Origin of the sequence: Pantoea sp. OVA07A (genome assembly GCF_019969975.1) — a bacterium.
In the GTDB taxonomy this organism is placed as follows: domain Bacteria; phylum Pseudomonadota; class Gammaproteobacteria; order Enterobacterales; family Enterobacteriaceae; genus Pantoea; species Pantoea agglomerans.
Genome location: NZ_JAHXYM010000009.1, coordinates 1 through 57,671 on the forward strand (window position 1 = coordinate 1; position 57,671 = coordinate 57,671).

Here is a 57,671-nt window from a genome sequence, read left to right on the forward strand (position 1 = left end):
CTGTAAAACGTCATAATGAATTTCATTATGTGTTCACTCGTGAGGCTTGATATTTTTTACGTCCGGAGACGCTGATATCAATCCTGCGAGTGCCCACACAGATTGTCTGATAAATTGTTAAAGAGCATGCCGCGATTTACTGCGGCGCGGGCTGCGTATATTACGCTTTCCGCATTGTCAGTCAAGCATTTATTTTCGCTTAACTCACTGGTTCGTATGATTTCGAACCTACTCAACCCGGCGCTTCGTAAGCCGTTGTGCCGTGTCAGTGGAGGCGCATTATAGGGAGTTCTCGGAGGGTGACAAGTGCTAATTTCAAATAAAATTCCGAGTGCTGATTTTTTCAGCTAAAAGCCGCTAAAGCGCCAGTTTTTCCAGCAACGGGAAGCCATAACGCCGTAAAACGGGTGATAATTGTACCGCTTCGCCATCCAGCTCCGTACAAAATGCAACGTTCTGCTGCGATGAATGCACTTCAGGTGCTTCATGCTCCAGCAGCCAGGCTGTGCGTCGTGCAATTGCCGCACCGGAATCAATCAGACGCGTCCCTTCCGGTAACACCTGCTGCAACTCTTCGCGCAGTAAAGGAAAGTGCGTACAGCCTAAAACGACCGTATCCGGTGGCTCCGCCATCCGCAGCCACGGCTGAACAATACGGCGCACTTCATCCAGAGCAACTTCCGCACCATGGAGCTTCGCTTCTGCCAGTTCAACCAGCTCCGCTGATCCCAGCATCTCTATCTTGCAGGAACCGGCAAACTGCGACACCAGCTCATGGGTATAAGGACGGCGCACCGTGGCACGCGTCGCCAGCAAGCCCACTACACCATTTCGCGTCAGGCGCGCGGCCGGTTTAATCGCCGGAACCACCCCCACGACAGGAAAGGCAAAACGTTCACGTAAAGCGGGCAATGAAACGGTGCTGGCCGTATTACAGGCGATGATCACTAACGAGAGAGGATAGCTGCGGGTAATGGCCTCAACGATAGCGACCACCCGATCCACAATGAAGGTCTCGCTTTTCTCACCGTAAGGGAAGCCAGCGTTATCGAAGGCGTAAAGATAATGAAGATCCGGCAACAGCTGACGGACCTCATCATAGACAGAAAGCCCACCGACGCCGGAATCAAACACCAGCACGGTGGGACGCAAATCAGAAGTTGTAGCTGCCGCTGAGGTAATACTCTCGTCCTGGTGTCTGATAGCCATACACTGTCTCGTAATCTTTATCGAACAGGTTGGCAATTCTACCACGAACCGTGAGTTGTGAAGTGACAGGATATGAGACGGCGAGATCCCACAGGCTGACGCCACCTAACTTCACGCGACGGCTGGGAGAGCTGTTAAAGTCCGTATCATAACGGTCACCCAGATAATGGTAGGTAACTGACCAGTCAAACTCATACAGCGTCCAGTCGAGCTGATATTTCACCTGCTGCTTAGCCCGGCGTACGAGCGGCTGATCGGTGCTGCCATCCCGCGCGTCGACATAATCATAAGAGAGCTGATGCGCCAGCGGCCCGGTGTCGAATCCTGCGGTCGCTTCAACGCCTTTAATGCGAGCCTGCTTAATGTTGTAGTAACGGAAAGTCGCCGGGTCATTATCAATCAGATTATCGATGTCGTTGCGATAGCCCGACACACGCCAGTTCACCGGTCCGCTCAGCCCTTCAAAACCGCCTTCCCACTGCTTACTTTTTTCAGGATCGAGGTCGCGATTGCCATAAACCGGGCTGTAAACCTGCGACAGGTTAGGTGCTTTAAAAGCGGTGCCATAAGAGGCGAACGCGCGGTAGCCGGAGATAAACTCCCATGAGGCCGCCGTCTGCCAGGTGTTATGCCAGCCAAACTGATTATTGTCGTCACCGCGTACCGCACCTTCAAGGATGACGCTGCCAAACTGCTGCTGGCCGGTCAGGTAGAGACCGGTATTACGCTGCTCATAACTATCTGACAAAGTGTTCGTGCCCGGCTCGGTCGTCTCTTTCTGCCAGTCGACACCCGCGCTGATCGCCCCCTGCCCCACCTGCACGGTGTTGCCCCACTGCAGATTGTACTGGGTGACATCATCAAAGGTGGACGCGGCACCGTAGCGGCCATTGCGTGGATCGTAGTTGATGTCTTTGGTATGGCCATAACTGGCGATGAGCTGGGTAGAGTAGAAGTCACGATTGAAGCGTAACCCGGTGTCCCAGGTCTGGCTGTAGAGCTGGCGGGTATCCGCCAGCCCAATAATATTGAAATTATTATCGTAGGTATATGAACCGTCGTAGGCGGTGCGGTTATCAAACCCGTAGCCGCGCACAAAACCACTGAGCTCATCGCTGAACTGATGCTCAAGGTTGCCATACAGGGTTTTGCTCATGAAGCCGTCGCGATCGTGCTGCGCCGGGCCATAGTCATTGGGATAACCCGCCACCACGTCATACCCTTTGGTATAGGTGTAGTTGCCTGCCAGGGTGAGCTTTGTCGCATCGCCCAGCATCTGCTGGGTTGAGCCGTCGTAGGATTGATAGCCGTTGGACCCGACGCCCGCCGTCAGCGTGGTGCCAGGTTGCGATCGGCCCGTAATGATATTCACCACGCCGCCAATCGCATCGGAACCGTAGACTGCAGAACGCGCGCCGCGAATATATTCGATGCGCTGCACCAGTGACAGCGGGATCTGGCTGAGGTCAGACGAACCGGTGATGCCCGCCTGATTAAGCCGGATACCATCAATCAGGATCAGTACATGTCTCGATTCGGTGCCCCGAATAAACAGCGAACTCTGCTGCCCTAACCCGCCACTTTGCGCAACATCGACACCCGGCAGGCGGCGCATCACATCCGTCAGGCTTTTGGCCTGCCAGCGATCAATCTCATCACGTGTGACAACGGTGGTGGGTGCCAGCACACCTGAAACAGGTTCAGCAAAACGGTTGGCGGTGACTATTTGCGTATCATCATTCCCCTGAGCAAAACCGTATTGCGCCCAGAGAGAAATCGCCGTTGCGCTCAGAGCGAACAGCGAAGCAGTTTTTTTTGTCATTTTTATCGCATCCATAAGACGAAGCAGGATGCCGCAGGCCGACAATCAATAGCACGCGATGATTGTACGAGTAGCGACGTTACACCGGCAGGTCTTCGGGCTGGGAACCATAAGTGATGATGACTTCCCATCCCACAGGACAGTGTCTGCAATTGCACTCATCACGACATTCCTTACCGCTGCGCGTCAGCTCCAGATTCACACTGGATTCCCTATTAACTCGGGCTTGAGGCCGGCGTCTGCAGTCTACGGAGTGGAGATACGGAAGTCCAGACTGCCAAACATCTTCTCGCCGCAGGACTGGACATCAGCAAGTGAATGCCTACAATCGCCCGCTGGTAAGCTATTAATCAGGATTGCTCATGACACCCGAACATCTCCCCATTGAAGACTATGACGCACAGCTGGCGGAAAAAGTCAGTCGTTTAGAGACGATGATGACGCCGTTTGCTGCGCCCGACGTGGAGGTGTTCCGTTCACCGGTCAGCCACTATCGGATGCGCGCCGAATTCCGCCTGTGGCACGACGGCGATGATATCTATCACATCATCTTTGATCAGCAGACACGCGAGCGGATCCGTGTTGATCAGTTCCCGGCGGCCAGCCAGCTGATCAATCAGCTGATGCCAAAGATGATCGCCGCGATCCGTGATAATCGTACCCTGCGTCATAAACTGTTCCAGATCGACTATCTGTCGACCCTGAGCAATCAGATTGTGATTTCGCTGCTCTATCACCGCAAACTGGATGATGAGTGGCAGCAGGCAGCCATGGCGCTGCGTGACCAGCTTCGCGCAGAAGGGCTGGATGTGCAGTTGATTGGTCGCGCCACCAAAACCAAAATCTGTCTGGATCGCGACTACGTTGATGAGTGTCTGCCGGTAGCGGGTCGCGAGATTATCTATCGTCAGGTCGAAAACAGTTTTACCCAGCCTAATGCGGCGATGAATATTCAGATGCTGGAGTGGGCGCTGGATGTGACGCAGGATTCACAGGGCGACCTGCTGGAACTCTACTGCGGTAATGGCAACTTCTCGCTGGCGCTGGCACGCAATTTCCGCCGCGTTCTGGCAACTGAAATCGCCAAGCCCTCTGTTGCGTCAGCACAATACAATATTGCCGTGAACCAGATTGATAACGTGCAGATCATTCGTATGGCGGCGGAAGAGTTTACCCAGGCGATGAATGGCGTGCGCAGCTTTAATCGTCTGGAAGGAATTGACCTGACCAGCTACGAATGCGAGACGATTTTTGTCGATCCGCCGCGCAGCGGACTGGATGAAGAGACGGTGAAAATGGTGCAGGCTTATCCGCGCATCCTTTATATCTCCTGCAATCCGCAGACCCTCAGCGACAATCTGCAGACGCTGGCGGAAACGCACGATGTGACGCGGCTGGCGCTGTTTGATCAGTTCCCCTATACCCACCATATGGAATGCGGTGTCCTGCTGACACGTAAAGCGTAAACAAAAACGGGAACCCTGAGGTTCCCGTTTTTTTATCACTACTGATTACGCTTGCGCTTAAAACGCGTCGCAATCCAGAACACCAGCGCTACCATCAGAACGGTGGGAACGAAGTTGGAGCCAATATCCGGGTATTCTGCCCGCACCAGCGCGCTATAAACCAGAATCCCCAGCAGGAAAAACGCCGCTGCCAGTCCTGGCATACCGTCCGGCATATTGGTGTTGAGGTAGCGCTGATGCAGACACCAGGCCGCCAGACCCAGCGCAATCAGCGGGAAAATCGAAAATGGAACAAAGGCGCTGAACAGCACAGAAAACGAGCCGTTAATTGCTAAGCCGGTAATAAAAGCCAGTACCAGTGTGCTTTTATCGCGAGTACCTGGGTGGGTCATGGACTGATCCTTACTCATTGCTCTTCGGGTTTTTCCAGGGTGGCCGCCAGTCGCTCTTGCTCCCGGCGGTACCAGTAATAAGCGCCTTTGGCGATCATACGCAGCTGTAACACCAGCCGATCCTCAAGCTTACGTCGCTGCTCAGCATCAACATCCAGTGCTTCTGCACCGGCGCTGAAAACAATGGTCACCATCGCTTCAGCCTGCGCTTCGGTAAAACTGCGCGGCATGCGATTTTCGACCTCAAGATAATCGGCCAGTTCAGCGATAAAGTGCTGAATTTCACGCGCCACGGCGGCACGAAAAGCGGCAGAGGTGCCGGAACGTTCACGCAGTAACAGGCGGAAAGCGTTGGGATTGTTGCCGATAAACTCCATAAAGGTCGACACCGACGTTTTAATGATGCTGCCGCCTTTGGCAATACGCTGGCGCGCCTGGCGCATCAGCTGTCGCAACATCAGCCCGCTTTCATCTACCATCGTCAGGCCAAGCTCATCAACATCCTTGAAATGACGATAAAAGGAGGTAGGTGCAATCCCTGCTTCACGGGCAACCTCCCGCAAACTCAGACTGGCAAAACTGCGCTCGGCGCTGAGCTGACTGAAGGCGGCTTCAATCAGTGTACGTCGTGTACGTTCTTTTTGTTGCGCTCTGACGCCCATTATCTCTGCCTTTAGCGGTGTTAAGCAGGCACTATATCAAAATTTTCAGCGTACAGATTGGCAATCTTTGTCACCGCCTGTGAACCTCACTCTTTGTCAAAATGTGATGAAAATCGCTGATAGAATTCAGAAGTGCGCGACGAGATGTTAGAATCTCGTTGTAAAAATGTATAAATAATAGGACGTATCGGTATGCAAAAGTCTTACGATTACGATGCCATTGTGATTGGCTCAGGGCCCGGCGGTGAAGGGGCGGCGATGGGGCTGGTAAAACAGGGAGCGCGCATCGCCGTGATCGAACGCTACCACAACATCGGCGGCGGTTGTACGCACTGGGGCACCATCCCTTCTAAAGCCCTTCGCCACGCCGTCAGTCGCATTATTGAATTCAACCAAAATCCGCTCTACAGCGATCATACCCGACTGCTTCGCTCCTCTTTTGCCGACATTCTCAATCACACTGAAAACGTGATCAGCCAGCAGACAGCCATGCGTCAGGGCTTCTACGAGCGTAACCGTTGTGAACTTTATCAGGGCGATGCGCATTTTGTTGATGCCAACACCATTGAGATTGAGCAACCGGATGGCACGCGTGAGACGCTGACGGCAGAGAAGTTTGTTATCGCCTGTGGTTCACGACCTTACCATCCTGACAATGTCGACTTTACTCATCCACGCGTTTATGACTCCGACTCTATTCTCAATCTGCACCACGAACCGGGCCACGTTATTATTTATGGCGCGGGCGTGATTGGCTGTGAATATGCGTCGATTTTCCGTGGACTGAACGTCAAAGTTGACCTGATTAACACCCGCGATCGCCTGCTGGCGTTTCTTGATCAGGAGATGTCTGACTCTCTCTCTTACCACTTCTGGAACAGCGGCGTGGTGATTCGTCACAACGAAGAGTTTGAGAAGATCGAAGGGGTGGAAGATGGCGTCATCATGCATCTGAAGTCGGGTAAGAAAGTGAAAGCCGACTGTCTGCTTTACGCTAACGGCCGTACCGGCAACACCGATTCGCTGTCGCTGGAAAATGTGGGTCTGGAAGCGGATGGTCGTGGCCTGCTGAAAGTGAACAGCATGTATCAGACGGCTCAGCCGCACATTTATGCCGTCGGAGACGTGATTGGCTATCCAAGCCTGGCCTCTGCCGCCTACGATCAGGGCCGTATTGCCGCTCAGGCGATTATCAAAGGGGAAGCGTCAGCGCACCTGATTGAAGATATCCCAACCGGGATTTACACCATTCCGGAAATCAGCTCCGTGGGTAAAACCGAGCAGCAGCTGACGGCAATGAAGGTGCCTTACGAAGTGGGCCGCGCGCAGTTCAAACATCTGGCGCGAGCGCAGATCGTTGGCATGAACGTTGGCAGCCTGAAGATTCTGTTCCATCGGGAAACCAAAGAGATTCTGGGAATTCACTGCTTTGGTGAACGTGCCGCCGAGATTATTCACATCGGTCAGGCGATCATGGAGCAGAAAAACGGTGGCAACACGATTGAGTACTTCGTGAATACCACCTTTAACTATCCGACCATGGCCGAAGCCTATCGCGTTGCGGCGTTAAACGGCTTAAACCGCCTGTTTTAACGCAGCGTCGAAATAGTGCTGCATGTGGGTTTTAATCGCCTCTGCCAGCTGTTCATAACGGCTGCGCAGTGGTGAACCCGGTCGATAGACCAGCGCAATTGTACGCTGTGGCACCGGTTTGTAGCAGGTGAGATAGCAGACGCCGTCGCGGATACGCTCCGGTGGGACTGCCAGCGCCGGTAACAGCGTAATCCCGCTGCCTGCCGCCACCATATTGCGCAGCGTCTCAAGACTGGTCGCGCGAAAATGGGTATCTTCATCGGCGCCCGCCTCAAAGCAGAACCCCATCGCCTGGTCACGCAGACAGTGCCCATCTTCCAGCATCAGCAGCTTCTCGCCTGCCAGATCGGACATAGGTACCCGGTCGCGATCGCACCAGGGATGATCGGCATAGACTGCCAGCTTCATCGGCTCATCAAACAACGGCACTTCGATAAAGGCCTGACTCTCTTTGACCAGCGCGATAATCGCGCAGTCCAGCTTGCCACTATCGAGCTGTGCCAGCAGTTGCTGCGTCTGCGCTTCGTGCAGATACATCTCCAGTTTCGGGAATGTCTGGTGCAGCGTCGGGATAATCTGTGGCAATAAGTAGGGCGCGGTGGTCGGGATGAGGCCGATATGCAGCGGACCTGACATCGCTTCCCCTTGCTGACTGGCCATCTCTTTCAGCACTTTCACTTCACGCAGCACCGTACGCGCCTGATCCACCAGCAGCAAACCTGCCTGGGTGAACAGCACTTTACGGCTGGTGCGCTCCAGCAGCATCACACCCAGCTCATCTTCCAGCTTACGGATCTGCCCGCTTAACGTCGGCTGACTGACATGACACGCATCCGCAGCACGGCGGAAATGACGGTGTTCAGCAAGCGAAACCAGATATTCAAGATCACGAATATTCATTATTACCCTCCAAGCCACGATAGCCCGTGGCGATAGATAGAATAGCAATGAACGATTGGCCCTATCAAGGGTGGTTGGGAATAATGCGCACATCAAATGGAACGCGGTATGTCAGGAGAAAAAAATGTTTGCAAGTCAGGAAGGTAAAGCTATTCCGTCAGTGACTTTTCACACACGTCAGGGCGATCGCTGGGTCGATGTCACCACTGAAGCGCTGTTTAAAGACAAAACGGTCATCGTTTTTTCACTGCCGGGTGCATTCACACCGACCTGCTCCTCCAGCCATCTGCCGCGTTACAACGAATTAGCGGGTCTGTTTGCCCAGCAGGGTGTGGACAGCATTCTGTGCGTCTCGGTGAATGACACGTTTGTGATGAACGCCTGGAAAGCAGAACAGCGCGCAGACAACATTACCTTTATCCCTGATGGCAACGGCGAGTTTACCCGTGGCATGGAAATGCTGGTTGAGAAAGCCGATCTCGGCTTTGGCCCACGTTCATGGCGCTACTCGATGCTGGTGCGTAACGGCGTGGTAGAGAAAATGTTTGTTGAGCCAAACAAGCCGGGCGACCCATTTGAGGTCTCTGATGCCGACACCATGCTGCGCTATCTGGCGCCGGAGTGTAAAGCTCAGGAGTCGGTCTCAATCTTCACCAAACCTGGCTGCACCTTCTGCACCCAGGCAAAACAGATGCTGATGGATCATGGTATTCAGTACGAAGAGATCGTGCTGGGACAGGATGCGACAACCGTGAGTCTGCGCGCCGTTTCAGGCCGGGCGACGGTACCGCAGATCTTCATGGGGGGTCGTCACATTGGCGGCAGTGAGGATCTGCAGCAATATTTGCTGTCAGCGTAAGAGAATCTGAGCGTCGGCCGGGAGAGCAGGCGCTTTGATGATGTGCCTATAAAAATGAGTAATTCTGAAGCTAGAGGTTGGCGGGCATTTAATGTGCCCGCTTTTTTTTACCTGTTAATTACGCCAGACGCTGCTTTGCGTCACCGATGGCACGCGCAACCTGCTGTGGCGAGACGCCGCCCTGTGCATTACGCTTATCCAGACAGGATTGCAGCGCCAGAATGGGATAGACATCCTCGCCAATCACCGCACTGAACTGCTGCAGCTGTGCCAGCGACAGCGCTTCCAGCGCCACACCCTGCCCGATGGCGGCAACCACTACTTCCCCGACGATATGGTGTGCTTCACGGAACGGCACGCCTTTGGCGACCAGATAGTCAGCCAGTTCAGTGGAGTTTGCGTAACCCTGTTCAGCCGCTTCCTGGCAGCGCGGGCGTTTAACCTGCAGGCCATCCAGCACCAGAACTGACATATGCAGACAGTCGAGCCAGGTGTCGAGCGCGTCAAACAGCCCCTCTTTGTCTTCCTGCATATCTTTGTTGTAGGCCAGCGGCAGACCTTTCAGCGTCATCATCATGCCGGTCAGCGCGCCCTGCACCCGGCCACACTTGCCGCGAATCAGCTCCAGCGCATCCGGATTTTTCTTCTGCGGCATCAGCGATGAGCCGGAGGTCACTTTATCTGACAGTTCGATAAAGCCCGCTTCACCGGTGTTGAAGAAGATCATATCTTCGGCGAAGCGCGACAGATGCACCATGCCGATGGCAGCGTCAGAAAGCAGCTCCAGCACGTGATCGCGGTCTGATACGGTATCCAGACTGTTGCGCGTGGCAGAAGCAAAGCCCAGCCAGCCAGCCAGCTGCTGACGATCGATCTCATACGCGGTACCGGCCAGTGCGCCACAGCCCAGCGGGCTAACATCGAGCCGCTTCAGCGTATCCTGCAGACGGCTCTCGTCACGCGCCAGCATTTCAACGTAGGCCAGGCACCAGTGCGCAAACGTCACCGGCTGCGCACGCTGCAGATGCGTGTAGCCCGGCATCACCGCATCCTGATTGACTTCGGCAGTGACGACCAGCGCCTGCTGCAGATCACGGGTGGCACCCAGCAGCGCTTCAATCTGCACCTTGCACCACAGCTTAAGATCGGTCGCGACCTGATCGTTACGGCTACGTCCGGTGTGCAGTTTTTTGCCCAGCGCGCCCACCTTGTCGATCAGCTGGCCTTCAACCCAGCTGTGGATATCTTCGGCGTCGCTCTGCAGAATCTGCTCAGGATCCTCACGGACTTCATCCAGTAATGTATTCAGGGCCGCTTCCAGCTGCTGCTGCTCATCCTGAGTCAGGACATTTACCGTCACCAGCGCTTTGGACCAGGCAACAGAGCCAATGATGTCCTGCTCTGCCAGGCGGTAATCGAAGCGCAGCGAGTCATTGAACTGTTTAAAACGTTGATCCGCTGCCTGAGTAAACCGTCCACCCCAAAGTGCCATGTGAAAACTCCTCTGAATCGTTAAACAAGGGGCGGCATAAATGCCGCCCCTGAAATGAAACTGTGAGGCGAGGCGCACCTCGCCTGAAAATTACTTCTTCTGCTCGTTCAGGGCGCGGATACGCGAAGAGAGCGAGAACAGACGGATAAAGCCGCCCGCATGACGGTGATCGTACACTTCATCTTCACCAAAGGTGGCGAACTCTTCCGAGTAGAGGCTGTTCGCGGAACGCTTCTGGGTGGCTGTCGCCTGGCCTTTGTAGAGCTGCAGTACCACTTCACCGTTAACCTCTTCCGCCAGCGATTCGGCAGCGGCCTGAATCGACTTACGCAGCGGGGCGAACCAGCGACCGTCATAAACCACATAGGACATCTCGTGGCCGAGCTGCTCACGCCATTTGAAGCTATCGCGATCCAGCACCAGCTGCTCAACCGCACGCAGCGCATTGACCATGATGGTGCCGCCAGGGGTTTCGTAGCAGCCGCGCGATTTAATCCCTACCAGACGGTTTTCAACGATATCGATACGGCCGACGCCATGTTTTGCGCCCAGCACGTTAAGTTTTTCCAGGCACTGGAACGGACTCAGTTTTTCGCCGTTAACCGCCACGACCCGACCTTTTTCCACGGTTACGGTCACTTCTTCAGGCTGGTCAGGCGCTTCCAGCGGATCGACAGTCCAGACCCAGCAATCTTTATTCGGTGCATTGGCCGGGCTTTCCAGCACGCCACCTTCGGTGGAGATGTGCCAGGCGTTCTCGTCACGGCTGTAGATTTTCTCCAGTGACGCGGTGGTCGGAATGTTGCGCTCTTTCAGGTAGTCCAGCAGCGCTTCACGTGAACGCAGGTTCCATTCACGCCACGGAGCCACCACTTTCAGCTGCGGTGCCAGCGCGGTGTAGGTGGTTTCGAAACGCACCTGGTCATTCCCTTTACCGGTAGCGCCGTGACACAGCGCATCCGCACCCACTTTCAGCGCCAGCTCAACCTGTGCTTTAGCGATGATAGGACGCGCCATTGAAGTGCCCAGCAGATAAGTGCCTTCATAGAGGGCGCCAGTCTGCAGCACCGGATAGACATAGTCGCTGATGAACTCTTCACGCAGGTCAACCACGTGGCATTCAGATGCGCCGGACTGCAGGGCTTTCTTCTCTACACCTTCCAGATCGCCGCGCTCCTGACCGATATCTGCGACAAAAGCGACGACTTCACAGCCGCCGTAGTTCTCTTTCAGCCATGGAATGATGGCCGAAGTATCAAGACCACCGGAGTAAGCCAGAACGATTTTTTTGATGTTTTGCGTTTGCATTTCGTAATCCTTGAATCAGAGTCGTTAAGCGAGAATCCGGGTGCCAATCGACACGCCGTTAAACAGGTCAGGCAGCCGCTCAGCGTGACGCCAGCTGGCAATATCCACCGGGCGGCCCAGGGTACGCGCTGCATCAAGCGCAGCGTGCACTTTCACAATCATGCCGTCGGTAATAATGCCCTGGGTAATCAGCTGCTCAGCTTTGTCGGCGGTCATCTCTTCGATGCGCTGACCTTTGCCGTCGAGAATACCACTGACGTCTGATAACAGGACCAGATCAGCGCCCAGCGTCGAGGCCAGTGCGGTCGCCGCCTGGTCAGCGTTGACGTTCATCAGGTCGCCGCTGTCAGTTATACCAATTGAGCTCACCACCGGCATATAGCCGGCCGCCAGCAGGGTGTTCAGCAATGCCGGATCGCCCGGCATTGCGTGGCCAACGTGGCCGAGTTCTTCATCAAACGGTGTGACATTCACGATGCCCGCATCGCCCAGGCAGAGGCCTACCGCGTTGATGCCCGATTTTTTTGCCCAGGCCAGCAGCGTTTTATTCGCGGTTCCCGCCAGCGCACCGGTAATAATGTCGATCTGATCGGCTGGCGTGACACGCAGGCCATTTTTCTTCTTCACCGGCAGCGCCAGCTTTTTCATCAGTTCATCCACCAGGCAACCGCCGCCGTGGACAATAATCAGCGGACGCTGATGGGCGCTACGGTAGGTCAGCAGCGCTTCAAACAGGCGGGCCAGCGCTTCTTCGCTGTCTAACAACACACCGCCCAGCTTGATAATTAATGGATTGGTCATGGTATATTTGTCCGTTAAATCAGTGACTGCGTTTCAGGGAAGCCGAACCGGATGTTCAGGCACTGTACCGCCTGCGATGCCGCGCCTTTCAGCAGATTATCTTCGGCTGCCACGACAATCAGATGCTCGCCCTGCACTTCAAAACCGATATCGCAGTAAGGCAGACCTACAACGGCTTTCAGCGCCGGTACGCCCTGTTCGTAGAGCCGCACCAGTGGCTTGTTGTCATAGGCGCGATGGAAAACTGCGGCGATATCTTCACGGCTGACACCCGCTTTCAGACGGCAGGTAATCGTCGCCAGGATACCGCGCGGGAAGTTACCCAGATGCGGAGTGAAGATCACCGGCGTACCAAGGTGCGCGACGATTTCCGGGTGATGACGATGATTGAACAGGCCGTAAGGCTGCAGGCTCACTTCGCAGAAGCTGGTGCCGACATTGGCTTTACGTCCGGCACCGCTCACGCCGCTGGTGGCGTTGATTACCGGCCACTGCGCCTCGTTTAACAGTCCGGCATCCACCAGGGGCTTCAGCGCCAGCTGCGCAGCGGTCGGGTAACAACCTGGCACAGCCACCAGCTGCGCCTGCTGGATTTTCTCATGCTGATATTCGGCAAGGCCGTAAACGGCTTTGTCCAGCCAGTCGCTATGCTGATGGGTGAAGCCATAAAAGCGGGTATAAAAATCAGCGTCATTCACGCGGAACGCACCCGACAGGTCGAACACCACACAGCCAGCCTTGAGAAATTCCGGCGCCAGATCGTGGCTGACTTCGTGGGCCGTCGCCAGGAACACCACATCCACCTTGTCTGCCCACTCGGCCGCGCTGCTCAGCGGCTGCAGCGGCAAATCCACCACACCTTTCAGCTGCGGATGGAGATCGGAGAGGCGCTTGCCGGCATCAGGGCTTTGCGCCGAAACCGCCAAAGCGGTTATGTTGATATGTGGATGGCGATTCAGGAAGGTGGCAAGCTCTGTACCAGCATAACCACTGGCACCAACGATCAGCGTATTCAACATCAGGCTGTAACCCTTTTTACAGTCGCACGTTCCGGGTCGCGGCCTTGCCCCGTTACCCGCCCTGTCATCTGCAGTGATTTAAGGTTCCCTTGCAGAGGACGTTAATGTATTTTTATTCACTATTACTGCATGAATATGGATACATCCTAACCCAAGGACCGCCAACAGTGAAGACAAAATTACCGCCTTTTATTGAACTGTACCGCCAGTTAATCGCCACACCGTCGATCAGCGCAACCGATGCCGCACTGGATCAGAGTAATGAAACTTTAATCAATTTGCTGGCCGGCTGGTTCCGCGACCTCGGCTTCAGCGTTGAAGTGCAGCCGGTGCCCGGCACCCGCAATAAATTTAATATGCTGGCGCGTACCGGAAGCGGTGCGGGCGGCCTGCTGCTAGCAGGTCATACCGATACCGTTCCTTTTGACGATGGCCGCTGGACACGCGATCCCTTTACCCTGACCGAGCACGACAACAAGCTCTATGGCCTGGGCACGGCAGACATGAAAGGCTTCTTCGCCTTTATTCTCGATACGCTGCGCGATGTGGATGTCAGCACGCTGAGCAAGCCGCTCTATATCCTCGCTACGGCCGATGAAGAGACCACCATGGCTGGCGCCAAATATTTTTCTGAATCGACGCAGCTGCGTCCCGACTGCGCCATCATCGGTGAACCAACCTCACTTAAACCGGTACGTGCGCACAAAGGTCACCTGTCGAATGTGATCCGTATCGAGGGAAAATCGGGCCACTCCAGCGATCCCGCGCGTGGCGTTAACGCCATTGAACTGATGCATGAGTCGATCACCCATCTGATGCAACTGCGCAATACACTGCAGGAGCGTTATCACCATGACGGCTTTGCCATCCCCTATCCCACCATGAATTTTGGCCATATTCATGGCGGTGACGCCGCTAACCGTATCTGTGCCTGCTGTGAACTGCATATGGATATCCGTCCGCTGCCGGGTCTGTCGCTGAACGATCTCGATGGGCTACTGAACGAGGCGCTGGCACCGGTCAGTGCGCGCTGGCCGGGCCGTGTCACGGTGGCTGAACTGCATCCGCCGATTCCTGGCTACGAATGTCCGGCAGATCATGAACTGGTCAGTGTGGTCGAGAAATTGCTGGGTATACCCACTGAGGTGGTGAACTACTGCACCGAAGCGCCTTTTATTCAGCAGCTCTGCCCAACGCTGGTACTGGGCCCGGGGTCGATTGAGCAGGCACATCAGCCAGACGAATTTATTGATACTGCATTTATTAAGCCGACAAGGGCGCTTATCACTCAGGTTGTGCAGCATTTTTGCCACTGATTAACAGCAAATGGGGCATTTCACTGCATTAACAGTAAAATGCCCCTTCATTCTGCGGGATTTAGCAATAAGAATAACTTATCCCGCTTTGTTCCCGATAAATTCTACGAATTTCCGTTATTTAGCCACACCTTCAGCGCACTTTAACGCATTTGACGAACGCAACATTACGTGGCTAGATAAAAGACGATGTTATGCCCACCGGGTGATTATCCAGAGCGTTTCAGAATGTGGACAGGCGGCAACGGAGCCGGTTCCCTGTAGATTAGGGGGAACATGGCGTTGCTGATTTTTCTGCTGCCTGAAAGGTCGGGTGTAGAAGTTTTTCAAGACGATAAGGGTGTCAGGGTCCAATGAACGAACAATATTCCGCAATGCGAAGTAATGTCAGTATGCTCGGCAAACTGCTCGGGGATACGATTAAGGATGCACTGGGAGAGAACATCCTCGACCAGGTGGAAACCATCCGTAAGCTCTCCAAGTCATCCCGTGCAGGAAATGACACTCATCGTAAAGAACTGCTCAATACGCTGCAGAACCTCTCCAACGAGGAGCTTCTGCCGGTTGCACGCGCTTTTAGCCAGTTTCTGAACCTCACCAACGTAGCTGAGCAGTATCAGACCATCTCGCAAAGTGGCGAGGGTGAGAACCATCCCGAACTGCTGAAAAAGACCTTTGATACCCTGAAGCAGCAGAAAGATATCAGCGAAAGCGACATCCTTGCGGCCATTGAGTCGCTGTCGCTGGAACTGGTGCTGACGGCTCACCCGACTGAAATCACCCGCCGTACGCTGATTCACAAGCTGGTCGAAGTTAACAGCTGCCTGAAACAGCTCGATCACAGCGACGTCTCCGACTACGAACGTAACCAGATTATGCGCCGTCTGCGTCAGCTGGTGGCACAGGCGTGGCACACCGATGAGATCCGCAAATATCGTCCGACCCCTATCGACGAAGCCAAATGGGGCTTTGCCGTGGTGGAAAACAGCCTGTGGGAAGGCGTACCCGCTTTCCTGCGTGAGCTGAACGAGCAGGTAGAAGAGGCGTTCGGCATTAAGCTGCCGGTCGATTTCGTGCCGGTTCAGTTCACCTCATGGATGGGTGGCGACCGCGACGGTAACCCTAACGTTACGGCGGCGATTACCCGCCACGTTATGCAGCTGAGTCGCTGGAAAGCCACTGACCTGTTCCTGCGCGATATCGGCGTACTGATCTCTGAGTTGTCGATGTCAGAGTGCACTGAAGAGATCCGGGAACTCAGCGGCGATCCGGAAGCACTTGAACCTTATCGTATGATCCTGAAACGCCTGCGCAGCCAGTTAATGACTACCCAGTCATTCCTGGAACGCCGCCTGAAAGGTGAACGTCTGCCGCGCCCGGCCGATCTGCTGGTCTCCAACGATCAGCTGTGGGATCCGCTGTTTACCATCTATCAGTCACTGCAAAAGTGCGGCATGGGCATTATCGCCAACGGTCAGTTGCTTGATACGCTGCGCCGCGTGAAATGTTTCGGCGTGCCGCTGGTGCGTATCGATCTGCGTCAGGAGAGTACCCGTCACACCGAAGCGATTGCTGAAGTGACCCGCTATCTGGGCCTCGGCGATTATGAAAGCTGGTCCGAAGCGGACAAGCAGGCCTTCCTGATCCGTGAACTGAACTCCAAGCGTCCGCTGCTGCCTCGCAGCTGGGAGCCCAGCGATGAAACGCGTGAAGTGCTGGAGACCTGTCGCGTCGCGGCTGAAGCGCCACAGGGTTCTATCGCCGCCTATGTTATTTCCATGGCGAAAACCCCTTCTGACGTGCTGGCAGTGCATCTGCTGCTGAAAGAAGCAGGCATCGGCTATGCCATGCCGGTTGCACCGCTGTTTGAAACGCTTGATGACCTGAATAATGCCAATGACGTAATGAGCCAGCTGCTGAGCATCGACTGGTATCGCGGCTTAATTCAGGGCAAACAGATGGTGATGATTGGCTATTCTGACTCGGCGAAAGACGCCGGTGTGATGGCCGCCAGCTGGGCGCAATATCAGGCACAGGATGCCCTGATTAAAACCTGTGAGAAGGCCGGGATTTCACTGACACTGTTCCACGGACGCGGCGGCAGCATTGGCCGTGGTGGCGCACCCGCCCATGCAGCGCTGCTGTCGCAACCACCAGGCAGCCTGCGCGGCGGTCTGCGCGTGACCGAACAGGGCGAGATGATCCGCTTTAAATATGGTTTACCCGCCGTCACCATCGCCAGCCTGTCGCTCTACACCGGCGCAATTCTGGAAGCGAACCTGATGCCGCCGCCGGAGCCAAAACGCGAATGGCGCGACATTATGGATCAGCTCTCCGCCGACTCCTGTGCGATGTATCGCGGTTATGTGCGTGAAAATGCTGACTTCGTGCCCTATTTCCGCTCAGCGACACCAGAGCAGGAGCTGGGTAAATTACCGCTGGGCTCACGTCCCGCCAAGCGCCGACCTACCGGCGGCGTAGAGTCGCTGCGTGCGATTCCATGGATTTTCGCCTGGACGCAGAACCGTCTGATGCTGCCTGCGTGGCTGGGTGCCGGTGCGGCCCTGCAACAGGCGATGGCCGCCGGTCATCAGGATCAGCTGGAAGCGATGTGCCGCGACTGGCCATTCTTCTCTACCCGTCTGGGTATGCTGGAGATGGTATTCTCAAAAGCGGACCTGTGGCTGGCGGAATATTACGATCAGCGTCTGGTCGAGAAATCACTCTGGCCGCTGGGCAAACAGCTGCGCGATCAGCTTGATGCGGATATCAAAGCGGTACTGACCATTGCCAATGACTCACACCTGATGGCCGATCAGCCGTGGATTGCCGAGTCAATTGCACTGCGTAACGTCTATACCGATCCGCTCAACGTACTCCAGGCCGAACTGCTGCATCGTTCGCGCGCGCGGGAAGCGAATGGCGATGAACCGGATGCCCGCGTTGAGCAGGCGCTGATGGTGACCATTGCTGGTGTCGCGGCAGGCATGCGCAATACCGGTTAATGGTGGTGAGGTGCTGACGATCGCCAGCGCCGCCCTGCAGTAAAAACAAAAAAAGTCGGGACTCTCCCGACTTTTTTATTGGCTGAAGCAGAGCGGTTAAGCCGCAGCAGCAGCAGGTCGCACGCCCAGGGTGTGACAAATGGCGTAACTCATTTCGGCACGGTTCAGCGTGTAGAAATGGAAATCCTTCACCCCTTCGCGTGACAGGATTTTCACCATATCCATCGCGATATTGGCTCCCACCATTTTCCGCGTTTCCGGATCATCATCCAGACCGGCGAACATCGCGCTCATCCAGCCCGGCACGCGCACATTGGTCAGCGTGGCAAAGCGTTGCAGCTGTTTAAAGTTAGAGACCGGCAGAATGCCCGGCACAATTTCCAAGTCAATGCCGGTCGCGACACAGCGATCGCGGAAACGCAGATAACTTTCAACGTCGAAGAAAAACTGGGTAATAGCCCGGTTGGCACCTGCATCGATTTTTCGCTTCAGGTTAATCAGATCGGCCTGGGCGCTTTTCGCTTCGGGATGGACTTCCGGATAGGCCGCAACCGAAATATCAAAATCACCCACCTCTTTCAGCAGCGAAACCAGATCGCTGCCGTACATTTCTGGCTTACCGCTGCCTGGGGGCAGATCGCCGCGCAGCGCCACAATGTGACGGATGCCGTTGTTCCAGTAATCCTGAGCGATGGTACGCAGTTCATCGCGCGTGGCATCGACACAGGTCAGATGGGGAGCAGCTTCCAGACCGGTGCGATCTTTAATGCCTTTGATAATGCTATGGGTGCGATCACGTTCACCTGAGTTCGCACCGTAGGTCACAGAAACGAATTTCGGTTTCAGACTGCTCAGGCGGTCGATAGAGGTCCACAGGGTCTCTTCCATGTCGCTGGTACGAGGCGGGAAGAACTCAAATGAAACATTAATTTGCCCGTTCAGCTCAGCCAGGCTCTGGTTTAGCGCTTCGCGCTGATTGGCATGAAAGAAACTCATCCTGCACCCTCATCGATTAACAATCGGCCTGTGAACATCTACACGTTTAGACGTCCAGATGTTCAAAATGACGTAATCTGACTGTGCCGTCAACTTAAAAATGGTCGACAGTCGTGATCAATTTTCAATCAACATGAAGGAGATTCAACAGGGGAGCGATAACGCATTGAAAACAGGCGCCGAAGCGCCTGAGGAGGAGGAGTTACAGCAGTTGTGCGAGGCGATTAATATCTGACTGGATAGCGCCTGCGGTGACATCCCGGCCTGCGCCCGGTCCGCGGATCACCAGCGGATTATCGCGGTACCAGCGGCTCTCAATCGCAAAGACGTTGTCGCACGGCAGCAGTGAGGCCAGCGGATGTTCCGGACGCACCGCTTCAACACCCACGCGCGCCTTGCCGTTAGCATCAAACCGGGCAACGTAACGCAGCACCAGGTCCATCTCCTGCGCCGCTTCGAGCCGCTGCAGCATCTGCTCATTCAGCTCTTCGCCATTTTCAAAGAAGTGGTCGACAGATCCCTGCTGACAGTTACTGGGCACCAGCGATTCCACCCGCACCTGATCCGGCTCGATGTTGTAGCCTGCCTCACGCGCCAGGATAACCAGCTTGCGCATCACATCCTGACCCGAGAGATCGGCGCGCGGGTCGGGCTCGGTTAAACCCTGCTGCCAGGCCTGATCCACCAGCTCGGTAAAGGGCACCGTGCCATCAAACTGCAGGAACAGCCACGACAGCGTGCCGGAGAAGATCCCGCTGATCGCCAGGATGGTATCGCCGCTGTCGCGCAGATCGCGCACCGTATAGTTGATCGGCAGACCTGCGCCAACGGTGGCGTTATAGAGCCAGTGACGTCCGGTTTTGGTAAAGGCATCGCGGATCTGGCGCCAGGTCTGACTGTCAGACGCTCCCGCGACTTTATTGGCGCTGATAACGTGAAAACCGTGACTGGCGAAGTCGAGATACTGCTGCGCCAGCGGTGTGCTGGCAGTGACATCCAGCACCACCAGGTCATCAAACGGGTGAGCACGCATCCACAGGAACAGCGACTCTTCATCGCGCTCTACCGCTTCATCATCAAAGAAGGCGAGTGCCCGGCTGGCTTCCAGCCCGTCATAGCTCAGCAGGCTGCGACGGCTGTCCGCGACGCCCGCCAGCACAAATTCAAAGCCGGTACGCGCTGACAGCGTTTCCTGATCGCGGGCAAACAGCTCCAGCCAGCGTGAACCAATATTGCCTTTGCCAAACAGCATCAGACCGATGCGCTTTTCTGCCCGGAACAGCGACTGATGCAATCCCTGAATCAGATGCTGAGTCGGGCCGACGCGCAGCACTGCGACCACGCTGATGTGCTCTTCTGACTGCCAGATGAACTCAATTGGCTGATCCTTTAACTGCTGCCAGAAGCGATGGGTATGCAGCGGATTGCGGGTAACGCCTGCGCCAACCAGCGCCACCAGCGCCAGGCCGTCGCGCAGCTGCAGATGGCCCGGTAAACCGGCATCCTGTAGCAGCGTAAAGGCGCTGTTTACCACTTCGGCGGTGTAACAGAGCTGCAGCAATTGACGATCGGGATGAACGCCAAACGCCAGCGGACGCAGCTGCGCGCGCTTCAGCAACAGGTCTATCTCTTTGTGCAGGATGGCGAAGTCATGCTGCTCTGGCAGCTGAATCTCAATCAGGCAAACATCATCATGGCTGGTGACGATACGCGCGCCCGTCCCGGAGGCCAGCACGCGCTCAATGCGGGTTGAGCCCTGCTCCGGCTGATAACTGCAGCGCAGTTGCAGGTCGATATCGCTGCCTGAAACCGGCTGCAGAGTACGGGTGTGGAGAACCGGTGCCGCCAGGCGCGCCAGCTCGCTGGCTTCATCCAGCCTTAACAGCGGCAGCAGACAGGCATCAGAGACTTTGCGGGGGTCGGCACTGTAGACACCCGCCACATCGCTCCAGATGGTCACCCGCCCGACACCCGCCAGTGCGCCAATCTGCGTGGCAGAATAGTCGGAGCCGTTGCGGCCAAGCAGGACGGTTTCACCGGCGTCGTTGCGGCTGATAAATCCGGTCACCACGATGCGCTTATGCGGATGCTGCGCCAGTAGAGTCTGTAGCAGTGGCCAGGACTTCCCTTCATCTACCTGCGGTTGTGCCGCACGTTCAGCGCGCAGAAACTCACGCGCATCCAGCCAGCAGGCCTGAAGGTCACGCTGGCTCAGTACCGCTGACATCAGGCGTGCCGACCAGACTTCACCATGACCGACCACTTCGGCATAGACCGCATCGGTAATCGGCGCATCCAGCAGTGCGGCCAGCTTTTCCAGGTCGCGGATAAACGCGGTGATTAAAGGTTCTGCGACCTCAGCAGGCAGCAGCGCACTGATCAGTTCGCTCTGGTAGCGCCGTAAAGCCTGTTGCACCTGATGCGCAGAGAGCCGATCGCTCTGGCTCAGCTTCAGCCAGCTAATCAGCTGGTTGGTAGTTGAGCCTGCCGCAGAGACCACCATCAGGTCGCCCGGCTGGCTGTAGTCCGCCATAATACCGGCAACGCGCTGATAGCAGCGCGCATCGGCCAGGCTGCTGCCGCCAAACTTATGCAACTGCCTGATGTTCGGCGTTCCCGCGCCTGCTGAAATCGTCATGCTTAACCCTCGGCTGCGACCCGGAATGCATTATCCAGATCGGCAATTAAATCTTCGTGATCTTCAATACCGACAGAAACCCGTAGCAGCGTATCGGAAATGCCCGCTGCCGCGCGTGCTTCTGCCGACATCCCCGCGTGCGTCATGGTGGCGGTATGGGAGATCAGACTCTCTACTCCGCCCAGCGATTCCGCCAGCGTAAATAGCTGCAGTGCTTTCAGGAAGCGACGCAGCAGCGCCTCATCACCGTCGACCTCGAAACTCAGCATCGCGCCAAAGCCGCGCTGCTGACGTACGGCATGTTCGTGTCCGGCGTTTTCCGGCAGCGAAGGATGATACAACTTTTTCACCAGTTTCTGCTGCTTCAGATACTCTACAATCGCGAGTGCGTTGCGTTGTGCGGCTGCAATCCGCGGTGAAAGCGTACGGATTCCGCGCAGCAGCAGATAACTGTCAAACGCTGCTCCTGTCACACCAATGTTATTTGCCCACCAGGCCAGGTCGGTAGCGAGTTGCGGATCTTTGGCGATGACCGCGCCCGCCACGACATCGGAGTGGCCATTGAGGTATTTGGTACAGGAGTGGATCACCAGGTCCGCACCCAGCGCCAGAGGATTCTGCAGCGCCGGACTCATAAAGGTATTGTCCACCACGCTGATGGCACCCGCAGCACGCGCAGCGGCGCAAATTGCGCTGATATCTACCACGCGCAACAGCGGATTGCTGGGGCTTTCAATCAGCACCAGTTTTGGGTTTTCATCCAGAGCGGCCTGCAGCGCTGCTGGATCACCCTGATCGACAAATTTCACCCGATAGGCGCCGCGCTTGCTCAGGCTGTCAAACAGCCGATAGCTGCCGCCATAACAGTCATGTGGCGCGACCAGCAGATCGCCAGGCTTCAGAAACACCGTCGTGACCAGGTGAATCGCCGACATCCCGGTATTGGTTAATACCGCGCCCGCTCCCCCTTCCAGTTCTGCCAGCGTACGCTGTACGACATCACGAGTGGGGTTGCCACGACGGGAGTAGTCATGCGCACGAGGCTCATTGAAATCCAGGAAGTTATAGGTCGTAGAGAGGTGGATTGGCGGGACAACGCAGCCATATTGCTCGTCATCATTCAAACCGCTGCGCACTGCGATGGTTGCCGGTTTACGCGTCATGAGCGAATTGTTCCTGAAGAGTGAATAAAATGTAGGCCACAGGATATCACCCTCTAATTAGACGTCAATACATCTGGACATCTAAATGTCTTTGCGTATAGATTGAGCAAAACCGCAATAACCGCTAAAATTATGCGTCATCGCCTGGCGTTCCCCTCTGTGAGACAGAGGCAGTGAGCGAAGAAAACCCGCCATATCAGGGGTCAGGCAGGAAAAAATCAGGCATAATCCGCTGATTTCCTAACATTTAACGTTTATTAATTAAGGTAACCCATGGCTGAATGGAACGGCGAATATATCAGCCCGTACGCTGAGCACGGTAAGAAGAGCGAGCAGGTCAAGAAGATCACAGTATCAATCCCATTGAGCGTGCTGAAGATTTTAACGGATGAGCGTACCCGTCGTCAGGTGAACAACCTGCGTCACGCCACCAACAGCGAGCTGCTTTGCGAAGCCTTTTTACATGCCTTTACGGGCCAACCGCTGCCGGATGACGTCGACCTGCGCAAAGAGCGTAGTGATGAGATTCCGGAAGAAGCAAAAGCAATCATGCGCCAGATGGGTGTCGATCCGGATACCTGGGAGTATTGATCTTTCAGCCATAAAAAAACCCAGCCGAAGCTGGGTTTTTTCTTGCCGCCGAACCCGCAGGTTCAGGTGCCTTTTAATCTTATTTTTTAGCGCCTGGCACGCTGAAACGCTTGTTAAAGCGGTCAACACGGCCACCAGTTGCCACTTCACGCTGCTTACCGGTATAGAACGGGTGGCATTTGCCACAAACGTCCAGGTTCAGTTCGTGAGTCAGTGTTGAACGGGTGTGGATCTCGTTGCCGCAGGTACATTTGATAGTAACTGCTTCGTATTTCGGGTGAATACCTTGTTTCATGGGAAACCTCATTGAAGGCCGTGTCGCTCTCCGTGCCAGGCTTTAACCTGCACAGCACCACACGCGATTGAACATTATAGGGTGTACTCCGGCCAGATATTTCTCACCGAAGGCGGCATATTATACAGGTAAGTTTCGATTGCTGCAAATATCTGCTGAGATACCCGCCATCAGGGTCAGCGTGTACACTAGCTTCCCCGATCATTGAGCCGGAAAGAGAGAGTTATGCCCGTAGTCCAGGTCGCCCTGCCCGTCCCCTTGCCCCGCCTGTTTGATTATCTGCCGCCACAGGGCGCGCAGCCGGTCATTGGTGGTCGCGTGAGTGTGCCCTTTGGCAATCGCAGGATGATCGGGATTGTGGTCGCCTTTCGTGACAGCAGCGATCTGCCGGAAGCACAACTCAAGCGCGTGATCGAGGTACTGGATAGTGAATCCCTCTATCCAGCATCGCTGTGGCGCATCCTTAACTGGGCCGCCAGCTATTATCATTCGCCGCAGGGAGAGGTACTGAGTCACGCTATTCCGGTACTGCTGCGTCAGGGCAAAGCGGCGCAGGACAATCCCTTATGGCGCTGGGAAATCACCGAGCAGGGTCGGGCGACTGCGCCGGAAAGTTTAAAGCGGGCACCGAAACAGCAGCAGGCGCTGGCTGCACTGCGGCAGCAACCGCTCTATCGTCATCAGGTCAGTGAACATGACCTCACGGATGCGACGCTGCAGGCGCTACGTGCCAAAGGGTTATGCGAACTGCATGAGCATCAGCCGCAGATGCACGACTGGCGTACCACTTATGCCGTAAAAGGCGAACGTCTGCGGCTGAATACCGATCAGGCGATGGCCGTGGGTGCGATTCGGGCAGATGATGAACATTATGCAGCCTGGCTGCTGGCGGGCATCACGGGTTCAGGCAAAACCGAGGTTTACCTCAGCGTACTGGAAAATGTGCTGGCACGCGGTAAACAGGCGCTGGTGCTGGTACCGGAGATTGGCCTGACCCCGCAAACTATCGCCCGTTTTCGCGAACGTTTTGATGCGCCCATTGATGTGCTGCACTCCGCATTAAATGACAGTGAGCGGCTGGCGGTCTGGTTACGTGCGCGGCGCGGCGAAACGGCGATTGTGATTGGCACCCGATCGGCGCTGTTTACGCCACTGGCCCGTCCTGGCGTAATTATTATCGATGAAGAGCATGACAGCTCCTATAAACAGCAGGAGGGCTGGCGCTATCAGGCGCGCGATCTGGCCGTCTTCCGCGCACATGAAGAGGATATCCCGATTGTTATGGGATCGGCGACCCCTGCTCTGGAGACACTGCACAATGTCCGCAGCGGCAAGTATCGCCAGCTCGACCTGACAAAACGCGCCGGCAATGCCAGACCGGCACTGCAACAGCTTATCGACTTAAAAGGCGTGCAGTTGATCGGCGGTCTGGCACCGGGCCTGATTGGTAAAATGCGCCAGCATCTGCAGGCCGATAATCAGGTGCTGTTGTTTCTTAACCGCCGCGGCTTTTCGCCCGCCCTGCTCTGTCATGATTGCGGCTGGATTGCTGAGTGTACCCGCTGTGACCGCTACTACACGCTGCATCAGCACCATCGCCAGCTACGCTGCCACCATTGCGACAGCCAGCGTCCGCTGCCTAATCAATGCCCGCAGTGTGGTTCAACCCATTTGCTGCCGGTAGGCGTCGGGACTGAGCAACTGGAGCAGCAGCTCGGCACACTTTTCCCTGGCGTGCCGGTGTCGCGAATCGATCGTGATACCACCAGCCGCAAAGGTGCGCTGGAGCAGCATCTGGCTGACGTTCATCGCGGCGGTGCACGAATCCTTGTCGGCACCCAGATGCTGGCCAAAGGCCACCACTTCCCCGATGTTACGCTGGTGTCGCTGCTGGATGTCGATGGTGCGCTGTTCTCAGCCGATTTTCGTGCGGCGGAACGCTTTGCTCAGCTCTACACCCAGGTCGCCGGTCGTGCTGGCCGTGCCGGCAAACAGGGCGAGGTGTTGCTGCAGACTCACCATCCGGAACATCCGCTGCTGCAGACGCTGTTGCACCAGGGCTATTCGGCGTTCGCCCAGCAGGCCTTGCTGGAGCGACAGGCAGTCCATCTGCCGCCCTGGAGCCGCCATGCGCTGTTCCGCGCTGAAGATATGGATAACCAGCAGGCAGCGGAATTCCTGCAACAACTCCGTAATTTGCTGGAGGCAAGCCCGCTGAACGATAAGGCGATGTGGTTTATGGGTCCGTTGCCTGCCCTGCAGCCAAAACGCAGTGGACGCTGGCGCTGGCAACTGCTGCTGCAGCATCCTTCCCGGCAGCGTCTGCAACAGTTGCTGAGCAGTTCGTTGCCGTTGGTTTCAACACTGCCCGCGGCGCGCAAAGTGAAATGGACGCTGGATATCGACCCTACCGAGAGCTGATTTAAGCTGACACTGCGAGCCAGATCGAAAAATGTCGCATAAGTCACAATTTTTATGCAAATTAAGTAACAACCAGCCGGGCAATCGTTAACAATGTTGCCCGGTTTGCCTTCAGGTCAGGCAGAAACAGAATTGAACGCGCCATAACGCGTCAGGAGCATGTGTTGGAGCAGAATCAACAACCGCCCGCCGCCACGATGAAAGATGTTGCGGAACATGCGGGCGTCTCAACCGCCACCGTATCGCGTGCGCTGATGAATCCGGAGAAGGTTTCTGCGGTCACCCGCCAGAAAGTCGAGCAGGCGGTTGCCGCCGTCGGCTACGCGGCACATGGCCCCACGCGCAACGCCCGTCGTAATGAGACGCGTACCATCCTGGTCATTGTCCCTGACATCTGCGATCCCTTCTTTAGTGAAATCATCCGAGGCGTTGAAGTTACGGCAGCCGAAGAGGGCTATCTGGTGCTGATTGGTGACTGCGCGCATCAGAATCAGCAGGAGAGAACTTTTCTCAACCTGATGGTGACGCGACAGATCGATGGCATGGTGCTGCTCGGCTCAAAGTTGCCTTTTGATGCCAGCATTGATGAGCAACGCAACTTGCCGCCTATGGTAATGGCGAATGAGTTTGCGCCGGAAATGTCACTGCCCACTGTCCACATCGATAACCTGACCGCCGCATTTGAAGCGGTAAATCATTTACTGCAGTTGGGTCACACACATATCGCCTGTATCGCCGGGCCGGAAGAGATGCCGCTCTGCCAGTATCGTTTGCAGGGGTATGTCCAGGCGATGCGTCGCAGCGGGCTGACGGTCGATCCTACCTATATTGTGCGCGGTGACTTCACATTTGAAGCGGGCGTTGCCGCCATGAATCAGCTGATGACCCTGCCGCAACCTCCGCGTGCGCTCTTCTGCCACAGCGATATTATGGCACTTGGGGCGATGAATCAGGCCCGGCGCTGCGGACTGCGGATACCGGAGGACCTCTCTGTGGTCGGATTCGATGACATTGAGCTATCACGTTACTGCGAGCCGCCGCTGACCACGGTCACGCAGCCACGTTACCAGATAGGCCGGGAAGCGATGCTTCTGCTGCTGGATGAGTTAAATGGCAAACGAGTCATCAGCGGATCGCGGCTGCTGGATGCCGGTTTAACCATTCGTGGCAGCACGGCGCGAGCAAAAAAGCGTGAAAAATAAGCGTATTTGTCTGATTTTTTCAGTAGATTCTTAAGGCGAACACTGCTGGTCAAAGTTCCGACCCTTAAGTAACATGGCGGACTCCTTGCCGGGCGCGTAAAAATCATCATTTCGCCCATCTGGCACTATTTTTGAAGGGTATAAGAACGAGAGTGGCACAAAAAGATTACGTAGGCCGCGGGCGTTCAACAGGGACGCGTCGCAAAAAAAGCCCCAGCCGTGGCAAGAAGAGCAAAGGCGGTTCGGGAACATCTAAATTGATGATTGTACTGGCGGTCGCAGTGTTGGTGACCTTTGCCGGTGGTTTATGGTTCCTGGCGCATCACAAAAAAGAGGACGTGCCGGTCATTACGGATCATAAAGCCAACGGCAATGGCCTGCCGCCGAAGCCAGAAGAGCGCTGGAAATATATTAAAGAGCTGGAGAACCGTCAGGTCACTGTGCCGACACCTATCGAACCCTCTTCGGGTGGCGAAGTGAAGTCGCAGACACAGCTGACCGACGAGCAGCGCCAGTTGCTGGAGCAGATGCAGGCGGATATGCGTCAGCAGCCGACGCAGCTCAACGAAGTGCCGTGGAACGAACAGACGCCGGCGCAACGTCAGCAGACACTGCAGCATCAGCAGCAGTTGCAACAACTGCAACGTCAGCAGCAGCAGGTTCAGCAACAACAGCAGCAGCAACAGGTTCAGCAGCAACGTCAGCAGTTGCAGGCTCAGCAGCAACAGCAACGCCAGCAGCAGTTGCAGCAACAACAACAGCGCCAGCAACAGCAGCAATTACAACAACAGCAACGTCAGCAGCAGCAGCAGCAGCAGCAGCAGCAAAACGTACAGCGCCAGACGCAGCCAGCACCTGTTACGCGTGAACCGGAAGTGCAGCCAAAACCGCAGGAGACCGCGAAAGCGAAACCGGCGGAGAAAGCCTCTTCGCAGCGCTGGATGGTGCAGTGTGGTTCGTTTAAGGGCACTGACCAGGCTGAATCGGTGCGCGCTGGCTTAGCCTTTGAAGGATTTGAAAGCCGTATTACCACCGGTGGCGGCTGGAATCGTGTGGTTATCGGTCCTTATAAAGACCGCGCCTCCGCTGACAGCACCCTGAAGCGCCTGCGCAGTTCCGGACACTCCAGCTGTATTCCGCTCTCCGTCGGGGGTTGAAACCCGTCAAACCCGCCCCATATCTGTTGCATGATACTCCGCGCCCGGTGCGCGGAGTCCTTTTCCGACTGCAACAAGGGGTCTGCCCGTGACAACAATAGTAAGTGTACGACGCAACGGCCAGGTAGTGATTGGCGGTGATGGCCAGGCTACGCTCGGCAATACCGTGATGAAAGGCAACGTTAAAAAAGTGCGTCGTTTATACAACGATAAAGTGATTGCCGGATTTGCTGGCGGCACCGCAGACGCCTTCACCCTGTTTGAACTTTTCGAACGTAAACTGGAAATGCATCAGGGCCATCTGGTGAAAGCTGCGGTGGAACTGGCTAAAGACTGGCGTACTGACCGTATGCTGCGTCGCCTTGAAGCCTTACTGGCCGTCGCGGATGAATCAGCTTCACTGATCATCAGCGGTAACGGTGACGTCATCCAGCCTGAAAACGATCTGATCGCCATCGGCTCCGGTGGGCCTTTCGCCCAGGCAGCGGCACGTGCGCTGCTGGAGAATACCGAGATGGGCGCGCGCGACATCGTCGAAAAGTCGCTGAATATCGCGGGTGATATCTGCATCTACACTAACCACAACGTTAATTTCGAAGAATTAACGTCTAAGTCGTAAGGGTATAAATATGTCTGAGATGACTCCTCGCGAAATCGTCAGCGAACTGAACCGCTTTATCATCGGCCAGGACAGCGCTAAGCGCGCCGTGGCTATTGCACTGCGTAACCGCTGGCGCCGCATGCAGCTCGACGAAGAGCTGCGCCATGAAGTGACCCCTAAAAATATCCTGATGATCGGTCCGACCGGTGTCGGTAAAACCGAGATCGCGCGTCGTCTGGCTAAGCTGGCCAATGCGCCGTTTATCAAAGTAGAGGCGACCAAATTTACCGAAGTCGGTTATGTCGGTAAGGAAGTTGACTCTATCATTCGTGACCTGACCGATTCGGCCATTAAGATGGTGCGCAGTCAGGCGATTGAAAAGAACAAATATCGTGCCGAAGAGATGGCGGAAGAGCGCATTCTTGATGTGCTGATTCCACCAGCAAAAAACAACTGGGGCCAGTCAGAGCAGAGCGCTGAACCCTCTGCAGCACGCCAGTCGTTCCGCAAGAAGCTGCGCGAAGGCCAGCTGGACGATAAAGAGATTGAGATCGACCTGGCCGCCAGCAGCCCTGGCGTCGAAATCATGGCCCCTCCGGGCATGGAAGAGATGACCAGCCAGCTGCAGTCGATGTTCCAGAACCTCGGCGGCCAGAAACAGAAAGCCCGCAAGCTGAAGATCAAAGAAGCGATGAAGCTGCTGATCGAAGAAGAAGCGGCCAAACTGGTTAACCCGGAAGAGCTTAAGCAGGACGCGATTGATGCCGTTGAGCAGCACGGTATCGTGTTTATCGATGAGATCGACAAAATCTGTAAGCGCGGCGGCCAGAATGCCGGCGGCCCGGATGTCTCACGCGAAGGCGTTCAGCGCGACCTGCTGCCGCTGGTGGAAGGCTGCACCGTCTCCACCAAGCATGGTATGGTGAAAACGGACCACATTCTGTTTATCGCCTCAGGCGCGTTCCAGGTTGCCAGCCCTTCCGATCTAATCCCGGAACTGCAGGGTCGTCTGCCCATCCGTGTTGAGCTGCAGGCGCTGACCGTGAACGATTTCCAGCGCATCCTGACCGAGCCGAATGCCTCGATTACCGTGCAGTACAAAGCCCTGATGAATACCGAGGGCGTGAACATTGAGTTCACCGAAGAGGGTATTCGCCGGATCGCTGAAGCCGCATGGCAGGTCAACGAAACCACCGAAAACATCGGTGCGCGCCGTCTGCACACTGTGCTGGAGCGTCTGATGGAAGATATTTCGTATGACGCCAGCGATCGTCATGGTGAATCCGTTACCATCGATGCTGACTATGTCGGTAAACATCTGGATGAACTGGTGGCTGACGAAGACCTTAGCCGCTTCATTCTCTGATCCACTGATTCAGCGCTTTTCAGAAGCCCAGCCCACCCGGCTGGGCTTTTTTATGCATGTTCTTGATCGAACGATGCTTTTTTCATACTGATGATTTTGCCAACAATCTGCATATAGCGATATACTTACCCTTCCTGTGGCAAACAGACGAAACCCTTATGAAATACGATACATCTGAACTCTGCGATATCTACCATGAAGAAGTGAATGTTGTTGAACCGCTTTTTTCAAATTTTGGTGGGCGCACTTCATTCGGTGGTCAGATTACCACAGTGAAATGCTTTGAAGACAACGGCTTACTCTACGATCTGCTGGAAGAGAATGGCCGGGGTCGGGTACTGGTGATTGATGGCGGCGGCTCAGTGCGCCGTGCACTGGTGGATGCGCAGCTGGCACGTCTGGCGGCAACCAACGAGTGGGAAGGTCTGGTGATTTACGGTTCGGTACGCCAGGTTGATGAGCTGGAAGAGCTGGAGATTGGCATTCAGGCGATTGCCGCGATTCCGGCAGGCGCTGCGGGTGAAGGGATTGGCGAAAGCGATGTGCGCGTTAATTTCGGCGGCGTCACCTTCTTCTCCGGCGACCATCTCTATGCCGACAACACCGGTATCATTCTGTCAGAGGATGCGCTGGACCTCGAATAGGCCAGACATGAAAACGGGTGCCTGAGCACCCATTTTTCACATCAGCTGAGGCTTCAAACCTCTTCCATTTTTCCCAGCAATGCACGCAGACGTTCCTGCCACACGTGTTGCTCTTCTTTCAGGTGCTGATTTTCACGCATCAGCGCATCGTGGTTGCCCGCGACTTGTTGCGCATCGTTACGCAGTGAGTTGTTCTGCTCTTTCAGCTCTTCGATTTCCATCTGCAACAGGGTGATGGTATCAATCGCCTGCTGTACTTTCGCTTCCAGTTTCTCAAACACTTCAAATGACATCTTTCTGACCTCTCCTAAATTCCTGCAAGGCGTTGATGATGCCAGCTTAAGCCAGCAACGTTGTCCCGATTGTATGTAGCCTCACCCCGCAAGTCCAGCAACGCGGCCGCTGCGGGCGTAGTCTGTAACACTTTTCAGCCAATCCCTGAATTTACGCTGCGCTGACTGCGACGGCTTTCTGGTACGGGTGCGTTATCCCCGTCCTCAGGCGCGAATATTGGCTAAGGAAAGCCAGAATACGCGAAAACGCGCATTTTTATGACGCAGTACACAAAAAACGATTTCGCTATTTCTCGTTTATGTTCGTTAACGATAAATTCACACCAGCCCTACATTAAAGCTGGGTGCCTCATGGAATGAGAACAAAAACTGATAAAATTTAACCTCGCTTCAGGAACCACTATTATGAGTCAGACAACTAACACGCTCAAAGGTCAGTGTATTGCCGAATTTCTGGGGACAGGCTTGATTATTTTCTTTGGCGCAGGCTGTGTGGCTGCACTGAAACTCGCCGGTGCCGCCTTCGGTCAGTGGGAAATCTGCATCATCTGGGGTCTTGGCGTTTCCATGGCCGCCTACCTCACCGCAGGCATTTCGGGCGCGCACCTGAACCCGGCAATCACTGTTGCACTCTGCCTGTTTGCTAATTTTGAAGGACGTAAAGTTCTGCCTTATATCGTATCGCAGATTGCCGGTGCCTTTTGTGCCGCGGCGCTGGTATACGGTCTCTACTACAGCCTGTTTTTTGATTATGAGCAGAGCCACCAGATGGTGCGCGGCACGGTTGAAAGTCTCGACCTGGCAGGCATCTTCTCAACCTACCCTAATCCACATATCGGTGTCGGCCAGGCCTTCCTGGTTGAGATGGTCATCACTGCAGTATTAATGGCGGTCATTATGGGTCTGACGGATGACGGCAACGGCATTCCACGTGGCCCACTGGCTCCACTGCTGATTGGCCTGCTGGTTGCGGTTATCGGTGGCTCAATGGGTCCTCTGACCGGCTTCGCCCTTAACCCGGCTCGTGATTTCGGACCGAAGATCTTCGCATGGCTGGCAGGCTGGGGTAACGTTGCCTTTACCGGTGGTCGTGACATCCCTTACTTCCTCGTGCCGATTTTTGGCCCGCTGGTCGGTGCCTGCCTGGGTGCAGTAGGTTATCGCACACTGATTGGTCGCTACCTGCCAGGTACCGCCCAGGAACCTGCAAGCGTTCCAGCAGACAAACCGGTTGCACGCGCTCAGCAGCGTAAAGCGTAAGTTTCACCTTTTATCATCAGGACAGAATTTATGACTACCACAGATAAAAAATATATTGTCGCGCTCGATCAGGGCACAACCAGCTCCCGCGCCGTCGTTCTCGACCACGACTCTAATATCGTCGCGGTATCACAGCGCGAATTCACCCAGATCTACCCGAAAGCGGGCTGGGTTGAACATGATCCAATGGATATCTGGGCTTCACAAAGCTCAACGCTGGTTGAAGTGCTGGCCCATGCCGACATCCGCTCTGATGAGATTGCGGCAATCGGTATCACCAACCAGCGCGAAACCGCTATCGTCTGGGAAAAAGAGACCGGTAAGCCGATCTACAACGCCATCGTCTGGCAGGATCCCCGCACCGCCGACTACTGTCACAAACTGAAGAAAGAGGGTCTGGAAGAGTATATCCAGCACACCACTGGTCTGGTGATTAACCCCTACTTCTCCGGAACCAAAGTGAAGTGGATTCTGGATCACGTTGAAGGCTCTCGTGAGCGTGCAAAACGTGGCGAGCTGCTGTTTGGTACCGTCGATACCTGGCTGGTCTGGAAAATGACCCAGGGCCGCGTGCATATCACCGACTATACCAACGCCTCCCGTACCATGATGTTTAACATCCATAAGCTGGAGTGGGATCAGCGTATGCTGGATATCCTGGATATCCCGCGTGAAATGCTGCCAGAAGTGAAGTCCTCTTCTGAAGTCTATGGTCAGACCAACATCGGCGGTAAAGGCGGTACACGTATTCCAATCGCCGGTATTGCCGGTGACCAGCAGGCTGCGCTGTATGGCCAGCTCTGTGTTCAGCCTGGCATGGCGAAAAACACCTACGGCACCGGCTGCTTTATGCTGATGAACACCGGTACTGAAGCGGTAACCTCAACGCACGGTCTGCTGACCACTATCGCCTGTGGCCCGCGCGGTGAAGTGAACTATGCACTGGAAGGGGCTGTATTTATCGGTGGCGCCTCTATTCAGTGGCTGCGCGATGAGATGAAGCTGATCAGTGAAGCTGCTGACTCTGAATACTTCGCGATGAAGGTGAAAGACACCAACGGCGTTTACATGGTGCCTGCTTTCACCGGCCTGGGCGCCCCTTACTGGGACCCGTATGCCCGTGGTGCTATCTTCGGCCTGACCCGTGGTGCTAATGCTAACCACATCATCCGTGCGACGCTGGAGTCAATCGCTTATCAGACGCGCGACGTGCTGGAAGCGATGCAGAACGATGCCAACACCCGCCTGCAGGCGCTGCGTGTGGATGGTGGCGCGGTTTCCAACAACTTCCTGATGCAGTTCCAGTCAGACATCCTCGGCACCCGTGTTGAGCGTCCGGAAGTGCGTGAAGTCACCGCGCTGGGTTCTGCTTATCTGGCAGGTCTGGCCGTCGGCTTCTGGCAGGATCTGGATGAAGTCCGCTCTAAAGCAGTTATTGAGCGTGAATTCCGTCCAAGCCTGGAAACCACCGAGCGTAACTTCCGTTATGCTGGCTGGAAAAAAGCTGTAGCCCGCGCCCAGGCGTGGGAAGAACAAGAGTAATATCAATGCCCGCGACCGTTGCTGTCGCGGGCCTTTTCCCCGCTCCACTCCCCCGCTGTGTTACACTGCCTGCCTGTTTTTTGTCAGGTAGATGCCATGAAACGAGAACTTGCCATTGAATTTTCCCGCGTAACCGAAGCTGCCGCCCTGGCAGGCTATCACTGGTTAGGACGCGGCGACAAAAATGCGGCTGACGGCGCGGCTGTCCATGCCATGCGTCATGTCCTGAACTCCATTGAAATCGACGGTCAGATTGTGATCGGTGAAGGCGAAATCGACGAAGCTCCGATGCTCTATATCGGTGAAAAAGTCGGTACCGGCCGCGGCGATGCGGTCGACATTGCGGTCGATCCGATTGAAGGCACCCGCATGACGGCGCTTGGCCAGGCTAATGCGCTGGCGGTGATGGCCGTGGGCGATAAGGGCAGCTTTCTGCACGCACCCGACATGTACATGGAAAAACTGATTGTTGGCCCCACAGCGCGTGGAGAGATCGATCTCGACCTGCCGCTGGAAACCAACCTGCGTAACATCGCCATCGCGATGAATAAGCCGCTGTCGCAGCTAACCGTGTCGATTCTGGCAAAGCCGCGTCATGACGCAGTGATCGGCCAGTTGCAGCAGCTGGGCGTGCGGGTGTTTACCTTCCCGGATGGCGATGTCGCCGCCTCCATTCTGACCTGTATGCCGGACAGCGAAGTCGATGTGATGTATGGCATCGGCGGCGCACCGGAAGGCGTGGTCTCTGCGGCGGTGATCCGCGCGCTGGATGGGGATATGCAGGGCCGGTTGCTGGCGCGTCACCACGTGAAAGGCGACAGCGCTGAAAACCGTCTGCTGGGTGAGCAGGAGCTGCAGCGCTGTGCAGAGATGGGGATTGAAGCGGGCAAAAAGCTGACGCTGAATGAGATGGCTCGCAATGACAATGTGGTGTTTGCCGCCACCGGCATTACCAGTGGCGAACTCCTGAAAGGCATTACGCGTCAGGGCAATATCGCCACCAGCGAGACCCTGCTGATTCGCGGTAAATCACGCACCATCCGCCGTATTCAGTCGATTCACTATCTCGACCGTAAAGATCCGGCGCTCCATCCCTTTATCCTGTAACCGGCTGGTTGCCGCGCTCCGGCTGACGTGAGAGCGGCAACCAGCAGAGCAGCATCACCAGCGCCGTGAAGAACATCAGCATGCCAAGGCTGAACTGATCGCGCTGCGGCATTATGGCTGACAGCCACGCCACCAGGCCCGATCCCAGGTTCTGCATCCCGCCAATCAGCGCGCCCGCGCTACCCGCCAGCCAGGCATAAGGCTCCATCGCGCCTGAAGTCGCCAGCGGGAACAGCATGCCAGCCCCAAAGAAGAACAGCGCAGCCGGGACCAGCAGCGTCCAGATATTCATCACGCCGAACCATGCCGGGATCCACATCAGGATGCCCGCCAGCAGGCAGCTATTTACGCCCAACCACATCAGACTGTGCCATGAACCCTGCTCGCGACCGGCAAACCAGGCACCAAAAAATGCTGCCGGAATCGGCAGGATGAACAGGATGCTGACGGTCAGGCTGTGCAGGCCGAGCACGCCGCCCAGCAGAACGCCACAGCTCGACTCAAATACCGCAATCCCGGCCAGCGCGCCAATCAGCAGCACAATGTAGCGAACGAAATTCGCGTCACTGAGCAGGCGGGCGTAGCGTTTAAAGAAAGGGGTCACTTCCGCACTCTGCGGTCGGGTCTCCGGCAGCCAGCGTGCCATTGAAACGGTTACCGCCAGACAAAGCAGCAGCAGAAAGGCAAAGCAGGCGTGCCAGCCAAAGAGCTGCGTCAGCAGTGCACCAATCACCGGCGCCAGCAGCGGGCTGACCAGAATGCCCATATTAAGCAGGCTGTTAGCGCGGCGCAGTGCGTGCCCCTCGTAGAGATCGCGCGGCATGGTGCGGGCCATCACGCCAGCTACGCCGGTGCCCAGTCCCTGAACAGCGCTGCCGAACACCAGCATATCGAGCGACGTCGCCATCAGTGCCGTGATTGCGCCGATCATAAAGATCATCATGCCCGCCAGAATCACCGGACGACGACCGATGCTGTCTGACAGCGGGCCATAGATCAGCTGGGATCCGCCATAGGTCATCAGATAGGCCGCCATCACACGCTGCAGCGCGCCATCCCGCACATTCAGAGCATCCGCCATCACCGACATCGCCGGGACGTAGATAGTCTGTGCCATCTGCCCTACTGCCACCAGCACAATGAGCATCACCAGCAGCGGGCGATTTTCGAGTTTAGTCATCATGATTATGCAAAATTTCTTTCTGTGAAAGGAGGTTAAAACAGCGGTTCACCCGCCAGTCATCTTGTTATGGCGGGCAAAATATCAGGATTAGATGACAAAGCGAGAGGTAAGCGAAAAGGTCACGGCTTGCGCCTGTCAAGTTTATGAGCCAGCCTGTAAAGACAAAGTAACAGTTTGTCGATTAGAGCCTTTGCCCCGGCGCAGGCTGGCAATCTCACCGGGCAGCCGCGAAAATAGTGACCTGCCTGAATAATCAACAACCAGGGAGTGATTATGGCTGAGTGGGTCAATGCTGAAGTAAAGGAAGTGAAAAACTGGACGGATGCGCTGTTCAGTCTCCGGGTAAAAGCGCCCATCGATCCCTTTATCGCCGGGCAATTTGCCAAGCTGGCACTGGAAATCGACGGTGAGCGGGTACAGCGCGCTTACTCTTACGTCAATGCGCCGAAAGATGATCTGCTGGAGTTCTACCTGGTCACCGTGCCAGAGGGCAAACTGAGTCCACATCTGCAGGCACTTCGGCCTGGCGATCAGGTGATGGTCACCAAAGAAGCGGCAGGATTCTTTGTGCTGGATGAGGTCCCTGAATGCAAAACCTTATGGATGCTGGCAACCGGCACCGCTATTGGCCCCTACCTGTCGATGCTACAGCAGGGCGAAGGGCTGGATCGCTTTGAAAACATCGTGCTGGTCCATGCTGCACGCTATGCGGCCGACCTGAGCTTTTTGCCGTTGATGCAGCAGCTGCAACAACATTATCAAGGCAAGCTGCACATCCAGACGGTGGTGAGTCGCGAAGAGATCGCCGGTTCGCTGACTGGCCGGGTCCCGGCGTTGATCGAAAACGGTGAGCTGGAGCGCGCCACCGGGTTAAGCCTGGATGCCGACAGCAGCCATGTGATGCTGTGCGGCAACCCGCAGATGGTGCGTGACACTCAGCAATTACTGAAAGAGACGCGCGAGATGCGCAAGCACCTGAAGCGTAAGCCGGGCCATATCACCAGCGAACATTACTGGTGAGCCGTTTGCCGGTATCGCACCGGCTGAGTCGCGGTACCAAACCGGTTAGCGCCGGGGGTACCGCGAAAGAGACCGAGATCGAGTAGCAGGCCAGCCAGTAACACAAACGGAATGGCGCGACCCAACAGCCAGGGCAGTATGCCGTCCAGCATGCTCCAGTTCCCTGCCACCAACAGCCAGGCAACAATCACCAGAAATCCCCAGTAGCCGCGGCGATTACGATCGTGCAACCGTTTAACGATAACCGCGCTGGCGGGCCACAGCAGGCAGACCACGCCAAAGGCCGCCATCTGAGTATCAAGCCAGTCGTTAGCCGCTAACGCGAATAACAGGGTTGTTGTCAGCAACCAGACCGCCTGCCAGATCCAGAAATCACGTCGTCCCAGCCGGCCGCGCCAGGAAAAACACCATTGTTGTAACGTCATGCATTATCATCCAGAGAGAAGAGAACCGCTGCGGTTTTGACCTTGCGGATAAAAACCGTTTTAATTTGCGCCTGAGTTTACGGGTTAGGATCGACAAAATGAAGAATTTGCCTGGCGCACTGCTGTTATCGTTTGCGCTGACGGTTCCGGTCTTTGCCGCCGATCCGCCACCGCAGGATCGGGCCGATGCGTTGCCCACCGCCCCCTATCTGCTGGCGGGCGCTCCCACCTTTGATATGACTATCGGCCAGTTCCGCGAAAAGTATAATCAGGCCAACGGGGCGCTGATGCTGCCGGAATATCGCGCCATTGATAATCGGGGTGACAAAAGCACCCTGACGCGCGCCGCCAGCAAAATCAATGAAACTCTCTATGCGTCTACCGCGCTGGAGCCCGGTACCGGCAAAATTAAGACGCTGCAGATTACCTGGCTACCGTTGCCAGGTCCGGATCAGAACGCCTCACAGCAAAAAGCGCTGGCCTACATGAGCGCCATGTTGCGCTTCTTTGTACCGGGACTGAGCGCCGATGAGGGACGTAAAAAGCTGGAGGGTTTGCTGAAGCAAGGTAAGGATTTACCCTACTTTGCGCAGGTCGAGGGCGCGTTGCGTTTTGTGGTGGCTGACAACGGCGACAAGGGGCTGACCTTCGCCGTTGAGCCGGTCAAACTGGCGCTCGCCAGCCCCTGATGATGAGGCCGAAAATGACGAAAAGCAAAGCCATCGCTACATTTGATCTCTATACTGTCTGGCAGACAACGCTGCCAGCTGGCAGCGATTTTTCATGTATCGCTTTATGCGGAGGATAGAATGCGACATCCACTGGTTATGGGTAACTGGAAGTTGAATGGCAGCAAGCAGATCACAGCTGAACTGATCGCCGGTCTGCGCAAGGAACTGTCTGGCGTTGAGGGTTGTGGCGTCGCCATTGCACCGCCAGCTCTCTATCTCGAGCAGGCAAAACACGCCATCTCCGGTAGCCACATCGCACTGGGTGCGCAGAACGTAGACGTTAACCTGTCTGGTGCGTTTACCGGTGAAGTTTCCGCAGAGATGCTGAAAGATATCGGCGCGAAATATATCATTATCGGTCACTCAGAGCGCCGCACTTACCACAAAGAGAGCGACGAATTCATCGCGAAGAAATACGCGGTGCTGAAGTCAGTGGGCCTGGTACCGGTGCTGTGCATTGGTGAAACCGAAGCGGAAAACGAAGCGGGTAAAACCGAAGAAGTCTGCGCTCGTCAGCTGGATGCCGTTCTGGAAACTCAGGGCGCCGAAGCGTTTAAAGATGCGGTCATCGCGTATGAGCCAGTCTGGGCCATCGGTACCGGCAAATCTGCCACCCCTGCTCAGGCTCAGGCCGTTCACAAATTCATTCGTGACCATATCGCGAAGAAAGATGCGGCTATCGCAGAACAGGTCATCATCCAGTACGGCGGCTCAGTTAACGATAAAAATGCGGCTGAGCTCTTCACCCAGCCTGACATCGATGGCGCGCTGGTTGGCGGTGCCTCACTGAAAGCGGACGCTTTCGCTGTGATCGTTAAAGCTGCTGCGGCTGCAAAAAGCGCCTAAGCAGTAAACGTACCGATTAAAGGCGGCTTAAGCCGCCTTTTTTATGGGCGCTATCAGCTGACAGGCGTGATCCTGTACCTCCTCCGCCGAACCGCTGTTCAGCAGCAGCCAGTTTCGCTCTATCGCCATCAGCACCAGTCGTCCATCACTTAATTCAGCCAGTGCCAGCCCATATTTCCCCATCTCACTGCGCGCCTCTGGCCGCTCATCGGCCAGTCGGATAAACGCACTCTGCCGGGTCAGCTCGTCCGGGGTCAATGCACGCAGCCAGTAGCGGTGCTTACGCAGCGTGATGCTCTGCCACCGCCCGCTAAGCTGCGGCGTCAGCTGATCAAGCTGCTGACGCACATCGGGTCGCAGGCAGGAGATATGAATATGGAGCTGATTCTGCGTGCGGCCATATTGTGAATTGATAGCCAGTGACAGGACCCGATCATCAATAGGTGAGCCGCGTCGCTGCGCAAGCAGAGTCCGCTCATCCCATGCAAGGGCAAAGTAGTTGGGCGTAGCGGATTGCAGTAACCGCGGGCTTTCGATGCCGGTGATCCTGTCGAGCGGGATCAGCAGATACTGCAACGGCCCGTGCATATCTTTCAGCATGGCATAGCGATGCCGCTGATCGACGCGCTGACAGGGCGCAGGTTCTCCACCACTCTGCTGGTGAGGCAGACATTTCTCGCTGACGATCTGCCACAGCGCATCACTGTTCTTTTTGAAATGCAGTGCGGCAGCCAACATCCCCGCAATGACCAGTACCAGCAGAACCGCAACCAGGCGGGTTGCACGACGATGTGTCGGCATAACAACGCTTCCTGAATGGCTTAGCAGCCTGCATCCTCGCCTGGCGAGAAAAAAATGTCACGGGGAATTCTGGCAGATAACCCAGCGGCTGGGCGGAGAAGGAGAAAAGGCGTGGTTGTGGGGGATAAGCGGTCAGCGCAGGAATGCGCTGACCGCAACGCATTACGGTTTCATGACCTGGTCATAGCTGCCGCCATCGGCGAAGTGGGCTTTCTGAGCCTGTGTCCAGCCACCAAACTTGTCCTGAATGGTAAACAGCTTCACTGGCGCAAAGGTGCTGGCGAATTTCTTCGCGACTTCAGCATCACGCGGACGGTAGTAGTTCTGTGCAGCGATAGTCTGGCCTTCTGGCGAGTAGAGGTATTTCAGATAAGCGTCGGCGACTTTACGCGTCCCCTTTTCATCTACCACTTTATCGACCACCGACACGGTCGGTTCCGCCAGAATCGATTCGCTCGGAGTGACAATCTCGAACTTGTCTTTGCCCAGCTTGTTAACCGCCAGATAGGCTTCGTTTTCCCAGGCGATCAGCACATCACCAATCCCGCGCTCAACGAAGGTGTTGGTTGCGCCGCGTGCGCCGGAATCCTGCACTTCAACGTTTTTAAACAGCGCTCTGACGTAAGCCAGCGCTTTAGCCTGATCGCCGTTGTTATGATCCAGCGCCCAGCCCCAGGCCGCCAGATAGTTCCAGCGTGCGCCGCCGGACGTTTTCGGGTTAGGGGTAATAACAGATACGCCTGGCTTCGTCAGGTCGCTCCAGTCATGGATGCCTTTAGGGTTATCTTTACGAACCAGGAAGACAATGGTCGAGGTGTAGGGCGCAGAGTTGTCCGGCAGACGCTGAATCCAGTTTTTATCAATACGACCGCGTTCTGCAATGGCATCAACATCCGATTGCAACGCCAGTGTGACTACATCCGCCCGAATGCCGTTAATCACGGAGGTTGCCTGCTTACCGGAACCGCCATGCGACTGACGGACCACGACATTATCGCCGGTTTCCTGTTTGTAGTGCGCACTGAACGCTTTGTTGTACTGTTCGTACAGCTCACGCGTTGGATCGTAGGAAACGTTTAACAGCTGAATGTCTTTCGCCAGAACGCTGGTTGAGGCCAGCAACAGGGTAACGCCGATACTCCACTTGTTCATTACGCACTCTCCCAATGTCGTTATGGGCTAAGCGTGACATAAACCAATACAGAGCTAAAAGAATTAAAAATAAGCTGTTATAACCATGGGGAATATAGAGGCGGGATGCCGGGGCGCGCCAGGTCGCACACCCCGCAGAGGAATTAATAGAGTTTTTTCGCGGTGTCGAGCCAGTCGCGTTTGAACGGACGCTTCATATTTTCAATGGCGTCGACGATGTCGTGATGCACCATCTTCTCGTTCTGAATACCGACGCAACGGCCGCCGTAGCCCTGCATCAGCAGTTCAATAGAGTAGGCCCCCATGCGTGAGGCCAGAATACGGTCATACGCACAAGGTGCACCGCCACGCTGAATGTGGCCCAGAACGGTAGAACGGGTTTCACGCTTGGTTTCTGTTTCGATGAAACGCGCCAGATCGTCGATATCGCAGATGTGCTCGGTAATCGCCACGATAGCGTGCTTTTTACCTTTGGCGATGCCCGCTTTGATTTCCGCTACCAGCTCTTCACGGGTATACGGGAACTCCGGCAGTACGATGAACTCACAGCCACCCGCAATGGCGGCTGCCAGTGTCAGATCGCCACAGTAGCGACCCATCACTTCCACAATCGAAATACGCTGATGCGATGAAGAGGTATCACGCAGGCGGTCAATCGCTTCAACCACGGTTTCCAGTGCAGTGAAATAACCGATAGTGTAATCCGTTCCGGCAACGTCGTTATCGATGGTGCCTGGCAGACCAATGCACGGGAAGCCCATTTCAGTCAGGCGCTTAGCCCCCATGTAGGAACCGTCACCACCAATAACAACCAGCGCATCAATGCCGCGCTTTTTCATGTTCTCAATGGCAACCTGACGCACATCTTCATTACGGAATTCAGGGAAGCGTGCTGAGCCCAGGAAAGTGCCGCCGCGGTTAATCATGTCTGAAACGCTGTAGCGATCAAGATTGATCATGCGATCTTCGTACAATCCCAGGTAACCGTCATAGATCCCAAAAACTTCCAGTCCTTCACTCAGCGCGGAACGCACCACGCCACGAATAGCTGCGTTCATGCCTGGGGCGTCACCGCCGCTGGTTAATACACCAATTTTTTTGATCATGACAACCTCTGGATTGTTCAAAACTAAGGGTTAATCCTGCCTGTCGATCGCTGCTGAAGCTCATTTTACGACTCGCGCGACACGTGATGGCAGATAGTATATCAAAGGCTTGCTGCTGAATTGATTCAGGTCAGACAACTTTTCACTATTTTTTGCAGCAATGTTAGCGTTACGTCATCCCTGCCGTATCGATTTGATTCATTTAAGTTAAAAACCTAAAGAATCCTCTCTCTCGAACGGTACCACAGAACAGGGATCCTGATGGATAATTACGTCTGAGCCGGGAAATTCTTTGCGTAACGCCTTCTCAACCTGATCGGCTACCCGATGCGCCTGCACCAGTGGCAGCTGATCTTCCAGTTCCAGATGCAGCTGAATAAATTTGGTCGGCCCGGACTGACGGGTTCGCAGATCGTGAACGCCCTGCACCTGCGGCCAGTTTGTCGCAAGCGTCAGGATTTGCTGCCGTTCCTCTTCCGGTAACGCGCGATCCAGCAATGACTGAACCGCCTCGTAGCCCATACGCAGTGCGCTGTAGAGAATAAAAATACCAATGCCCAGCGCAAACAGGGCATCCGCCCGGGCAAAGCCATAGCTGCTCAGCACCAGCGCAACCAAAATAGCGCCATTCATGATGACGTCGGACTGATAGTGCAGCATGTCAGCCCGGATCGCCTGGCTGCGGGTTTTACGAACCACCCAGCGCTGAAAGGCCACCAGCACCAGCGTTGAGCTCAGCGCCACCACGGTCACTACAATACCGACGCCGGGCGCCCGCAACTCATTGGGCGTCGCCAGATGCTGCAGGCCGGTCAGAAACAGAAACAGCGCCGACCCGGAAATAAACATACTTTGCGCCAGCGCTGCCAGCGACTCCGCTTTGCCGTGCCCGAAAGTATGATCTTCGTCAGCGGGCTGCAGAGCATAACGCACCACCAGCAGATTGGTCAGCGAGGCGGCGATATCCACCAGTGAATCCACCAGAGAGGCCAGTAAACTCACCGAACCGGTGTACCACCAGGCAAAAATTTTCACGAGCAACAGCAAAGACGCAAGAATGGTCGCGCCGAGCGCAGCACGCTTTACCAGTCGGCCATAAGAGGGTTGCATGCCAGGTTCCCTGTGCGGCATCAGTGATGATGCGCACCAAAATGAATGAATGGCTCAAGTTTAACATCGGGAGGCGGGCACTGCTTAGCGGGTCGATCAACGGATCAGGCTTTTTTGGGAAGGCGCGACAGGTACAAAAAAACAAGCCCCGGCCTCTGTGGGAGGTCGGGGCAAAGTGTCATACACATCAGTACCAGGCCACATTCAGGCCCAGGTCTGGGCTGAGAAAGGGGCGGCGACTACTTTTTGCCGCCTTTTTTCCCGGCTTCTGATGCTTTTTCACGATCGTTTTTGAAATTTCCGCCGCCGCTACTCTGGCCGCCTTTCTTACCGGCTTCAGACGCTTTTTGCGGATTATCTGCGAAATTACCTGAACCACCACGATGCTCTGCCATAACTTACTCCGTTAATAGATTCATTCAGGACTACATAATGTGGTTGCTGCTCCCTGAGACTTCGCAAAGACACTTAACTTCCCTGCAGTGACAGGATTAAGTGTAGAGGGTGCGCCTGAACCGGCAAGCGTAACGCGGGGGATTTATCTCATTGAAAAATATAATTAAATCTTTCTATGCCTGCCTGTAATTCATTCACTTTCAGTGAGTTATAATATTTAACAGGCGGTAAAACCCTTACCGGTACGCTTAAATTTAAGTCATGACCTGAATAGTAAGGAATCGGTGAGGCTTACCCATAAAAGCTCAACAAGCGCTAATCAAACAGGGGTTTTATTGCGGGGTGATGATTCCAGTCAAAATAAAAAAAGTGAAAAAAAGATAAAAAAAACCCCCACCATCATGGCGGGGGAAGACAGGGATGTGTCTATGGCAAGGAAAACAGGGATACTATGTTACTGGTTACTGCTGGTACTACTCACTGCCTGCAGCGATGACGCTGACTGCAAATTCGAAAACTGTCGCAGCTCATTAAGTCGCCGCTGGTAATTCTGCTGTAACGTCGACTGCTGGGCTGGCGTTAACAGCTGGAACATTTGATTCTGTACGCGCGCCATCTCGACCTGCTGTTCAACCTGAACTCTGGCGATCACTTCCGCCTTCTCGCGGATGGCCGCTTCGTTAAACTGGTCTGCAGTCACTAACTCATGTAGTGCTGCGATATCGTCAATATGGACAACCGGGCGCTCATGTCGGGCCTGTTGCATCAGGTCACGCATCTGCTGACGTTGCTCTTCAGTCAGCTCGATGCCATCGAACATGTGGCTTTGCGGATTTTGCGTCATACTGCCTGTCGGCAATCCGCCATGATGCATCTCGTCAATCGTCGTCGCATCTTTAGCACCTGCGCTGGCGACACTCAGAGCCATCGCTGAGGCAAGGACGACGGCGGTTAATTTGCGCATCGTGTACTCCAGTTTGTTCCGTTTTGCGATTCAACGAGAGCCAGTGTACGGCGACAGCTGCAAACATCCGTCAGGGGGTGTAAAACTACGTAAAGCGATGGATAGGTGCGCCAGGAACACGGTATTTTGCCTGCGGAGGGCTACAAAAATGAATAAAATCCTGTTGGTAGATGACGATCGCGAATTAACTTCGCTTTTAAAAGAACTGTTAGAAATGGAAGGGTTTGAAGTGGTGGTAGCCAGCGATGGTGAACAAGCGCTGAACCTGCTCGATAACTCAATTGATCTGCTTTTACTGGATGTCATGATGCCGAAGAAAAACGGTATCGACACCCTGAAAGAACTGCGTCAGCAACATCAAACCCCCGTCATCATGCTAACGGCGCGCGGCAGCGAGCTGGATCGCGTACTGGGCCTCGAACTGGGCGCAGATGACTATCTGCCTAAGCCGTTTAACGATCGTGAACTGGTGGCGCGTATCCGCGCTATTCTGCGGCGCTCAAACTGGAGTGAACAGCAGCAGCAACACGATAATAGCTCGCCCACGCTGGAAGTGGACTGCCTGCGTCTCAATCCCGGCCGTCAGGAGGCCAGTTTTGATGATGTGACGCTGGATTTGACCGGCACGGAGTTCACCCTGCTCTATCTGCTGGCGCAGCATCTGGGCCAGGTGGTGTCGCGTGAGCACCTGAGTCAGGAAGTGCTGGGCAAACGCCTGACGCCTTTTGACCGCGCTATTGATATGCATATCTCCAATCTGCGTCGCAAGCTGCCTGAACGCCGTGACGGTCATCCCTGGTTCAAAACTTTACGTGGCCGCGGCTATCTGATGGTTTCGGCATCATGATTGGAAGTCTGACCACCCGTATCTTCGCCATCTTCTGGTTGACGCTGGCGCTGGTGTTGATGCTGGTGCTAATGGTGCCCAAGCTCGATTCACGACAGATGACCTCGCTGCTGGAAAGTGAACAGCGGCAGGGCATCATGATTGAGCAACACGTCGAAGCAGAGCTGTCACAGGATCCCCCTAACGATCTGATGTGGTGGCGTCGTCTGTTTCGGGCAGTGGAAAAGTGGGCACCGCCGGGTCAGCGGCTGCTGTTAGTGACGAGTGAAGGTCGGGTGATCGGCGCGCAACATAACGAAATGCAGGTTATCCGCAATTTTATCGGCCAGTCTGACAATGCCGATCATCCGCAGAAAAAGAAATATGGTCGTGTTGAGCTGGTAGGGCCTTTCGCCGTTCGGGATGGCGAAGATAACTACCAGCTTTACATGATTCGTCCCGCCAACAGTTCCCAGCTCGATTTCGTGAATCTGCTGTTTGACCGTCCCCTGTTACTGCTTATCGTCACCATGCTCATCAGCTCCCCGCTGCTGCTCTGGCTCGCCTGGAGCCTGGCTCGTCCGGCACGTAAGCTGAAATATGCTGCCGACGAAGTCGCAAGCGGAAACCTGCGTCAGCATCCGGAACTGGAATCGGGCCCACAGGAGTTTCTGGCGGCGGGTTCCAGCTTTAACCAGATGGTCAGTGCGCTGGAGCGGATGATGACCGGTCAGCAACGTCTGTTATCAGATATCAGCCATGAGCTTCGTACCCCGCTCACCCGTCTGCAACTGGCTACCGCGCTGCTGCGTCGGCGCCAGGGTGAAGGCAAAGAGCTGGGCCGCATTGAGATGGAAGCACAGCGTCTTGATGGCATGATTAACGATCTGCTGGTGCTGTCGCGCACCCAGCATAAAAATGCGCTGGTCAGCGAAGCGATGAAGGCGAATCAGTTGTGGAATGGGGTGCTGGAAGATGCCCGCTTCGAAGCGGAGCAGATGGGCAAGAAGATGGATATTCCCTATCCGCCTGGCCCGTGGCCGCTTTATGGTAATCCCCATGCGCTGGAGAGTGCGCTGGAAAATATCGTACGCAATGCGCTGCGCTATTCCCACACCCATATCAGCGTCAGCTTCTCCGTCGATATTTCCGGCATCACGGTACACGTTGATGACGATGGTCCAGGCGTGAGTCCGGAAGATCGTGAACAGATTTTCCGGCCTTTCTACCGTACCGATGAAGCACGCGATCGCGAATCAGGCGGCACCGGTCTTGGCCTGGCGATTGTTGAAACGGCAGTGCAGCAACATCGCGGCTGGGTTAAAGCGGATGACAGCCCATTGGGCGGCCTGCGTCTGACCCTCTGGTTGCCGCTCTACTCCTCCGCTCGTCAATAATTTGTTATGCTTCGGCCCCTGTCATCGGGGGCCTTATGCTTAACATTGTCTTGTTTGAACCAGAAATTCCGCCGAATACCGGCAATATCATCCGCCTGTGTGCCAATACTGGCTTTCAGCTTCATCTGATTCAGCCGCTTGGTTTTGCCTGGGATGACAAGCGTTTACGCCGCGCCGGGCTGGATTACCACGAATTTACTGCCATTAAATTCCACGCCGACTATCAGGCGTTTATCGCCTCAGAGTCGCCTGAGCGTCTGTTTGCGCTGACGACCAAAGGTACGCCCGCACACAGTGCCGTAGCGTACCAGGCTGGCGATTATCTGCTGTTTGGCCCGGAGAGCCGTGGACTTCCGGCTGAGATCTTAGCGGCGTTACCGGCTCAGCAGAAAATCCGTATCCCGATGAAAGCGGAAAGCCGCAGTATGAATTTGTCGAACGCCGTCTCGGTGGTGGTCTATGAAGCGTGGCGCCAGCTTGATTATGCGGGCGCGCTGATTAAAGACTAGATGCCGTCGCCAAACTGAAAACCCGCCAGGCTGCCATTAAAGTGCTGATCCATATCCATCGACGGCTTTTCACTGCCTGGCTTACCAACGATTCGCGCGGGTACGCCTGCTGCAGTGGTGTGCGGCGGCACGGGCTGTAACACTACGGATCCGGCACCGATTTTGGCTCCCTTGCCAACTTCAATATTGCCCAGGACTTTCGCACCGGCACCAATCATCACCCCTTCACGGATTTTCGGGTGACGATCGCCGCTGGTTTTGCCGGTTCCGCCCAGCGTAACCGATTGCAGGATCGAGACATCATTCTCAACCACGGCGGTTTCACCAATCACAATGCCTGTGGCATGGTCGAGCATGATGCCGTGGCCGATGTTGGCGGCGGGATGAATATCGACGGCAAAGGAGACGGAAATTTCATTCTGCAGATAAACCGCCAGCGCGCGCCGGCCTTCATTCCACAGCCAGTGACCAATGCGGTAGGCCTGTAAGGCGTGAAAACCTTTGAGGTAGAGCAGCGGCGTGGAGTATTTATCGACTGCCGGGTCACGCTGACGCACCGCCTGAATATCGTACGCCGCTGACATAATCATCGACGGATCTTCACGGTAGGCTTCTTCAACGATTTCACGAATGGCGATGGCGGGCATAATCGGGTTAGCCAGCTTGTTGGCCAGCATATAACTCAGTGCACTACCGAGATTTTCATGCTTGAGCAATGTCGCGTGGAAGAAGCTGGCCAGCATCGGCTCACAATCAGCCAGGGCGCGCGCTTCTGCTTTGATATTATTCCAGACCAGTTCTAACTCATCAGACGACATTGCTGTTTTCTCCCGATAAAAAAAGCGCCTGAATGGGCGCTGCAGGTGATTATGCTACGCGTCCTGCGTTAGCCAGTGCTGTTTTCGTCCTTCCTTGTTCGTCCCAGCAGACTCAATGCTGCATCTCTCGCCGGTTTTTCGCAATACAGCACCTGATAAATCTGCTCGGTGATCGGCATTTCCACACCAAAACGGGCAGCCAATGCTTTGACTTCTTTGGTGTTTCTGTAGCCTTCTACAACTTGTCCGATAATGCGTTGCGCGCTATCTACATCCTCGCCCTGGCCCAGCATCATGCCAAAACGACGGTTACGTGACTGATTATCGGTACAGGTCAGCACCAGATCGCCCAGACCCGCCATCCCCATAAAGGTGGTGGGATCGGCACCCAGCGCGGCGCCCAGCCGGCTCATTTCAGCCAGACCACGGGTGATCAGTGCGGTACGTGCATTCGCGCCAAAACCAATCCCGTCAGAGATCCCGGCACCGATAGCAATCACGTTTTTTACCGCGCCGCCCAGCTGTACGCCGATGAAGTCAGGGTTGTTATAAACGCGGAAGCTCTTACCGCAGTGCAGCTTCTGCTGCAGATCCTCAGCAAACTGCGCATCCGTTGCGGCCAGCGCGATAGCCGTCGGTAATCCGGCTGCCAGCTCTTTCGCAAAGGTCGGTCCTGAGATCACGGCCAGCGGAATAGCATCGCCGACAATTTCCCGCGCCACATCCTGCAGCAGACGTCCGGTCTCTTTTTCCAGCCCTTTGGTCGCCCAGACAATACGCGAGTCTGACCGCAGATGAGGCTTGATCTGCTGCAGCACCTCGCCAAAGACATGACTCGGCACCACAACTAATAAATCGCGGCTGGCAGCAATAGCTTTAGTCAGATCAGGTTCAAGAGAAAGATGGTCGGGGAACGGGACATCAGGCAGGAAAGCGGTGTTGCAACGGTCACTCTGAAGCTGCGCCAGATGCGCCGGGTTATGTCCCCACAACAGCACCGGATGGCCGTTGCGGGCCAGCGTAATCGCCAAAGCGGTGCCGTATGAACCGGCACCGATGACGCTAATCGAAGCGTGAGTTGTCATCAGGCATCCTGATGTGGTTCAGCACCTTCTTCACCTTGCTGCTGCTGCAGGTAGTTCATGAACAGCGCATCAAAGTTAACCGGTGCCAGGTTCAGCTGCGGGAAGGTACCACGTGATACCAGGCTGGTAATGCATTCGCGTGCGTACGGGAACAGGATGTTCGGGCAGTATGCGCCCAGGCAATGTGCCATCTGCGTTCCTTCGATACCGCTGATGGTGAAAATACCGGCCTGCTGAACTTCACACAGGAAAGCGGTTTCTTCGCCCACGGTGGCGGTTACAGTCACACGAAGTACCACTTCGTAAACTTCGTCAGCCAGCTGAGAAGATGCAGTGTCCAGATCCAGTTTAACGTCCGGTTCCCACTCTTTCTGGAAAACCTGTGGTGCATTTGGCGCTTCAAAAGAGATGTCTTTGGTGAATACGCGCTGAATCTGGAATTGCATTTCGTTGGTGTTATGTTCTGACATGTGACCAAATCCTATGTATGAGATTGTCCGGCGTAAAATTACGCCTGCAGTAAGGGATCTAAACCTTCGCGATTATCGAGTGCGAATAAGTCGTCGCAGCCACCAATGTGCTGCGCATCAATAAAAATCTGAGGCACGGTGGTGCGGCCGCTACGCTTGATCATCTCTTCGCGTTTCGCCATGTCTCCATCAATGGGGATCTCCTGAAACGATACGCCTTTTTGCGTTAACAGCGCCTTCGCCCGATGGCAGTATGGACAGGTCGCCTTGGTATACACTTCAACATTTGCCATGATCAGCACCTCTGTAAGATTATTTGCCGCGAACTAACGGCAGATTTTCGCCGCTCCAGCCACTGATACCATCTTTCAGCACTGAAACCCGCTCAAAGCCGGCCGCGCTGAGATGCGCAGCAGAATCACCCGCGCTTTGTCCGGTTGCACACACCACAATTATGGGCTGCGCTTTATGCTTTGCCAGTTCGTCAATGTTGCCTTTTTTAATCTCAGCGGCTGCGACATTCAGCGCACCTGAAATATGGCCTCTGCGGAAATCGTCGCGCGAACGCACGTCTACAACTACCGCGTCCTCTTTGTTAATCAGGCGGGTTGCTTCACCGCGACTGATCGTTTTTACCTTAGAGAACATTCCTTTAACGGTAGTCACAATCACCAGAACGAGTAAAACGACCCATGCCAGACTCAGGATGGGGTGATTGCTTGCAAACTGCATAATTTCTTGCATGAGGGGTAACGACTCCAGACCGGGCTAATAAGCTAAAACAAGGGTTCTGAGTATACCTGCGCCACTTCGCATGTACAGATGCTATGCGGCCAGAGTATCGATTTGTGCTTCATTTTCCAAAAAAAGTGGCTGAATAGCAAAAATGGCGTAAGGCTTAATCCATGTCATTGTGAAAGTGGACATAACTGGAAAAGCAAATGCCAGTGGGGAGCACTGGTAAGCGGCGGTTCATCGTGGAATAATCATTGGCCTATGAAGGGAAAAACAACCGTTTCGCACACAAGGACCCGTCCCAACGGCGATAACCTGCCGTTGTTCACACACTTGTCCAGCCTCTCCCTTAGCCTGCTTTGTGCGGGGGCACTGTTATTGCCTGCCGCCGCCGTTAGTGCAGAAGACAGCAAATCTCAGCTGCAATCTATTCAGCAAAACATCGCTGAAAAAGAGAAAAGCGTTAAAGCGCAAAAGCTTCAGCGCAGCAAATTACTGGATCAGTTGCAGAGCCAGGAAAAAATCATCGCTCAGGCGAGCCGTCAGTTGCGTGACACCCGCAATAGCCTCAACGCCCTGAATGACGAAATCAAACAGCTTGCCACCTCCATCGCCCGCCTTGAAAAACAGCAAACCCAACAGGAAAACCTGCTTTCAGAGCAGCTTGATGCGGCGTTTCGTCAGGGTAAGCACAACGGTGTACAGCTGTTGATGGGCGGTGAAGAGAGCCAGCGCAGCGAGCGTATTCTGGCCTATTTCGGCTATCTGAATGCGGCGCGCCAGAAAAGTATCGAATCGCTGCAACAGACGCGTCAGGATTTGGCTCAGCAACGCGCCACGCTGGAGCAGAAGCAACAGCAGCAGAAAGGCTTATTAGCGCAGCAGCAGGGCCAGCAGCAGAAGCTGCAACAGGCGAGCGAAGCGCGGAAAAAAACCCTGACGACACTGGAAAGCGCGCTGGAAAAAGATCAGGCCGATCTGGTCGAGATGCGTCAGAACGAAAGCCGTCTGCAGGATAAGATCGCCCGTGCGGAACGCGAGGCGCGCGAGCGCGCCGCCCGTGAAGCGCGTGAGGCGGAAAAAGTGCGTCAGCGTCAGGCGCAGGCGAAAGCCAAAGGCTCCAGCTATCAGCCGACCCAGAGCGAACGCGAACTGGTGGCGCGCACCGGTGGACTCGGTCGCGCGGGCGGGCAGGCCTTGTGGCCGGTACGCGGACGCATTGAACATCGTTTTGGTGAACAGCTGCAGGGTGAACTGCGCTGGAAAGGACTGGTGATTGATGCGCGCGAAGGTACCGAGGTGAAAGCTATCGCCGATGGCCGCGTGCTGATGGCCGACTGGTTACAGGGCTACGGCCTGGTGGTCGTGCTGGAACATGGTAAAGGCGATATGAGCCTGTATGGCTACAACCAAAGTGCGCTGGTGAGCGTGGGTACGCAGGTGAAGGCAGGACAGCCTATCGCACTGGTGGGCACCAGTGGTGGCCGCGGTACTCCGTCGCTCTATTTTGAAATCCGACGTCAGGGACAGGCCGTCAATCCACTCCCGTGGTTAGGAAAATAGGTTTTGCTGCAACTTCGAAAAATCCCCGTTCTGTTGAGCGCCCTGCTGTTGAGCTACGCTGCGCAGGCGGGCAAACTGGCCATTGTCATCGATGACGTAGGCTATCGCCCTGCCGAAGAGAACAAGGTCCTGCAGATGCCGCAGGCCATTTCAGTGGCGGTTTTGCCCAACGCGCCACATGCCCGTGAAATGGCCACCAAAGCGCACCAGAGTGGTCACGAAGTGTTGATCCATCTGCCCATGGCGCCGCTGAGCAAGCAGCCGCTGGAAAAAGATACCTTAACGCCGGAGATGAGCAGCGAAGAAGTTACCCGCATCATGCGCAATGCGGTTAACAACGTGCCTTATGCCGTAGGTCTGAACAACCATATGGGCAGCAGGATGACCTCCAGCCTGCCCGGCATGCAGAAAGTGATGCAGGCGCTGAACCACTACAATCTCTACTTTCTGGATAGCATGACCATCGCTAACAGTCAGGCTGTTCCTGCCGCACAGGGCACCCAGGTCAGGGTATTAAAACGCCGGGTATTTCTGGATGACAGCCAGGATATTAATGCCATCCGCCAGCAGTTCAGTCGGGCGGTGAAACTGGCGCAGCGCGACGGTTACGCCATTGCCATTGGTCATCCCCACCCTAACACCGTGCGGGTGCTGCAGCAGATGTTACCCACATTGCCAGCCGACGTTACGCTGGTTCGTCCCAGTCAGCTGCTGAACGAATCACTGCACAGCGGCTCACGGCCGCCTGTGGCGCCGGCAAAACCGGTGACACCGCGCTTCCAGCCTGCAGACCTGTGTAAACCGAAACAGCCGCTGGCGCCGGTTCCTGCCACCCGAGCCTTAGCGGTAATAGCGGAAAGCGTGAATAACAGTCCGCTGTTTAACACGCTAAAAAATCTGTTCTGAATTTGCTATGAATGCTAAGTGTTCAGCTTAGCGTTCATTTATACGCAGAAATTACTATAATCCTGGGTCGGGCGATAACGTGCTGTGCGGGAACAGTGATAGGGATGACGATTATTAAACAAAAAATCCTGCTGCTGGATAACGGCAGAGAGTGGGGCGGCGGCACCAACAGTATGCTGGAGCTGTTGAAGCGTATCGATCGTCAAAAGTTTGATATCACCTGCTGCTTCTATCACAACTACAGCCGTGGCAACGACGAAACCATTGAGGCCACGCTGAATGCGCTGGCTATCCCGGTCTTTTTTATTCCGCAAATCAGGCAGCCACGCTGGGCAAAGTTTGTTAAAGAAGTCGCGCGGGCACTGCTGTTTTTTAATAAAAAGCTCAAGAAGCGCGCCATCGATCAGATTGATACTCACTGGCGCATTATGCCCAATGCCAGCAAAATCAATTCACTGCTGCAGCTGGGAAAGTTTGACACGCTCTATATGAATAACCAGCCCAGCACCAATGTGGAAGGTTATCTGGCGGCGCGCAGCCTGGATGTTGCGGTAGTGCAACACTGCCGTATCGATCCGGTTCTGGAACCGCGGCTGGTCAGCATGGTCAATCAGGATTGCCAGGCGATCATTGCCGTGTCACAGGGCGTGAATAACACCCTGCGCAGCCACGGTGTTGATGCGGAACGCTGTTTTACCGTCAATAACGCTATCGACATCCACCAGCCTCTGCCCGACCGCCTTGAAGTACGCCAGCGCTTTAAACTCTCCCCTTCGACCTTTGTGTTTGGCACGATCGGCTCGCTGATATTGCGTAAATCTAATCACCATATTCTGCAGGCACTGGGCCGTTTTAAACGCGCTAATCCCGATGCCGACTGGAAGATGGTGGTGGTCGGAGCGGGTCCGGAACTTCAGCATCTGCTGCAACTCGCTACCGCAGAGAACATCCAGCAGCATGTGGTCTTTACGGGCTTTCAGAACAACGCGCTGGATTACCTCACCGCCTTTGATGCGTTTATTCTTGCCTCACGCAGTGAGGGCTTACCAAGGGTTGTGCTGGAGGCGATGCTGGTGAATACCGCCGTAGTGGGATCCCGCGTGGTCGGCACTGCCGAATTGATCAGTCATGACGAAACCGGGCTGCTGTTTGACTATGGCAACGTGGTGCAACTGACCCAGCATCTGACCGCGCTGTGGCAGGATGCGGATTTACGTCAACGCCTGATCAATGCGGCAGCGAAACGCGTACGTGAACAGTACGCTATTGAAACTTATATCAGCGGCGTCGAGAATATTTTGCAAAGCGTCGTGAAAAAGAAACCTCATGCTTAATTTTTTAAATCCCCGTTATCGCCATATCAGGGCGAATCATAACCTGCCTTATTCGCATAAAGAGGTTCAGGGCACTGTACCGGTCACTTCTGTCGTGATCCCCTGCACCGGCGCGGACTATATCGAAGAAGCCCTGCTCAGTGCCGATTTTGCGGCGCGCTTTGCGACAGAGGCTGAAGAGATCGTGATTGTCAGCGATCAGCCGGCTCACGCCTTTGGCAGCCTGCCAGTAAAAACCCGCGTGGCAACGCTGGATGTCCCGCATCGGGAAGAGAGTTATCGCTACAAGCAGATCTATCGCAGTCGTTTGATTAAATTGCAGGCGCCCTTACAGGCTAAAGGCGACGGTATTCTGATGATCGATTCCGACCTCAATCTGCTTAAGATGCCCGAGATTATGATGAAGCCCGGCCATCTCTATTCCAGTTTTCGTCAGGGGAAAATGATTGCCAAGCTGGCTGATGCGCCGGAAGAGGCGATTCCCGCCTACTACCCGCACAGTATCCGGCCCTGGCTGGTGGATCACGTGAATGGGGCTTACCTGGCTGCCACCCGTGAAGTCTGGCAGCGCATTTCGCCGCTGTGGCTGACGCTGTTTAATGATACATGGAATTTAATGAACGACAGCCAGCCGCCTACTGACCAGCTGCCGCTCGCGGTGTTGCTGGACATGCTGGATATTAAAACCGTCAATCTGGGCGAATGGGCTAACTGGCCGGTCTCAAAGAAAATTGGCGGTCAGTCGGCGGTGATCCCGCCTGAAGTGGTAGGCGCACATGGCGGCTTTCCGCTGTCGGAATGGCAAAAATACCTCGCCGATCCGCAACAACCGCTGAACTTTAAAGGCCAGGACTACACGCGCAAAGTGCGCTACCTGACCGATGAAGAGAAAAAACAAAGCTAATCATGCGGCCGCCCTGGCGGCCGTTGTTTTAATCCCAGCTCAGTATCACCTTTCCCGAGCGTCCAGAACGCATCTCATCAAAGCCCTGCTGGAAATCGTCGATTCCATAGTGATGGGTAATAACCGGCGTTAAATCAAGCCCGGACTGGATCAGCGCCGCCATTTTATACCAGGTTTCAAACATCTCCCGGCCATAAATGCCCTTGATAAAAAGCCCTTTGAAGATCACCTGATTCCAGTCGATCGCCATTTCACCCGGCGGGATGCCCAGCAGTGCAATCCGCCCTCCGTGATTCATTACCTCCAGCAATGAACGGAAGGCAGGCGGTGCACCAGACATCTCCAGTCCGACATCGAATCCCTCCGTCATGCCCAGCGAGTGCATCACGTCTCGCAGATCCTCATTCGCCACATTGACCGCGCGCGTGACGCCCATTTTGCGCGCCAGTGCCAGACGATACTCATTGATGTCTGTGATCACCACGTTACGTGCGCCGACATGGCGACAGACCGCGGCGGCCATGATGCCGATAGGACCCGCGCCGGATATCAGCACATCCTCACCCACCAGATCGAACGATAGCGCGGTATGCACGGCGTTGCCGAACGGATCAAAGATTGCCGCCAGCTCATCGGAAATGTTGTCGGGAATTTTGAACGCATTGAAGGCCGGGATAACCAGATACTCCGCAAAGCAGCCCTGGCGGTTAACGCCTACACCCATTGTGTTACGGCATAAATGCGTTCGCCCGGCACGGCAATTACGGCAATGTCCGCAGGTGATGTGCCCTTCGCCCGAGACCCGATCGCCAATCGTAAAGCCTTTCACTTCCTGTCCTATCGCAACCACTTCCCCCACATATTCATGACCGACAATCATCGGTACCGGAATGGTTTTGCGCGACCAGTCATCCCAGTTGTAGATATGGACATCGGTACCGCAGATAGCGGTTTTGCGAATCTTAATCAGCAAATCGTTGTGGCCCGGCTCCGGAACCGGCGCATCGATCACCATCCAGATGCCCGTTTCCTTCTTCAGTTTGGCGAGTGCTTTCATGACGGACTCCTCAGGCGATAACGCCCAGTTGTTTGCCGATACGGGTAAAGGCCGCCACCGCACGTTCCAGCTGTTGCTGGGTATGCGCCGCAGAGATTTGGGTGCGAATGCGTGCCTGACCTTTTGGCACCACCGGATAGAAGAAGCCGGTAACGTAGATGCCTTCCTGTTGCAGCAGGCGGGCGAACTCCTGGGCGACGCTGGCTTCACCCAGCATCACCGGGATAATGGCGTGATCGGCTCCCGCCAGCGTAAAGCCCGCCGCCGTCATCTGCTCCCGAAAGTAACGGGCGTTGTCCCACAGACGCTGACGCAGCCCGTCGCCTTCGCTGAGCAGATCCAGCACCCGCAGCGAGGCGGCAACAATGGCCGGGGCCAGCGAGTTAGAGAACAGATAGGGACGGGAACGCTGGCGCAGCCACTCCACCACTTCTGCTTTTGCTGCGGTGTAGCCACCGGAGGCGCCACCCAGCGCTTTACCCAGCGTGCCGGTAATGATGTCGACCCGGCCCATCACATCGCAATATTCATGGGTTCCGCGTCCGGCGTTCCCGACAAAGCCCACCGCATGGGAATCATCCACCATCACCAGCGCAGAGAACTCGTCGGCCAGATCGCAGATAGCGGGCAGATTCGCAATTACCCCATCCATTGAGAAGACCCCATCGGTGGCGATCAGAATATGACGCGCGCCTTTAGCGCGCGCTTCCTGCAAGCAGGCGCGCAGCTGCGCCATATCGTTATTGGCATAGCGGTAACGCTGCGCTTTGCACAGCCGGACGCCATCGATAATGGAAGCGTGGTTCAGCGCATCAGAGATGACGGCATCCTGCGCATCAAGCAGGGTTTCAAACAGGCCGCCATTGGCATCGAAACAGGAGGAGTAAAGAATGGCATCCTCCATGCCGAGAAAGTCTGCCAGCCGCTTTTCCAGCTGCTTATGACTATCCTGCGTGCCGCAAATAAAGCGCACCGACGCCATACCAAAACCATGCGAATCCATCCCCTCTTTCGCCGCCTGAATCAGCGCCGGATGGTTCGCTAAACCTAAGTAGTTATTGGCACAGAAGTTAATCACCGCCGGGTTATCGCCAACCGCGATCTCCGTCTGCTGGGCAGAGGTGATGATCCGCTCCTGTTTAAACAGTCCTTCCTGACGTGCATCATCAAGTTGCTGACGAAGTTGTTGATAAAATTGCGCAGGCATCATTGC

Annotated in this window: 54 protein-coding genes and 1 riboswitch; of the genes, 25 read left to right on the plus strand and 29 right to left on the minus strand. The window is 55.3% G+C overall.

From position 1 onward, the window contains the following. Positions 1–357: 357 nt before the first annotated feature. Entirely contained in the window at positions 358–1,209 is an 852-nt protein-coding gene (murI, locus tag LC417_RS20900; RefSeq protein WP_033759179.1) for a glutamate racemase, read from the minus strand. Beyond that, positions 1,154–3,031, minus strand: a complete 1,878-nt coding sequence (gene btuB, locus LC417_RS20905; RefSeq protein WP_223566317.1) for a TonB-dependent vitamin B12 receptor BtuB — start codon at positions 3,029–3,031, stop codon at positions 1,154–1,156. Before btuB ends, murI begins: the two co-directional genes overlap by 56 nt. Positions 3,032–3,099: 68 nt before the next feature. After that, a riboswitch (cobalamin riboswitch) is annotated at positions 3,100–3,283 on the minus strand. A gap of 110 nt (positions 3,284–3,393) precedes the next feature. On the opposite strand from btuB, the gene trmA reads away from it, so the two are divergent. Next, positions 3,394–4,497: a tRNA (uridine(54)-C5)-methyltransferase TrmA gene (trmA, locus tag LC417_RS20910; RefSeq protein WP_187508715.1), complete on the plus strand. Its 1,104-nt coding sequence runs from the start codon at positions 3,394–3,396 to the stop codon at positions 4,495–4,497. A gap of 38 nt (positions 4,498–4,535) precedes the next feature. On the opposite strand, the gene LC417_RS20915 is transcribed toward trmA, so the two are convergent. Beyond that, a complete protein-coding gene (locus tag LC417_RS20915; RefSeq protein ID WP_010258126.1) occupies positions 4,536–4,889 on the minus strand; it encodes a YijD family membrane protein in 354 nt (117 codons plus the stop codon). Positions 4,890–4,903: 14 nt separating this feature from the next. After that, entirely contained in the window at positions 4,904–5,551 is a 648-nt protein-coding gene (gene fabR, locus LC417_RS20920; RefSeq protein WP_010258128.1) for an HTH-type transcriptional repressor FabR, read from the minus strand. Between the two features lie 192 nt (positions 5,552–5,743). Between fabR and sthA the strand changes: the two genes are divergently transcribed. Next, entirely contained in the window at positions 5,744–7,144 is a 1,401-nt protein-coding gene (gene sthA, locus LC417_RS20925; protein ID WP_010258130.1) for a Si-specific NAD(P)(+) transhydrogenase, read from the plus strand. On the opposite strand, the gene oxyR is transcribed toward sthA, so the two are convergent. After that, entirely contained in the window at positions 7,127–8,044 is a 918-nt protein-coding gene (oxyR, locus tag LC417_RS20930) for a DNA-binding transcriptional regulator OxyR (RefSeq protein WP_010258132.1), read from the minus strand. The genes sthA and oxyR overlap by 18 nt on opposite strands. Positions 8,045–8,168: 124 nt before the next feature. On the opposite strand from oxyR, the gene LC417_RS20935 reads away from it, so the two are divergent. Then, complete coding sequence (locus tag LC417_RS20935) at positions 8,169–8,903, plus strand: glutathione peroxidase (protein ID WP_010672060.1); 735 nt, start codon at positions 8,169–8,171, stop codon at positions 8,901–8,903. A gap of 118 nt (positions 8,904–9,021) precedes the next feature. On the opposite strand, the gene argH is transcribed toward LC417_RS20935, so the two are convergent. The 4 genes from argH to argC all read right to left on the minus strand — a co-directional run bounded on the left by argH (position 9,022) and on the right by argC (position 13,523). Continuing rightward, a complete protein-coding gene (gene argH, locus LC417_RS20940; protein WP_223566318.1) occupies positions 9,022–10,395 on the minus strand; it encodes an argininosuccinate lyase in 1,374 nt (457 codons plus the stop codon). Positions 10,396–10,485: 90 nt separating this feature from the next. Further along, entirely contained in the window at positions 10,486–11,703 is a 1,218-nt protein-coding gene (locus LC417_RS20945; RefSeq protein WP_022624925.1) for an argininosuccinate synthase, read from the minus strand. Between the two features lie 24 nt (positions 11,704–11,727). Further along, on the minus strand, positions 11,728–12,504 hold the full coding sequence (gene argB / locus LC417_RS20950; RefSeq protein WP_010258140.1) for an acetylglutamate kinase: 777 nt from the start codon (positions 12,502–12,504) through the stop codon (positions 11,728–11,730). Between the two features lie 14 nt (positions 12,505–12,518). Next, positions 12,519–13,523: an N-acetyl-gamma-glutamyl-phosphate reductase gene (gene argC, locus LC417_RS20955; protein WP_033773135.1), complete on the minus strand. Its 1,005-nt coding sequence runs from the start codon at positions 13,521–13,523 to the stop codon at positions 12,519–12,521. A 167-nt stretch (positions 13,524–13,690) separates the two neighbouring features. Between argC and argE the strand changes: the two genes are divergently transcribed. Both argE and ppc read left to right on the plus strand, forming a co-directional pair. Further along, positions 13,691–14,839, plus strand: coding sequence for an acetylornithine deacetylase (argE, locus tag LC417_RS20960; protein ID WP_010258144.1), 1,149 nt, complete (start codon positions 13,691–13,693; stop codon positions 14,837–14,839). A gap of 353 nt (positions 14,840–15,192) precedes the next feature. Next, a complete protein-coding gene (ppc, locus tag LC417_RS20965; RefSeq protein WP_022624923.1) occupies positions 15,193–17,844 on the plus strand; it encodes a phosphoenolpyruvate carboxylase in 2,652 nt (883 codons plus the stop codon). Between the two features lie 96 nt (positions 17,845–17,940). On the opposite strand, the gene metF is transcribed toward ppc, so the two are convergent. The 3 genes from metF to metB form a co-directional block, all read right to left on the minus strand. Then, positions 17,941–18,840, minus strand: a complete 900-nt coding sequence (gene metF / locus LC417_RS20970; protein WP_223566319.1) for a methylenetetrahydrofolate reductase — start codon at positions 18,838–18,840, stop codon at positions 17,941–17,943. 202 nt (positions 18,841–19,042) lie between these two features. After that, a complete protein-coding gene (locus LC417_RS20975; RefSeq protein WP_010672066.1) occupies positions 19,043–21,478 on the minus strand; it encodes a bifunctional aspartate kinase/homoserine dehydrogenase II in 2,436 nt (811 codons plus the stop codon). 2 nt (positions 21,479–21,480) lie between these two features. After that, a complete protein-coding gene (gene metB / locus LC417_RS20980; RefSeq protein ID WP_010672067.1) occupies positions 21,481–22,641 on the minus strand; it encodes a cystathionine gamma-synthase in 1,161 nt (386 codons plus the stop codon). A 273-nt stretch (positions 22,642–22,914) separates the two neighbouring features. Between metB and metJ the strand changes: the two genes are divergently transcribed. Continuing rightward, positions 22,915–23,232 carry a met regulon transcriptional regulator MetJ gene (gene metJ / locus LC417_RS20985; protein ID WP_009088019.1) on the plus strand — a complete coding sequence of 106 codons (318 nt, stop codon included), beginning with the start codon at positions 22,915–22,917 and terminating at the stop codon, positions 23,230–23,232. 79 nt (positions 23,233–23,311) lie between these two features. Here the strand turns inward: metJ and rpmE are convergent, their stop codons facing one another. Then, positions 23,312–23,527 carry a 50S ribosomal protein L31 gene (gene rpmE / locus LC417_RS20990; protein ID WP_003851227.1) on the minus strand — a complete coding sequence of 72 codons (216 nt, stop codon included), beginning with the start codon at positions 23,525–23,527 and terminating at the stop codon, positions 23,312–23,314. A gap of 225 nt (positions 23,528–23,752) precedes the next feature. Between rpmE and priA the strand changes: the two genes are divergently transcribed. From priA to rraA, 6 genes are all read left to right on the plus strand, one after another. Further along, positions 23,753–25,948, plus strand: coding sequence for a primosomal protein N' (gene priA / locus LC417_RS20995; RefSeq protein WP_010672068.1), 2,196 nt, complete (start codon positions 23,753–23,755; stop codon positions 25,946–25,948). A gap of 164 nt (positions 25,949–26,112) precedes the next feature. Then, a complete protein-coding gene (cytR, locus tag LC417_RS21000; protein WP_132500024.1) occupies positions 26,113–27,150 on the plus strand; it encodes a DNA-binding transcriptional regulator CytR in 1,038 nt (345 codons plus the stop codon). A 152-nt stretch (positions 27,151–27,302) separates the two neighbouring features. Then, positions 27,303–28,307, plus strand: a complete 1,005-nt coding sequence (ftsN, locus tag LC417_RS21005; RefSeq protein WP_033775642.1) for a cell division protein FtsN — start codon at positions 27,303–27,305, stop codon at positions 28,305–28,307. 88 nt (positions 28,308–28,395) lie between these two features. Then, a complete protein-coding gene (hslV, locus tag LC417_RS21010; protein WP_010258174.1) occupies positions 28,396–28,926 on the plus strand; it encodes an ATP-dependent protease subunit HslV in 531 nt (176 codons plus the stop codon). 10 nt (positions 28,927–28,936) lie between these two features. After that, positions 28,937–30,274 (plus strand): HslU--HslV peptidase ATPase subunit, encoded by a 1,338-nt coding sequence (gene hslU, locus LC417_RS21015; protein WP_031591847.1) that lies wholly within the window; start codon positions 28,937–28,939, stop codon positions 30,272–30,274. 158 nt (positions 30,275–30,432) lie between these two features. Then, positions 30,433–30,918, plus strand: a complete 486-nt coding sequence (rraA, locus tag LC417_RS21020) for a ribonuclease E activity regulator RraA (RefSeq protein WP_009088032.1) — start codon at positions 30,433–30,435, stop codon at positions 30,916–30,918. A gap of 53 nt (positions 30,919–30,971) precedes the next feature. Here the strand turns inward: rraA and zapB are convergent, their stop codons facing one another. After that, positions 30,972–31,211 (minus strand): cell division protein ZapB, encoded by a 240-nt coding sequence (gene zapB, locus LC417_RS21025; protein WP_003851242.1) that lies wholly within the window; start codon positions 31,209–31,211, stop codon positions 30,972–30,974. A gap of 405 nt (positions 31,212–31,616) precedes the next feature. Between zapB and LC417_RS21030 the strand changes: the two genes are divergently transcribed. From LC417_RS21030 to glpX, 3 genes are all read left to right on the plus strand, one after another. Continuing rightward, positions 31,617–32,471, plus strand: a complete 855-nt coding sequence (locus LC417_RS21030) for an MIP/aquaporin family protein (RefSeq protein ID WP_010258182.1) — start codon at positions 31,617–31,619, stop codon at positions 32,469–32,471. A 30-nt stretch (positions 32,472–32,501) separates the two neighbouring features. After that, the gene (gene glpK, locus LC417_RS21035; protein ID WP_010672072.1) at positions 32,502–34,013 is read left to right on the plus strand and encodes a glycerol kinase GlpK; all 1,512 of its coding nucleotides are present in this window, start codon (positions 32,502–32,504) and stop codon (positions 34,011–34,013) included. A gap of 96 nt (positions 34,014–34,109) precedes the next feature. Beyond that, positions 34,110–35,120: a class II fructose-bisphosphatase gene (glpX, locus tag LC417_RS21040; protein WP_031591850.1), complete on the plus strand. Its 1,011-nt coding sequence runs from the start codon at positions 34,110–34,112 to the stop codon at positions 35,118–35,120. On the opposite strand, the gene emrD is transcribed toward glpX, so the two are convergent. After that, positions 35,110–36,303: a multidrug efflux MFS transporter EmrD gene (gene emrD, locus LC417_RS21045; RefSeq protein WP_304622695.1), complete on the minus strand. Its 1,194-nt coding sequence runs from the start codon at positions 36,301–36,303 to the stop codon at positions 35,110–35,112. The genes glpX and emrD overlap by 11 nt on opposite strands. Before the next feature lie 273 nt (positions 36,304–36,576). Here emrD and fpr point away from each other — a divergent pair, with 273 nt between their 5' ends. Further along, entirely contained in the window at positions 36,577–37,323 is a 747-nt protein-coding gene (gene fpr / locus LC417_RS21050) for a ferredoxin--NADP(+) reductase (protein ID WP_010258190.1), read from the plus strand. Here fpr and LC417_RS21055 read toward each other — a convergent pair. After that, positions 37,314–37,748 (minus strand): DUF805 domain-containing protein, encoded by a 435-nt coding sequence (locus LC417_RS21055; protein ID WP_010258192.1) that lies wholly within the window; start codon positions 37,746–37,748, stop codon positions 37,314–37,316. The two genes, fpr and LC417_RS21055, sit on opposite strands and share 10 nt — an antisense overlap. 98 nt (positions 37,749–37,846) lie before the next feature. Here LC417_RS21055 and LC417_RS21060 point away from each other — a divergent pair, with 98 nt between their 5' ends. Both LC417_RS21060 and tpiA read left to right on the plus strand, forming a co-directional pair. Further along, entirely contained in the window at positions 37,847–38,437 is a 591-nt protein-coding gene (locus LC417_RS21060) for a DUF1454 family protein (RefSeq protein WP_223566320.1), read from the plus strand. Positions 38,438–38,557: 120 nt separating this feature from the next. Beyond that, positions 38,558–39,325, plus strand: coding sequence for a triose-phosphate isomerase (gene tpiA / locus LC417_RS21065; RefSeq protein ID WP_010258199.1), 768 nt, complete (start codon positions 38,558–38,560; stop codon positions 39,323–39,325). A 27-nt stretch (positions 39,326–39,352) separates the two neighbouring features. Here the strand turns inward: tpiA and LC417_RS21070 are convergent, their stop codons facing one another. The 6 genes from LC417_RS21070 to cpxP form a co-directional block, all read right to left on the minus strand. Continuing rightward, the gene (locus LC417_RS21070) at positions 39,353–40,126 is read right to left on the minus strand and encodes a CDP-diacylglycerol diphosphatase (protein WP_010672077.1); all 774 of its coding nucleotides are present in this window, start codon (positions 40,124–40,126) and stop codon (positions 39,353–39,355) included. Between the two features lie 162 nt (positions 40,127–40,288). After that, entirely contained in the window at positions 40,289–41,278 is a 990-nt protein-coding gene (locus LC417_RS21075) for a sulfate ABC transporter substrate-binding protein (protein WP_010258203.1), read from the minus strand. Between the two features lie 143 nt (positions 41,279–41,421). Beyond that, positions 41,422–42,384 (minus strand): 6-phosphofructokinase, encoded by a 963-nt coding sequence (gene pfkA, locus LC417_RS21080; RefSeq protein ID WP_003851263.1) that lies wholly within the window; start codon positions 42,382–42,384, stop codon positions 41,422–41,424. Positions 42,385–42,591: 207 nt separating this feature from the next. Beyond that, the gene (gene fieF, locus LC417_RS21085; protein ID WP_223566321.1) at positions 42,592–43,494 is read right to left on the minus strand and encodes a CDF family cation-efflux transporter FieF; all 903 of its coding nucleotides are present in this window, start codon (positions 43,492–43,494) and stop codon (positions 42,592–42,594) included. Between the two features lie 239 nt (positions 43,495–43,733). Continuing rightward, positions 43,734–43,889, minus strand: a complete 156-nt coding sequence (locus LC417_RS21090) for a general stress protein (RefSeq protein ID WP_010258211.1) — start codon at positions 43,887–43,889, stop codon at positions 43,734–43,736. Between the two features lie 455 nt (positions 43,890–44,344). Next, positions 44,345–44,854, minus strand: a complete 510-nt coding sequence (gene cpxP / locus LC417_RS21095; RefSeq protein WP_223566322.1) for a cell-envelope stress modulator CpxP — start codon at positions 44,852–44,854, stop codon at positions 44,345–44,347. Between the two features lie 148 nt (positions 44,855–45,002). On the opposite strand from cpxP, the gene cpxR reads away from it, so the two are divergent. Genes cpxR through trmL form a run of 3 tightly spaced genes read left to right on the plus strand, consistent with a single transcriptional unit; the run spans position 45,003 to position 47,586 of the window. Then, positions 45,003–45,701 (plus strand): envelope stress response regulator transcription factor CpxR, encoded by a 699-nt coding sequence (cpxR, locus tag LC417_RS21100; protein WP_009088062.1) that lies wholly within the window; start codon positions 45,003–45,005, stop codon positions 45,699–45,701. Beyond that, on the plus strand, positions 45,698–47,077 hold the full coding sequence (gene cpxA / locus LC417_RS21105; RefSeq protein WP_010258221.1) for an envelope stress sensor histidine kinase CpxA: 1,380 nt from the start codon (positions 45,698–45,700) through the stop codon (positions 47,075–47,077). Before cpxR ends, cpxA begins: the two co-directional genes overlap by 4 nt. A gap of 35 nt (positions 47,078–47,112) precedes the next feature. Further along, on the plus strand, positions 47,113–47,586 hold the full coding sequence (trmL, locus tag LC417_RS21110; protein WP_010258223.1) for a tRNA (uridine(34)/cytosine(34)/5-carboxymethylaminomethyluridine(34)-2'-O)-methyltransferase TrmL: 474 nt from the start codon (positions 47,113–47,115) through the stop codon (positions 47,584–47,586). Here the strand turns inward: trmL and cysE are convergent. From cysE to LC417_RS21135, 5 genes are all read right to left on the minus strand, one after another. Beyond that, positions 47,583–48,404: a serine O-acetyltransferase gene (cysE, locus tag LC417_RS21115; protein ID WP_010258225.1), complete on the minus strand. Its 822-nt coding sequence runs from the start codon at positions 48,402–48,404 to the stop codon at positions 47,583–47,585. The two genes, trmL and cysE, sit on opposite strands and share 4 nt — an antisense overlap. 68 nt (positions 48,405–48,472) lie before the next feature. Further along, a complete protein-coding gene (gene gpsA, locus LC417_RS21120; RefSeq protein ID WP_181955368.1) occupies positions 48,473–49,489 on the minus strand; it encodes an NAD(P)H-dependent glycerol-3-phosphate dehydrogenase in 1,017 nt (338 codons plus the stop codon). Next, positions 49,489–49,959, minus strand: a complete 471-nt coding sequence (gene secB / locus LC417_RS21125) for a protein-export chaperone SecB (protein ID WP_010258229.1) — start codon at positions 49,957–49,959, stop codon at positions 49,489–49,491. Before secB ends, gpsA begins: the two co-directional genes overlap by 1 nt. A 38-nt stretch (positions 49,960–49,997) precedes the next feature. Beyond that, positions 49,998–50,252: a glutaredoxin 3 gene (gene grxC / locus LC417_RS21130; protein WP_010258231.1), complete on the minus strand. Its 255-nt coding sequence runs from the start codon at positions 50,250–50,252 to the stop codon at positions 49,998–50,000. Between the two features lie 19 nt (positions 50,253–50,271). After that, positions 50,272–50,703, minus strand: coding sequence for a rhodanese-like domain-containing protein (locus LC417_RS21135; protein WP_010258234.1), 432 nt, complete (start codon positions 50,701–50,703; stop codon positions 50,272–50,274). Positions 50,704–50,955: 252 nt separating this feature from the next. On the opposite strand from LC417_RS21135, the gene envC reads away from it, so the two are divergent. The 4 genes from envC (at position 50,956) to LC417_RS21155 (ending at position 55,401) form a co-directional block, all read left to right on the plus strand. Beyond that, the gene (gene envC, locus LC417_RS21140) at positions 50,956–52,257 is read left to right on the plus strand and encodes a murein hydrolase activator EnvC (protein WP_029519509.1); all 1,302 of its coding nucleotides are present in this window, start codon (positions 50,956–50,958) and stop codon (positions 52,255–52,257) included. Positions 52,258–52,260: 3 nt separating this feature from the next. Continuing rightward, the gene (locus LC417_RS21145; protein WP_223566323.1) at positions 52,261–53,163 is read left to right on the plus strand and encodes a divergent polysaccharide deacetylase family protein; all 903 of its coding nucleotides are present in this window, start codon (positions 52,261–52,263) and stop codon (positions 53,161–53,163) included. Positions 53,164–53,267: 104 nt separating this feature from the next. Next, on the plus strand, positions 53,268–54,497 hold the full coding sequence (locus LC417_RS21150; protein WP_010258244.1) for a glycosyltransferase: 1,230 nt from the start codon (positions 53,268–53,270) through the stop codon (positions 54,495–54,497). Next, positions 54,490–55,401: a hypothetical protein gene (locus LC417_RS21155; protein WP_223566324.1), complete on the plus strand. Its 912-nt coding sequence runs from the start codon at positions 54,490–54,492 to the stop codon at positions 55,399–55,401. Before LC417_RS21150 ends, LC417_RS21155 begins: the two co-directional genes overlap by 8 nt. Positions 55,402–55,429: 28 nt before the next feature. On the opposite strand, the gene tdh is transcribed toward LC417_RS21155, so the two are convergent. Together tdh and LC417_RS21165 are read right to left on the minus strand one after the other, a co-directional pair. Continuing rightward, positions 55,430–56,458 (minus strand): L-threonine 3-dehydrogenase, encoded by a 1,029-nt coding sequence (gene tdh, locus LC417_RS21160; protein ID WP_223566325.1) that lies wholly within the window; start codon positions 56,456–56,458, stop codon positions 55,430–55,432. Between the two features lie 10 nt (positions 56,459–56,468). After that, positions 56,469–57,665, minus strand: coding sequence for a glycine C-acetyltransferase (locus LC417_RS21165; RefSeq protein WP_061704418.1), 1,197 nt, complete (start codon positions 57,663–57,665; stop codon positions 56,469–56,471). Positions 57,666–57,671 lie beyond the last annotated feature (6 nt).

What these genes read in the sequence shown, in the direction of transcription:
- glpK (WP_010672072.1), top strand. Translation starts at nt 32,502, where the DNA reads ATGACTACCACAGATAAAAAATATATTGTCGCGCTCGATCAGGGCACA.
- gpsA (WP_181955368.1), bottom strand. Translation starts at nt 49,489, where the DNA reads ATGACAACTCACGCTTCGATTAGCGTCATCGGTGCCGGTTCATACGGC.
- LC417_RS20915 (WP_010258126.1), bottom strand. Translation starts at nt 4,889, where the DNA reads ATGACCCACCCAGGTACTCGCGATAAAAGCACACTGGTACTGGCTTTT.
- glpX (WP_031591850.1), top strand. Translation starts at nt 34,110, where the DNA reads ATGAAACGAGAACTTGCCATTGAATTTTCCCGCGTAACCGAAGCTGCC.
- secB (WP_010258229.1), bottom strand. Translation starts at nt 49,959, where the DNA reads ATGTCAGAACATAACACCAACGAAATGCAATTCCAGATTCAGCGCGTA.
- trmL (WP_010258223.1), top strand. Translation starts at nt 47,113, where the DNA reads ATGCTTAACATTGTCTTGTTTGAACCAGAAATTCCGCCGAATACCGGC.
- oxyR (WP_010258132.1), bottom strand. Translation starts at nt 8,044, where the DNA reads ATGAATATTCGTGATCTTGAATATCTGGTTTCGCTTGCTGAACACCGT.
- priA (WP_010672068.1), top strand. Translation starts at nt 23,753, where the DNA reads ATGCCCGTAGTCCAGGTCGCCCTGCCCGTCCCCTTGCCCCGCCTGTTT.
- metB (WP_010672067.1), bottom strand. Translation starts at nt 22,641, where the DNA reads ATGACGCGTAAACCGGCAACCATCGCAGTGCGCAGCGGTTTGAATGAT.
- LC417_RS21075 (WP_010258203.1), bottom strand. Translation starts at nt 41,278, where the DNA reads ATGAACAAGTGGAGTATCGGCGTTACCCTGTTGCTGGCCTCAACCAGC.
- fieF (WP_223566321.1), bottom strand. Translation starts at nt 43,494, where the DNA reads ATGCAACCCTCTTATGGCCGACTGGTAAAGCGTGCTGCGCTCGGCGCG.
- rraA (WP_009088032.1), top strand. Translation starts at nt 30,433, where the DNA reads ATGAAATACGATACATCTGAACTCTGCGATATCTACCATGAAGAAGTG.
- LC417_RS20935 (WP_010672060.1), top strand. Translation starts at nt 8,169, where the DNA reads ATGTTTGCAAGTCAGGAAGGTAAAGCTATTCCGTCAGTGACTTTTCAC.
- murI (WP_033759179.1), bottom strand. Translation starts at nt 1,209, where the DNA reads ATGGCTATCAGACACCAGGACGAGAGTATTACCTCAGCGGCAGCTACA.
- LC417_RS21155 (WP_223566324.1), top strand. Translation starts at nt 54,490, where the DNA reads ATGCTTAATTTTTTAAATCCCCGTTATCGCCATATCAGGGCGAATCAT.
- LC417_RS20945 (WP_022624925.1), bottom strand. Translation starts at nt 11,703, where the DNA reads ATGCAAACGCAAAACATCAAAAAAATCGTTCTGGCTTACTCCGGTGGT.
- envC (WP_029519509.1), top strand. Translation starts at nt 50,956, where the DNA reads ATGAAGGGAAAAACAACCGTTTCGCACACAAGGACCCGTCCCAACGGC.
- LC417_RS21070 (WP_010672077.1), bottom strand. Translation starts at nt 40,126, where the DNA reads ATGCCGACACATCGTCGTGCAACCCGCCTGGTTGCGGTTCTGCTGGTA.
- argH (WP_223566318.1), bottom strand. Translation starts at nt 10,395, where the DNA reads ATGGCACTTTGGGGTGGACGGTTTACTCAGGCAGCGGATCAACGTTTT.
- rpmE (WP_003851227.1), bottom strand. Translation starts at nt 23,527, where the DNA reads ATGAAACAAGGTATTCACCCGAAATACGAAGCAGTTACTATCAAATGT.
- cysE (WP_010258225.1), bottom strand. Translation starts at nt 48,404, where the DNA reads ATGTCGTCTGATGAGTTAGAACTGGTCTGGAATAATATCAAAGCAGAA.
- hslU (WP_031591847.1), top strand. Translation starts at nt 28,937, where the DNA reads ATGTCTGAGATGACTCCTCGCGAAATCGTCAGCGAACTGAACCGCTTT.
- tdh (WP_223566325.1), bottom strand. Translation starts at nt 56,458, where the DNA reads ATGAAAGCACTCGCCAAACTGAAGAAGGAAACGGGCATCTGGATGGTG.
- zapB (WP_003851242.1), bottom strand. Translation starts at nt 31,211, where the DNA reads ATGTCATTTGAAGTGTTTGAGAAACTGGAAGCGAAAGTACAGCAGGCG.
- emrD (WP_304622695.1), bottom strand. Translation starts at nt 36,303, where the DNA reads ATGATGACTAAACTCGAAAATCGCCCGCTGCTGGTGATGCTCATTGTG.
- LC417_RS21165 (WP_061704418.1), bottom strand. Translation starts at nt 57,665, where the DNA reads ATGCCTGCGCAATTTTATCAACAACTTCGTCAGCAACTTGATGATGCA.
- sthA (WP_010258130.1), top strand. Translation starts at nt 5,744, where the DNA reads ATGCAAAAGTCTTACGATTACGATGCCATTGTGATTGGCTCAGGGCCC.
- cpxA (WP_010258221.1), top strand. Translation starts at nt 45,698, where the DNA reads ATGATTGGAAGTCTGACCACCCGTATCTTCGCCATCTTCTGGTTGACG.
- LC417_RS21060 (WP_223566320.1), top strand. Translation starts at nt 37,847, where the DNA reads ATGAAGAATTTGCCTGGCGCACTGCTGTTATCGTTTGCGCTGACGGTT.
- btuB (WP_223566317.1), bottom strand. Translation starts at nt 3,031, where the DNA reads ATGACAAAAAAAACTGCTTCGCTGTTCGCTCTGAGCGCAACGGCGATT.
- argC (WP_033773135.1), bottom strand. Translation starts at nt 13,523, where the DNA reads ATGTTGAATACGCTGATCGTTGGTGCCAGTGGTTATGCTGGTACAGAG.
- grxC (WP_010258231.1), bottom strand. Translation starts at nt 50,252, where the DNA reads ATGGCAAATGTTGAAGTGTATACCAAGGCGACCTGTCCATACTGCCAT.
- ppc (WP_022624923.1), top strand. Translation starts at nt 15,193, where the DNA reads ATGAACGAACAATATTCCGCAATGCGAAGTAATGTCAGTATGCTCGGC.
- fpr (WP_010258190.1), top strand. Translation starts at nt 36,577, where the DNA reads ATGGCTGAGTGGGTCAATGCTGAAGTAAAGGAAGTGAAAAACTGGACG.
- cpxR (WP_009088062.1), top strand. Translation starts at nt 45,003, where the DNA reads ATGAATAAAATCCTGTTGGTAGATGACGATCGCGAATTAACTTCGCTT.
- LC417_RS20975 (WP_010672066.1), bottom strand. Translation starts at nt 21,478, where the DNA reads ATGACGATTTCAGCAGGCGCGGGAACGCCGAACATCAGGCAGTTGCAT.
- metJ (WP_009088019.1), top strand. Translation starts at nt 22,915, where the DNA reads ATGGCTGAATGGAACGGCGAATATATCAGCCCGTACGCTGAGCACGGT.
- trmA (WP_187508715.1), top strand. Translation starts at nt 3,394, where the DNA reads ATGACACCCGAACATCTCCCCATTGAAGACTATGACGCACAGCTGGCG.
- cpxP (WP_223566322.1), bottom strand. Translation starts at nt 44,854, where the DNA reads ATGCGCAAATTAACCGCCGTCGTCCTTGCCTCAGCGATGGCTCTGAGT.
- argB (WP_010258140.1), bottom strand. Translation starts at nt 12,504, where the DNA reads ATGACCAATCCATTAATTATCAAGCTGGGCGGTGTGTTGTTAGACAGC.
- LC417_RS21150 (WP_010258244.1), top strand. Translation starts at nt 53,268, where the DNA reads ATGACGATTATTAAACAAAAAATCCTGCTGCTGGATAACGGCAGAGAG.
- LC417_RS21030 (WP_010258182.1), top strand. Translation starts at nt 31,617, where the DNA reads ATGAGTCAGACAACTAACACGCTCAAAGGTCAGTGTATTGCCGAATTT.
- metF (WP_223566319.1), bottom strand. Translation starts at nt 18,840, where the DNA reads ATGAGTTTCTTTCATGCCAATCAGCGCGAAGCGCTAAACCAGAGCCTG.
- LC417_RS21135 (WP_010258234.1), bottom strand. Translation starts at nt 50,703, where the DNA reads ATGCAAGAAATTATGCAGTTTGCAAGCAATCACCCCATCCTGAGTCTG.
- tpiA (WP_010258199.1), top strand. Translation starts at nt 38,558, where the DNA reads ATGCGACATCCACTGGTTATGGGTAACTGGAAGTTGAATGGCAGCAAG.
- fabR (WP_010258128.1), bottom strand. Translation starts at nt 5,551, where the DNA reads ATGGGCGTCAGAGCGCAACAAAAAGAACGTACACGACGTACACTGATT.
- LC417_RS21090 (WP_010258211.1), bottom strand. Translation starts at nt 43,889, where the DNA reads ATGGCAGAGCATCGTGGTGGTTCAGGTAATTTCGCAGATAATCCGCAA.
- pfkA (WP_003851263.1), bottom strand. Translation starts at nt 42,384, where the DNA reads ATGATCAAAAAAATTGGTGTATTAACCAGCGGCGGTGACGCCCCAGGC.
- LC417_RS21055 (WP_010258192.1), bottom strand. Translation starts at nt 37,748, where the DNA reads ATGACGTTACAACAATGGTGTTTTTCCTGGCGCGGCCGGCTGGGACGA.